Source organism: Streptomyces sp. UG1, from assembly GCF_049974585.1.
GTDB lineage: Bacteria > Actinomycetota > Actinomycetes > Streptomycetales > Streptomycetaceae > Streptomyces.
Genome location: NZ_JBNGGG010000019.1, coordinates 111675 through 168270, shown reverse-complemented (window position 1 = coordinate 168270; position 56596 = coordinate 111675). Strand labels below are relative to the sequence as shown.

Here is a 56596-nt window from a genome sequence, read left to right as displayed (position 1 = left end):
CGATGAAGGGGCTGCTCCCGCAGGTGCGGTCGTACGAACGCAGCGTCCAGTTGTTGATGGTGAACCAGTTCACCATCAACCTCGGCTTCTACATGCTGATGCCCTATCTGGCCGCGCATCTGTCCGGAACCCTCGGGCTGGCCGGCTGGATCGTCGGACTCGTCCTCGGCGTACGCAACTTCAGCCAGCAGGGCATGTTCCTGGTCGGCGGCACCCTCGCCGACCGGCTCGGCTACAAGCCTCTGATCATCGCCGGCTGTGTGCTGCGCACGCTCGGCTTCGCCACGCTCGGGCTGGTGGACTCGCTGCCCGCGCTGCTGGCCGCGTCCGCCGCCACCGGACTGGCCGGCGCGCTGTTCAACCCGGCCGTCCGGGCTTACCTCGCGGCCGACGCGGGGGAGCGCAGGGTCGAGGCGTTCGCCCTGTTCAACGTGTTCTACCAGGCCGGCATCCTGCTGGGCCCGCTGGTGGGCATGGTGCTGACCGGGGTGGACTTCCGGGGCACCTGCCTGGTGGCGGCCGGGATCTTCGCGCTGCTGAGCGTCGTACAGATCCGGGCCCTGCCCGCCCGGCGCGCCGAGGACACCGGGGGGCGGAAGAGCGACGGCGGTCAGGGTGTGCTCGCTCAATGGCGGGGCGTCCTCGCCAACCGGCCCTTCCTGCTGTTCTCCGTCGCCATGATCGGCTCGTACGTCCTGTCCTTCCAGGTCTATCTGGCGCTGCCGCTGGAGGTGCGCCGGCTCGGTGGCGACGGGGAGTTCGGCACGGCGGCGGTGGCGGTGCTCTTCGCGGTGTCCGGGCTGAGCACGATCCTGGGCCAGACGCGGGTGACGGCGTGGTGCAAGGCGCGATACGAGCCGGGGGAGGCGCTCGTGCGGGGGCTGGCGGCGATGGGGCTGGCCTTCGTCCCCCTGCTGGCGGCCACCGCCGTGCCCGTACCGGAGTCCGGGGTCGGGCTGTGGCTGCTCGCGGCGGTGCCGCCGACGCTCGCGGCGCTGCTGCTGGCCGTCGGCACGATGATCGCCTACCCGTTCGAGATGGACACCATCGTCCGCCTCTCCGGTGACCGGCTCGTCGCCACCCACTACGGGCTGTACAACACGATCTGCGGTATCGGCATCACCGTCGGAAACCTGGGCACGGGCGCCGCGCTCGACGCCGCACGCGCGGCCGGGATGCCCGCGCTGCCGTGGATCGCGCTCTGCGCGCTGGGCCTGGCCTGCGCGGCCGCCCTGTACGGCCTGCACCGCACCGGCCGACTGGCGGCACCGCCCGCCCCCGAGCCGCTGCCGACGGCCGTCTGACCCACCGGCCGGCCGATCCAGGGGGCGGGGCATCACACCGTGCTCCGCCCCTTCACTAAGGTCCTGGGTGAACCTGCGCTCCGACCGTTGGTCGTGTCTGCGCGACCTGGATCGACCGGCGGCGCACGATAGCGGATCAAAGGGACGGAGGACCTGGCCGAATGGATGCGTGGCAGCCGCTGTTGGTGCTCCTAGGTGTGGTTGTCGCAGGCCTGGCCGCGCTCTACGGGCTGGGGTTGTGGCTGGCCGCCGACCGGACTCCGCTCGACAGCGGTCCGTTCTCGGGCGGTCTGGCGCCGAGCGAGCACGCGGTCTCGCGCTTCCATGTGCGCTGGTACGCGGTCACCATGATCTTTCTGGCGTTCGACATGGAGATGCTCTTCATGTACCCCTGGGTGAAGGTCGTGTCGGAGGTCGGGACCCCGGCGGTGGTCGAGATGTTCCTCTTCCTCGGCATCCTGTTCGCGGGCGTTGCGTACGCGTGGCGTGAGGGGGCGCTCCGATGGACCTGAGAAGTCTCCTGCGCAGCCGAGTCGCCCGTCGTCCGAGGGTGTTCCAGGTGGCGGTGCCGGGCGGCACCGAGCCGCGTCTCGGCGTCGAAGCCGAACTGCGGCGGCGGGGCTGGCCGGTGTCGAGCACACCGGCCGACGCCGATCTCCTGATCGTCTGCGGCACGCCACGCCCGCACGACGCCGAGTGGCTCGACCGACTCGAGGCCGGGATGCCGCAGCCCGCCGCGCGCGTCGTCGTACAGGAACCCGCAGAGGTTGCGCAGGCCCTCGACACGGGGGCGGCGCTCTTGACCCGAGCCCCGCAGGCGCACAACCACAACCACCGCAGGATCCGCGACGCTGGCCATGCCGACCATATGGGCCACGACATGCACGACATGCACGCCATGGGCGAGGTGGCCGGGTTGCCGATGGCGGAGCGGGCCGATGACCGGGACGAGCTGCGGCTGGACCGGTTGCACGTACCGCTGGGGCCGGGGTTGGCCGACTGGCCCGCCGGGCTGGTCCTCCACCTCGCGCTGCAAGGTGACGTCGTACAGAACGCCGAGGTCGGGCAACTGCCGGTGCCGGGTGCGGGGTTGCCGTACTGGAGTGAGCCTTGGCTGCGGGCCGCTCAGGGCGAGGAGATCGGCCGGGGCGCTGCCGCACGGCGGCGCTGCGTCGCGCATCTGGACAGCACGGGCCGTTTCCTCGCCGTCGTCGGCTGGGAGGATGCGGCGGCGCGGTGTCAGCGGCTGCGGGACGAGGTACTGTCGGGCGCTTCACGCGAGTCCGTCGGCGGGCGGCTGCGCGCCACGGTGCGCAGGGTGCAGCGGTCGCGGACGCTGCGTTGGGGGACCGCGGGACTGGGCATGCTGTCGGCGGAGCGGGCGCGTGCGGCCGGGGTGACGGGGCCGGCGGCGGAGGCAGGCGGGGACGCTTACGACCGGCTGCGGGTCTGGCTGCGGGAGATCGAGCGCGGCCTCGACGAACTCGACGATGCGGAGCTGTTGGGCGCGGGCCACGTTCTCGTGGGCCCCCGTGGGCGGTTGGATGGGGCGCGGCCGCCGTCCCGGGCCCTGCTCGACGTCCTCCCGGAGTTGCTGGCGGGCGCCGAGTTCGCCGGTGCGCGGATGATCCTGGCGAGCCTGGACCCCGACCTGGACGAGTTGGCGCTCGTGCCGACGGCAGGAGCGGCGCATGGCTGACGCGGCGCCCCTGTGGGCCACGGTCGTCCTGCCGGTGGCACTGATCCTGGCCGCCGTGTGCGCGGCGGGCCTCGACGCCGTGCTGTCGGCGGCGGCCGAGCGCGGCCGGGCGGGGACGGTCCGCGAGCTCGGCGTCCGAGCGGCGGCTCCGCTGCGCGAGGGCCTGCGGCTGCTGGCCCAGCAGCGCCGGCGTACGACCGCCGCCGACACCCTCCTCATGCGGCTCGGCGTGGCGCTGGTCCCGTTGGCCGCGGTGCTCGCCGGGGCGGTGCTGCCGTGGGGTTTCGAGTCCGTGAGCGATCCGTCCGTCGGCGTCGTGTGGTTCAACGCGATGGAGGCCCTGGCCTGGGCCGCGGTGTGGCTGGCCGGGTGGGGGCCGAACTCGGTGCTCTCACTGATCGGCGGATACCGGTTCCTCGCACAGGGCCTGGCGTACGAGCTGCCGCACATGTTCGCGATCACCACCGCCGCCCTGGGCGCCGAGTCGCTCCGGGTGGGGGACGTGGTCGCGGCGCAGGACGGGCTGTGGTTCGCGGTGTGGATGCCCGCCGCGTTCGTCGTCTATCTGCTGAGCGCGCTCGCGATGGCCTTCTGGGGGCCGTTGGGGCATCCGCTCTCCCCGGACGCGGCAGGCGGTGCGGCCGTGGAGCTGACCGGCGTGGACCGGCTGGTGCTGCTGGGCGGGCGGTGGCTGCTGCTCGTGGTGACCGCCGGTTTCAGCGTGCCGCTGTTCCTCGGCGGCGGACACGGCCCGCTGCTGCCGGGCTGGGCGTGGACGCTGCTCAAGACCGCGGCCGTACTGGCGCTGCTGGTGGTGGGGCGCCGGCTGCTGCCCGTGCTGCGGATGGAGCGGTACATGGAGCTGGCGTGGCTGGTGCTGGTGCCGTTGACGCTGCTTCAGGCGCTGTTCGTCGCCGTCGTAGTCCTCAACCGATAGGCGAGAGGCCATGCTTGATGACGTGCTCTTCTGGACGCTGGCCCTTCTCGCGGTGGCAGCCGGCGTCATGGTCTTCCGGTTCGACTCCATGGCCCGGGCGACGTACGCACTGCTGACCTCGCTGCTGTGCGTCGGTGGCGAGGTGCTGCTGCTCGGCCTCGACTACCTCGGGGTCGTGATCGTGCTGATGATGACCATCGAGATGGCCATCATGGCCGTATTCATGGTGATGTACATGATGAACCCGGCCGGGCTCATGCCGATGACCATGATCCACAACAAGAAGGGCGCGGCCGTGATCTGTGCGGCGGTCTTCGCCGTACTCGCCGCCGGAATCCTGCTCGCCCCGTGGCCCTCCCGGCGCGGCAAGGCGACGGCCGATCCGACCATGGACCTGGGCATGTCGCTGATGGGCCCGCAGATGCTCACCATGATGACCTTGGGACTGGCCCTGTTCGCCACGATCGTCGTGACCGTCGTCCTGGCCACGCGGCGCGGCCGCTACGACCGGTTCGGCGACGACCTGAAGGCACGCACCGCCGACGATCCGGTACGGGGAGGGATGGGCCGATGAGCCTGGAACTGTTCCTGCTGCTCGCCGCCGCCCTGTTCAGTATCGGCCTGTTCGGCGCGCTCACCCAGCAGTCGATCGTGATGCTGATGATGGGCCTGGAACTGATGCTGGGCGGCATCATCGTCGGCGCGGCGGCCGTCTGGCACTACATCGCTCCGGCGGCCGCCGACGGGCAGGTCCTGGTGGTCCTCGCGATCACGGTGATGGCGGTGGAGATGGCCGTCGGGTTCGCCGTGGTGACGGCGCTGTTCCGGGCCCGTGAGGTCGACATGACCGACATGGCCGCGGAGTTGAAGGAGTGAGCGCGCTGCTGTGGGCGCTCATCGCGCTGCCGCTCACGGTGGGGACGCTGCTGGCGGTCGCCGGCCGCCGGGTGGACCGGTACGCCCCAACGGCCGCGGTCGGCACGGCCGTCGCCGCGCTCGGCCTCGCCGTCGCGGTGGCGTTCGAGCACCCGCGGGTCGAGGCGCCGCTGCTCGAAGGGCTCCCCGCCGGACTCGCGGTCGACGGCCTGTCAGGCCTCATGGTCGTGACCGTCACGGCGGTCACCGCGGCCGTCCTGCTGTTCAGCGTCGCCGACATGGGACCGGGCGAGGCGCGCGCCCGCTTCTTCGGGCTGATGCTGCTCTTCAGCGGGGCGATGCTGACGACGGTCACCGCGACCACGCTGCCGGTCCTGCTGATGGCGTGGGAGGTGATGGGTGCCACCTCCTGGGCGCTGATCGGCTACGGGTGGCGCGACCCCGAGCGCGGCGACGCCGCCAACACCGCCTTCCTCACCACCCGCGCCGCCGACCTCGGCCTCTACCTCGCCGCCGGGGCGGCGCTGGCCGGCGGGCAGGCCGAATCCCTCGCCGATCTCCCGCACACGGCCGACCCGTGGCAGACGCTCATCACCGCCGGCGTCATCGCGGCCGCCCTCGGCAAGTCGGCCCAACTGCCCTTCAGCTTCTGGCTGTCCAGGGCCATGCAGGGCCCGAGCCCGGTCTCCGCCCTGCTGCACTCGGCCACCATGGTCGTGGCCGGGGCGTATCTGCTGCTGCGGCTGGAGCCGCTGCTCGCGCGCTCCGGTTGGGGCGGGCCCGTGGTGGCGTGGACCGGCGCGGTGACGGCGGTGGTGCTCGGCCTGGTCGCCGTGGCGCAGACCGACCTCAAACAACTGCTCGCCGCCTCGACCTGCGCCCAGATCGGCTTCATGGTGCTCGCCGCGGGCGTGGGCGCGGTCACCGGCGGAACCCTGCAACTCATCGCCCACGCCGCCGCGAAGAGCCTGGCCTTCCTCGTCGCGGGCGCCTGGCTGACGGCCCTCGGCACCAAGGCACTGCCCGCCCTGCGCGGTGCGGCCCGGCGACACCGTACGGCCGGGATCACCTTCAGCGTCGCCGCCCTGGCGCTGGCCGGCGTCCCGCCCCTGGCCCTGTGGGCCGCAAAGGACGTACTCCTCGCCGGCGCCCTCGAGGACGACGCGGCGCTCTACGTCGTCGGGCTGGCCGGTGCGGTGATCTCCGCGGTCTACAGCGCCAAGGCCCTGTGGTTCGTCTGGCAGCCCGCACCGGGCGACCGTGAGGAACCGCTGCCGTTCGCGGCCAGGCTGCCGTTCATGGCCCTGGCCGTCGCCTGCGTCGGCCTGACCGTCACGTCCTTCCCGCCCGTGCGAGACGCCGTGGGGCGGGTGCTGGGCGGCGGGAGGCAACCTGGCCCGCACGTCTGGGAGTTCGCCGTATCCGGCGCGCTCGCGGTCGCCGTCTCGGCCGTGGTGTGGATCCGCGGTCCACAACTGCGGGCGCTGCCCGTGGCGTTGGAGTGGCTGCGCCTGGAGACCGCCGCGCAGGCGATCCTCGTACGTCCCCTCCTGCGCCTCGCCGACGCGCTCGCCGCCTTCGACGACCGGGTGCTGGACCGCGCCGTGGAGGGCACCGCCCGGGGCTCGGTCCGGCTGGCGCGGTGGACCAACGCTCAGGCGGAGCGTCTCGTCGACGGCGCCGTGGAAGGTGTCGCGGGCGGCGCCCGTGCGCTCGGCCGGTGGGCGCGCCGGCCGCAGACCGGGCAACTGCACCAGTACCTCGCTCAGGCGGTCGTCGCCTTCACCGTCCTCGCCGTCCTCCTCGTCCTCGTGAGGTGACCGCCGTGCTCACGGCCATCGTCCTGCTCCCGACCGCCATGGCGGCCCTCCTGCTGTGCGTGCCGCGCGCCGCACCGCGCCCGCTGTTCCTGACGGCGTGGGCGACGACCACCGCCGCCGAACTGGTCCTGACGGTGATCGTCTGGGCGGGCTACCGGACCGACGGCGGCATGCAGTACGAGACGCGGGCCCGCTGGATCCCCAGCGCCGGCATCAGCTACCACGTCGGCGTCGACGGCCTGTCCCTGCCGCTGCTGGCCGTCACCTGCGTGCTGTTCCTGGCCTGTGCGCTGTACGCGTGGCGCCAGACCCGGCGGCCCAGGGAGTTCGCCGCCCTGTTCCTCTTCCTCCAGACCACCTGCCTCGGCCTGTTCGTCGCCCTCGACCTGATCCTGTTCTTCCTCTTCTTCGACCTGTCCATCGTCGCGATGTACTTCATCATCGCCGGATGGGGACACAAGGACGCGGCCCGCTCCGCCCTGAAGTTCTTCCTCTACACCTTCATCGGCTCCCTCGCCCTGCTGCTCGGCTTCATCGGCCTCTATCTGGCCGCCGACCCGCACACCTTCGACATCGTCGAGCTGACCGACGCCAACCCCCTGGCCGGACGCGGGACGTACGGCGCCCTCGTCCTCCTAGCCGTCGCCGTCGGGCTGGCGGTGAAGACGCCGACCGTGCCCTTCCACACCTGGCTGCCGCCGGCCCACACCGACGCCCCCGCCGCCGGGTCGGCGATCCTCGCCGGCGTGCTGCTGAAGATGGGCACGTACGGTTTCCTGCGCATCGCCATGCCCGTCCTGCCCGACGCCTGGCGCGACCACGCCCTCGTCTTCGTCGTCATCGGAGTGGTCTCCGTGCTGTACGGCGCGCTGGTCGCGCTCGCGCAGACCGACTTCAAGCGGTTGGTCGCGTACACATCGGTCAACCACATGGGCTACATCATCCTGGCGATCGGCGCGGCAGGGGCCGTCGGCGGCGGCCAGGAGGAGGCCCGGCGCCTCGCGGTGACGGGGTCCGTCTTCCAGATGGTCAGCCACGGACTGCTGACCGGCGCGCTGTTCCTGCTCTGCGGTGTGCTGTACGAGCGGGGGCGCACGTACGAGATGTCCGCGTACTCGGGCGTCGCCGAGCGGGCGCCCGTCTTCGCCGCGCTGACCGGCGTCGCCGCCTTCGCCTCACTCGGGCTGCCGGGATTCTCCGGCTTCATCGCCGAGTTCCAGATCCTCACGGGCAGCCTGGGCCCGCAGCCGGTCGCCACCGGCCTGGCCGTGCTGGGGATCCTCATCACGGCCGGGCTGTTCCTGCGCGCCCTGCAACAGATCTTCCTCGGCCCTCTGCGGCTGCCCGCCGCCGCGCCGGGTGCCGACCGGCCGTTCCCCGACATCCGGCGCCACGAGAGCCTGGCGATCGTGCCGCTGCTGGCGCTCGGGGTCGTCCTCGGTCTCGCACCCCGCTTCGTCCTCGACGTCATCGAACCGGCCTCCCGCACCGTGCTGGAGCTGCTGGCGCGATGACCGGGATGAACGAGAACCCCCTCGACCTGCTGCCCGAGGTGCTGCTCGCCGCCTCGGCCGTGCTCGGGCTGCTGCTCGGGGCCTGGCTGCCGCGCCGCCGTCAGTGGCTGATCGGCGCGCTGGCGATGGGCGCGTGCGGCGCGGGCATCGTGGCCGCCGCGGTGGCCGCGACGCAGCCGGTCACCACCGCGTTCGGCGAGTCCTACGCCGTCGACCCGGTCACCGCGACCGCCCGCATCGTCGTCCTCGGCTCCACACTCGTCGTGCTCGCCCTCAGCGTCGGCCCGCTGCGGGCCGACCCGCGCGAGACGGAGTTCTACGTCCTGCTCCAACTCGCCTCCGCGGGCGCGCTGATGCTGGCCGGAGCCCAGGACCTGCTGCTGCTCGCCGCCGCGTATCTGCTGGCGAGCGTGCCCGCCTACGCGCTCGCCGGGTTCCGCAAGGACGGCCCCGGCACCGAGGCGGCGCTGAAGTTCTACGTCGTCGGCGCGTTCCTCGGCGTGGTGATGCTCACCGGCGCCACCGTCCTGCTCGCCGCCGGGCGGACCACGTCGTACCCCGCGCTGCGCACCGAACTCGCCGAGGCCCCGGGCGGACTGGTCGCGGTCGGCACGCTCGCCCTGCTCGCCGGCATTCTGTTCAAGGCCGGAGGCGTGCCCGGCCACTTCTGGGTGCCGGACGCCGTCCAGGGCAGTTCGGCACCCGTGGCCGCCTTCCTCACGACCGTCCCCAAGGTCGGTGCCCTCGCCGCGTTCTACCGGCTCGCAGCCGTCCCGCTCGTGGACGCGGACCTGCCGTGGGCCGACCTGGTGGCGGTGCTCTCGGTCGCCTCGATGACGTTGGGCAACCTGGCCGCCTTCTTCCAGCAGGACGTGAAACGGCTGCTCGCGTACTCCACCATCAGCCAGGTCGGCTATCTCCTGCTCCCGGTCGCCGTGGCCGGGCGCTCCGACCTCGCCCAGGAGGCGCTGCTGTACTACCTGGCCGGGTACGCGCTGACCAACCTCGGCGCCTTCGCCGTCGTCTGCGCACTCCCCGGAGCCGACGTCATCGACGACTACCGGGGCCTGGCACGCACCCACCCAGCCCTGCTGGCCTCGCTGGTCGTCTGCCTGCTGGGCCTGGTGGGCACGCCCCCGACCGCCGTCTTCCTCGGCAAGCTGGAAGTCTTCAGCGCCGCCGTCGACGGCGGCTACGCATGGCTGGTGGTCGTCGCGGCCGTCAACACGGTGGCCTCCCTCTTCTACTACCTGCGCTGGATCGCCCCGGCGTTCCTGGCACGCGGGCCCACCGGTGACTCCCGTGCGACGGCAAGGACCGCCGCGGCGGTCGCCTACGGAGCGGCCACCGCTTCCGTCGTACTCGGGCTGCTCGGCGGCACCGTCCTGGACGTGCTGGGCGGTCCTCTCGCGCCCTGACCGCCCATGCCCGCCACCGTCCGGTTGGCCGGCTCGGCCACGTGGTTCATCGGCCAGAGCTGACCGCCGTGGATGTGTCCCGACGGTTGCAGGCCCACCCCGTGCCGCACGGCCCCGTCCACGAACGCCGGCTGGTGCGCCAGCAGCGTCAGCCCCAGTTCCCGCACGCGTACCGTGACGCCCGTATCGACATCCTGGTCCTCAATGCGGGCATGCAGACCGGCCATGCCGACGGGCGCAGCGCGGACGGCTACGAGCTGATGTTCGCGGTCGACCATCTCGCCGCAGACGCTGGCGCATCCGGGCAAGGGCGGCTTGGGGTCGGGTGTGCGGGCCTACTCGGCGTCCAAGCTGTGCAACATGCTGACCGCGCAGTCCTTCGCCGCACTGGACGAGGTCGAGGCCCGCCGGATCAGCGTGATCGCCTTGAGCCCCGGTCTCACCGGCGGTACCTCGCTGGGCCGTGACAGCTCGCGTGCCAGGCGGGTGTGCGTCACGGTCCTGATGCGCACCGTCTTCCGCCTGGTCGGTCTCTTCCGCCCAAATACGTCATGGGCACACCCGAGCGCTCGGGCGAAGCGCTGGCCGAGGTCTCCCTCGGTGCCGTCGTCCCACCGCCAGGCCGGATCTACATCTCCCTGGTCAAGGGACAACCGACAACCGACCTACCCCGACCCCTCGGAACCGGCGCGAAGCCGGGACGCCCAGGACCGGTTGTGGCGCGAGAGCGCAGCCATGGTCGGCATCGACCAGCAGACCACGACCGCGACGGGAAGGCGGCCCAGGGGCACTCCGCTCGTGTCGTGCTCTTCGCGCTCGTGATCGCGATGATGCGCGGCGGTCGAGTCCCGCGGGACCCCTCCCGAGCAGCCCTCGTAGCGTGAGCGTGACGCGTCGGCTACTGAGGGAGGTGTCCAAGAGGCGTGAGGGACATAGTGGTGGGGATCCTCTTCGGACTGGTCCTGGTGGTGGCCTTCTTCGCGGTTCTCTGGGTGTTGGGGCGCAGCAGCGAGATCAATCGGCAGCAGTGCGAGTCGCAGGCCGACGAGTACAAGGGGCGGGCGACCTGCATCGTCGTGGTCAAGTGAGCGGGCGGCCCCGGTGCGCGGGCCGTCGAGGATGAAGGCGACGCCTCTGCGCCAGGCGCCGGTGGCGTGCCCGCAGAGGGCCATCAGGCGTTCGGCGCTCAGGTAGCGCCCGGCGAGCACGTCGGCGAAGTCCACGGCGCGGCCGACACGCGCCATCCGGTGCAGGGCGTCGTCGCGCCCCTGGACCCCGGTTCCTTCTACGAACTCCAAGTTTCCGCGGAACACCGCCTGTTCGCCCATGTCATGGATGGACGGGCGCCTGCTGGTCGGCGAGCGGAACCGCGCGCGGGGCAGTCCGGCCGGCCCGACCGCACCGTCCCGGAGGACGGCGTCACCGCATGGCCCGCCCCGCCTGCGACCGCTGACCGCGGCCACGGTCCCGCCCGGCGTGACACGCGCCGACCAGCTCCCCAGGACCGACGCACCGCGCCGTGGCACAGTGGCCGTATGTGCGGCCGCTACGCCTCCACCCGCAGCCCCGAGGACCTCGCCCAGTTGTTCCAGGTCGCCGAGTGGCATCCGGAGGAAACCCTCGCGCCGAGCTGGAACGTGGCCCCGACCGACGAGGTCTGGGCGGTCCTGGAGCGCCCGCCGCGCGGCGCCGGCGAGGACGCCCCGGCCCGGCGCAAGCTGCGGCCGCTGCGGTGGGGGCTGGTGCCCTCCTGGGCGAAGGACGTGAAGATCGGCGCGCGGCTGATCAACGCGCGCGTGGAGACCGTGCACGAGAAGCCCGCCTTCCGCCGCGCGTTCGTCAAACGCCGCTGTCTGCTGCCGGCCGACGGCTTCTACGAGTGGGACGAGGTCAAGGACCGCAGGTCGGGCAAGGTCCGCAAGCAGCCGTACTTCATCCACCCCGAGGACGGGCAGGTCCTGGCCCTCGCCGGGCTGTACGAGTTCTGGCGCGATCCGGCGGTCAAGGACGGCGACGACCCCGCCGCCTGGCTGCTGACCTGCACCATCATCACCACGGAGGCCACCGACGCCGCGGGCCGCATCCACCCCCGCATGCCGCTCGCCCTCGCCCCCGACCACTACGACGCCTGGCTCGACCCCCACCATCAGTCGACCGACGACCTGCGCGCCCTGCTCGTCCAGCCGGCCGACGGCCACCTCGGGGCCCGCCCCGTCTCACCGGCGGTCAACAGCGTCCGCAACAACGGTCCCCAGCTCCTGGACGAGGTCCCCGCCCCGTGACCGCGGCGAAGGTGAGTTCTCGGTAAGGGTTGCCCAGGGGAACGGCTGCGGAGCCGTTTTGACATCCGTTTTCACCTACCGTGGGGCCGATGCCGGGACGAAACGCGCTCGGCGGACCGTTCGCCCTGCCCGGAGGTATCCATGCCCGCGTCCTCGTCCCGGCTGCTCGCACCGCTGATCACCGGCACCTGCCTGGTTCTCCTCGCCGGCTGCGGCGGCTCGTCGGAGTCCGGCGACGGCGACGCCGCGAACCGCCCCGCCGCGGCCTCCGCCATCGCGGTCGTGGCCTCGACGAACGTCTACGGCGACCTGGCCCGGCGAATAGGCGGCGGCAAGGTCGACGTCACCTCGATCATCAGCGACCCCGACCAGGACCCGCACTCCTACGAGGCCAACACCCGGAACCAGCTCGCCCTGTCCAAGGCCAAGGTCGTCATCGAGAACGGCGGCGGCTACGACGACTTCATCGACCGCATGCTCAAGAGCGCGGCTCGAGCCCCGACGTGATCAACGCCGTCAAGGTCTCCGGGAAGACCGCACCTGCGGGCGGGGAACTCAACGAGCACGTCTGGTACGACTTCCCGACCGTCGCCAGGCTCGCCGACCGCATCGCCGCCTCCCTCGGCAAGGCCGACCCGGACGACACCGCCACCTTCACCAGGAACGCGAAGGACTTCGAGCGGCAGTTGAAGCCGCTCGAGCAGGAGGAGTCCCGGATCAGGTCCGAGCACGGCGGTGCGGCGGTGGCCATCACCGAGCCCGTGCCGCTGTACATGATCGAGGCCAGCGGGCTGAAGAACGCGACACCCGAGAAGTTCAGCGAGGCCGTCGAGGAAGGCGACGACGTCTCCCCGAGGACCCTCCAGGACACGCTGGCCCTGTTCACGGGCAAGAAGGTCAAGGCACTCGTCTACAACGAGCAGACCTCCGGACCGCAGACCGAGAAGGTGAAGCAGGCGGCCAAGTCCGCCGGCATTCCCGTGGTCCCCGTGACCGAGACCCTTCCCAAGGGCGAGGACTACCTCGGCTGGATGACCGCCAACGTCGACGCGCTCGCGAGCGCGCTCGCCAAGTGAGGCCGTCCGCCGAGGCCGTGATCAGCCTGCGCGCAGCGGCGCTTGCCTACGGCGAGCGCATGCTGTGGCAGGGCCTCGATCTCGATGTGCACGCGGGCGAGTTCGTCGCCGTGCTCGGCCCCAACGGCTCCGGGAAGACCAGCTTCGTACGCGCCCTGCTGGGCCAGCGCCCCCTGGCCGCCGGCACCCTCGCGGTCCTGGGCCGCCCGGCCCGGGGCGGCGGCGGGCACATCGGCTACGTCCCCCAGCAGGCGACGCTGTCCGCGCAGGCGCTGCTGCGCGCCCGCGACCTGGTCCGCTTCGGTATCGACGGGCACCGCTTCGGACCCCGGCCGGGCACCGGCGCCGTACGCCGTCGCGTGGACGAGATCCTGGCCTCGGTCGGGGCCACCGCCTACGCGGACGTGCCCGTCGGGCTGCTCTCCGGCGGCGAACGCCAACGCGTGCGCATCGGGCAGGCGCTGGCGGCCGATCCGCGGATCCTGCTGTGCGACGAGCCCCTGCTCTCCCTCGACCTGCACCACCAGCGGGCCGTCACGGAACTCGTCGACGCCCGCCGCCGCTCCCACGGCACGGCGGTGGTCTTCGTGACCCATGAGATCAACCCCGTGCTGGGCATGGTGGACCGCGTGCTGTACCTCGCCCGCGGCGGCCACCGCGTCGGCACGCCCGACGAGGTGCTCACCTCCGAGGCGCTGTCGCGGCTCTACGGCACCCAGGTCGACGTCGTCCGCGTCCGCGACCGCGTGGTGGTCGTGGGCGCACCCGACGAGGTGGCGCAGCCGTCGAACCATCCCGAACCGTCGCACGGAGTACGGCCATGACCATCGCCGAGGGGATCTGGCAGCAGATCTTCACCTTCGACCACTACGGCGAACTGCTCGCCCTGGTCCGCAACTCGCTCATCGCCGGGGCCGCGCTCGGCCTGGTCGGCGGGCTGGTGGGGGTGTTCGTGATCATGCGGGACCTGCCGTTCGCGGTGCACGGGATCAGCGAGCTGTCGTTCGCGGGGCCTCGGCCGCGCTGCTGCTGGGCGCGAACATCGTGGCCGGCTCGATCGTGGGCTCGCTGATCGCGGCCGGGACGATCGGGGTGCTCGGTTCGCGGGCCCGCGACCGCAACTCGGTGATCGGCGTCATCATGCCGTTCGGACTCGGGCTCGGCGTATTGTTCCTCGCGCTCTACAAGGGCCGGGCGGCCAACAAGTTCGGCCTGCTCACCGGGCAGATCGTCGCCGTCGACTCCCCGCAGACGTCCTGGCTGCTCGGCACCTCGGCCGTGGTGCTGGTCGCGCTCGCGGTCCTGTGGCGGCCGCTCGCCTTCGCCAGTGCCGACCCGGAGGTGGCCGAGGCGCGCGGGGTGCCGGTGCGGGGGCTGTCGTTCGCCTTCATGATCGTGCTGGGCCTCGCGGTCGCGCTGTCCGTCCAGATCGTCGGCGCGCTGCTCGTCCTCACCCTCGTCGTCACACCCGCGGCGGCCGCGGCCCGCGTCACGGCGTCGCCGGTGCTGCTGCCCGTCCTGAGCGTGGTGTTCGCGGTGGCCTCCATCGAGGGCGGCATCCTGCTGGCCCTGGGCAGCAGCATTCCCATCAGCCCGTACGTCACGACCATCTCCTTCGGGATCTACCTCGTGTGCAGACGGGTGGGCGGCCATCGGGCGCGGCGGTGGGGAGCGGCACGCGCGACCTCCTGACATGGACTCCGCCTGAAGACATGAACGAGTCTTCATTTGTTCCTCTGTGGTGGTGGCATGACTGCCACGCTCACCCCGTCGTCGGCCGGCCGGAAGACGTCCGCCCGCACCACGGCCGCGTCCCGCCGGCGCACCCGGCTCCTCGCACTGCCCGAAGTCCGCTGAGCCGCCGCGGCCACCGCGCTGTTCCTGCTCGCGCTGCCCCTCCAACTCGCCGGCGCGCCCGCCTGGACCTGGGGCACGCTGTACGCGCTGTCGTACGCCACGGGCGACTGGGAACCGGGCTGGGAAGGACTCAAGGCGCTCAAGGACAAGGCCCTCGACGTCGATCTGCTGATGGTCGTCGCCGCGCTCGGAGCCGCCTCCATCGGACAGGTCATGGACGGCGCCCCTGCTGATCGTCATCTTCGCGACCCCGTCCGCCCCGGCGAGCGCGTCGGCGCCGACGGCAGGGTGCTGGACGGAGCCGGCGAGGTCGACCAAGCGAGCATCACCGGCGAGCCCCTGCCAGCCGCGAAGGAGCCGGGCGACGCGGTGTTCGCGGGCACCCTCAACGGCACCGGCGCCCTGCGCGTCCGGGTCGGGCGCGACGCCTCCGACTCCGTGATCGCCCGCATCGTACGGATGGTCGAGGAGGCGTCCGAGACCAAGGCGCCCACGCAACTGTTCATCGAGAAGGTCGAACAGCGCTACTCGCTGGGCACGGTGGCCGCGACCCTCGCCGTGTTCGGCGTTCCGCTCGCGTTCGGCGAGGAGTTCTCCGAGGCGCTGCTGCGGGCCATGACCTTCATGATCGTTGCCTCGCCCTGCGCGGTGGTCCTGGCCACCATGCCGCCCCTGCTGTCGGCCATCGCCAACGCCGGCCGGCACGGCGTACTGGTGAAGTCGGCGGTGGTGATGGAACGCCTCGGCCAGGTCGACGCGGTCGCCCTGGACAAGACCGGCACCCTCACCGAGGGCACGCCGCGGGTCGTCGACGTACGGCCGCTGCCCGGGGGCGCCCTCGACGAGGACGACTTGCTGACGCTCGCCGCCGCGGCCGAGCACCCCAGCGAGCACCCGCTGGCCCGCGCGGTGGTGGACGCCGCACGCCAACGGCGCCTCGACCTGCCCGCCGCACAGGACTTCACGTCCGCGCCGGGCGTCGGTGTGAAGGCCGTCGTCCGGGGCCGTACGGTCGAGGTGGGCGCCCCGGCCCGGCTGCCCGCCGACCCCGACGGCGAGGTCGCGGCACTGGCCGGGGAACTCGAGGAGTCCGGCCGTACCGCCGTCCTCGTGGCCGTGGACGCCAGCCCCGCCGGAGTGCTCGGCATCGCCGACCGGCTCCGGCCCGACGCGGCCGCCACCGTCGCCGCGCTCACCGCCCTCACCGGCACCGTCCCGACCCTCCTGACCGGCGACAACCGCCGGGCCGCCGCGCACCTCGCCGCCGAGGCGGGCATCGACGACGTGCGTGCCGGGCTGCTGCCGCAGGACAAGCTGGGCGCGGTCAAGGAGATGGAGGGCGCGGGCCGCAAGGTGATGGTCGTCGGCGACGGCGTCAACGACGCCCGCGCTGGCCGCCGCGCGCATCGGCGTCGCCATGGGCCGGGCGGGCTCCGACCTGGCCCTGGAGACCGCCGACGCGGTGATTGTCCGCGACGAACTCGCCGCCGTCCCCGCCACCGTCGCCCTCTCCCGCCGCGCCCGAAGGGTCGTCGCGCAGAACCTCGTCATCGCCGGGTTGTTCATCGCCGGCCTCGTCGTCTGGGACCTGGCCGGCACCCTTCCGTTGCCGCTCGGCGTCGCGGGCCACGAGGGCTCCACGGTCCTCGTCGGCCTGAACGGACTGCGCCTGCTGCGAGACGCGGCCTGGCAGCGGGCGGCGAGGGAGAGCACCGGCTGACGGATCGACGGGGCAGGAGCCGCCGGCCTGGACCCGGCGCCGTGGCGTGGGCGGGAGCCGCCGAGACGACGGGTGCGACGATGCTCGACAGTGTCGCCGCACCCGGTGAACCGCTCTCGGCGTGGGCGGGAGCTGCCGAGACGACGGGTGCGACGTTCCTCGACAGCGCCGCGGCACCCGGTCAACCGCTCCCCATACCCCAGCCGCCCTCGCCCTCAGCGGTCCCCCTGCGGCCCGCTCCCGTCCTCCGCTCGCGCTGCTGCGGTCGTGCTCGGTGGCCGCTTCGCCTCGACGGCCTCTGGCGCGTCTGTCTCTTCCGGGGTGCCCCGCCCCGGTCTCCCGGTGAGGTGTCGTTCCGGCGACGGGGCGGGCGGACGCGCCCAAGGTGACTTCCGGCCGTGGGGAGACAGGCAGGTCAGCGGGCGGGTGCTGGGCCGCTGCTGCGGCGGACCACCAGGTCGACCGGGACCAGGGAGTCGGCCCGGGACGGCTCCGCCGCGCCGTCGAGTCGGTCCAGCAGCAGCCGCAGCGAACGCGTGCCGATCTCGGCGAAGTCGGTGCGTACGGTGGTCAGCGGCGGCAGGAAATGCGCGGCCTCGGGGATGTCGTCGTAGCCCACGACACTGATGTCGCCGGGGACGGAGCGGCCCGCCTCGTGCAGGGCGTGCAGCAGGCCGAGGGCCATCTGGTCGTTGGAGGCGAACACGGCCGTGACGTCCGGGCGACGGGCCAGTCGCCGGCCCAGCTCGTAGCCGGAGTCGGCGCTCCAGTCGCCGGTCAGCGGGGCCGGCACCGGGGCGCCCGCCGCCTCCAGAGTGGCATGCCAGCTCCCCATCCGGTGATCGGCCGAGGTCCAGCCGGTCGGGCCGGCGATGTGCCACACGGTGCGGTGGCCCAGGCCCAGCAGATGCTCGACGGCCTTGCGGGCCCCGGTCCGGGAGTCGCCGGTGACCTGCTGGGTGTCGGCGTCGAGGCCGTTCTCCAGCACGACCAGTGGAGTGTCCAGGCGGGTGTCCGCCAGCGTCTTGCCCACCCACAGTTGCGGGGCGATGGCGATCACCCCGTCCGCGCCCTCGGCGGACAGCCGGTTCACCGCCTCGACCACCGTGTCGGGCTCGGCCGTGTCCAGCGCGATCGAGCTGAGCAGGTAACCGGCGTCCTGCGCCGCGGTGTTGATCGCGGTGAGGATGGCGGCGGGCCCGTAGCGGGCGGCGTCGAAGGAGATCACACCGACCATCCGGGTCCTGCCGCTGGCCAGCGACCGGGCACTGCGGCTGGGCCGGTAGCCCAGCGTCCGCATGGCGGCCAGGACCGTCTCGCGGGTCTCGGCCCGCACCGACGGATGGTCGTTGAGGACGCGGGAGACGGTCTGCTTGGAGACTCCGGCCAGCCTGGCCACGTCGTCCATCACGGGGCGCGCGCCCGCGAAGTTCCGTCTGCTGCGCCCTCTCGGAGCGGAGCCGTCGGCGGAGCTTCGGGTCATGATCGCTGTTCCCTCGACATCGTCACGGCGGTGGCGTTCCGCCCCGGCAGAACTCCAGCATAGGCAGGCGGGCGAGGCCGAACCCCGGACTCAGCCCGCCCTGACGGCCCAGGCGCGCCCCCCGTGGGCGCGGCCCGCGCAGTTGCCCGGCGATCGCCGCGAACCAGGTGCGGACCGGCTCCAGGTACGCCGGGTCGTCGGGCGTGGCGTGCAGTCGCGGGACAGGAGCCCAGTCGGGCAGGCCGCCGTTGCGTACCTCGGCGTGGGACCAGGGGCCGGCGCGGGGCACGAAGTCCAGGCCGTGGCGGGCGCACAGCCCGGCGAAGCGGCGCAGGTCGCGGTTGCCGGCGAAGCGGATCCGGCCCTCGGTCTCCTCGTGGTGGATCCAGATGACGTAACTGGCCACGGCGGTCACCCCGCCCGCCTTCATCTTCAGCAGCTCCTCCTCCCACTCCCCTTCGGGGCAGCGGGAGTAGTGGAACTCGCCGGAGACCGGGAACCAGGGGCGGCCCCCGCGGGTGAGCCGGCGGCTGGTCACCTCGATCGGGTCGGGGACGCCGGGCACGTCGGCGAAGGGGAGGTGCCCGAGCAGCGGGGGAGCGGTGGGAGCGGGGACCCGCAGCAGGTGCGTCACCAGGTGTTCTCCGGCCCGAGGTCGGGGGTGTCGGTCAGCAGGGCGCGGACCGTGGTGGTGCCGTGCAGTTCCAGCAGGACCAGCTCGTTGGTCCCCGGGCGCAGGACGGGGGCGGGGACGTAGAGGGTGTGCTGGGGGCCGCGGTTCCAGTAGCGGCCGAGGTGGAAACCGTTGATCCAGGCCTGGCCCTTGGTCCAGCCGGGCAGGGCGAGGAAGGCGTCGGCCGGGGTGTCGACCTCGAACCTGCCGTGGTGGAAGGCGGGTTCGGCAGCCGTGGCCGCGTCGGACGGGGCGAACGGCACCGCGCTCAGGTCGTCCAGCGGCAGGGGGTGGCAGTCCCAGTCGCGCAGCGGGCCGCCGTCGAAGGTGACGGGGCCGAGCAGGCCCTTGGGGGCGCCGATGCGCGGGCCGTAGTTGACGCCGCCCATGTTCTCGACGAGGACGTCCAGGGTGGCACCGGGGTGCGGGACGCGGACGGGGAGGGTCTCGTCGTGGCGTTCGCGTTCCAGTACGCCGACGGGAGCGCCGTCGACGAAGACCTGGGCGCGGTCGCCGACCCCGCCCGCGAAGTGCAGCAGGCCGTCACCCGCCGTGTCGAAGGTGGTGCGGTAGAGCGCGTAACCGGTGTGCAGGCCCAGGTCGTTCATCGTCACCGGGTGCTCGGTGCGGACGGGCTCGGCGAGTGCCTTCGCGTGGGTGAGCAGCGGCGCATGGTGGCGCAACTCGACGGCGGTGGGCGGGAGTTTGGGTGCCGGCGCCGGGACGGGCTCGTCGGGGACGGGCAGGTGGCGGGCGATGGCCTCGCGGAAGGCGTGGTACTTGGGGCCGGGATCGCCGCACTCGGTGAGGGCCGCGTCGTAGTCGTACGACGTGATGGTGGGCGCGTAGGCGTGCTTGTGGTTGGCGCCGTTGGTGAAGCCGAAGTTGGTGCCGCCGTGGAACATGTAGATGTTGACCGAGGCGCCGGCCGACAGCAGCCGGTCCAGGTCGGCGGCGGCGTCGGCGGCGTCCCGCACATGATGCGGACCGCCCCAGTGGTCGAACCAGCCGATCCAGAACTCCCCGCACATCAGCGGGCCTTCGCTCCGGTGCCGGCGCAGCTCCGCCAGGTTCTGCTCGACCCGGCTGCCGAAGGTGGCCGTCGCGAGGACGCCGGGGAGGGTGCCGGTGGCCAGGTGCTCGGGGTCGGCCTGGTCGCAGGTGAAGAGCAGTTCCTCGACGCCCCTGGCGCGGAAGGCCCGCTCGACGTGTTTCAGGTAGGCCGTGTCGTCGCCGTAGGCGCCGTACTCGTTCTCCACCTGGACGGCGATGACCGGGCCGCCCGCCGCGGCCATGTGCGGCAGCAGCGGAGGCAGGAAGGCGTCGAGGTAGCGGTCGAACGCCCCGGTGAAGCGCGGGTCGCTGGAGCGCAGCCGGATGCCGGGGTCCGCTATGAGCCACGCGGGCAGGCCGCCGTTGTCCCACTCGGCGCAGATGAACGGCCCCGGGCGCAGCAGGACGCGCAGGCCCTCGTCGTGGGCGAGGCTCAGATAGCGGGGCAGGTCGAGGAATCCGTCCAGGACGAGCGGGCCGTCGGGGTCGGGCTGGTGCAGGTTCCACGGCACATACGTCTCCACCGTGTTGAGCCCCATCAGCCGTGCCTTGCGCAGCCGGTCGGCCCACTGGTCGGGATGGACCCGGAAGTAGTGCATCGCACCGGAGATGATCCGGAACGGCTCGCCGTGCAGCAGGAAACCGTCGGCGGTCGTCGTCAGAGCGGACATGCGGAGACTTCCCTTCGGTTGGGACGTCACGGGGGTGCGGGTCAGCGCGGCCCGGTGGTGCGGACCAACCAGCGGGTCGCCACCAGGCACAGGGCCGAGACGGCGCCCAGGACGAGGGGGACACTGCGGATGCCGGACCACTCGATGGCCTTGCCCAGAGCCGGGCCCGCCACCACGCCGCCGGCCATCGAGGCGGCGATGACCACCGCGCCCGCCCGGCGAGCCCGCGGGGCGGCCCGGTTGAGCCACGGCAGCCCGGTCGGGAAGATCGGCGCGATGAACAGCCCGACACCGGCGTAGGCGTACGGCGCCAGCGCCGGCACCGTGGCCAGCAGCAGACACACCGTCATGCCCGCGCACGAGACCGTGATGATGGCCTGCGCCGAGAACCGCAGCGCGATCGGGGCGACCAGGAACCGGCCGACGGTCATCATCAGCCAGTACACGGACGTGGCGGTGGCGGCGACCCCGGCCGAGTAGCCGACAGTCTGAAGATGGGTCGGTTCCCAGCCGCCGACGCCGGCCTCGATGCCGACATGCAGGACGTACAGGGCGACGAACACCGCGATCACGGAGCCGAGGCTGCGGGCGAGGACCTGCCCGCCGGGCGACTCGACGGCCGTCCCGGACAACTGTGGCGGCCGGTCGCGTACGCCGCGCAGGCACAGCAGCAGCGGCAGGTTGGCCAGCGCGAAGCCGAGGAAGACCGCGGGATAGTGGGCGGAGCCGACCGCGCCGATCAGGGCCGGGCCGAGGATGGCGCCGATGCCGAAGTGGGCGTTGAGGATGTTGAGCATGGCCGTGGAACGGTGGCCGAAGCCGACGGCGAAGAGCTGGTTGAGGCCGTAGTCGATGCCGCCGAAGCCGAGCCCGGCCAGCAGGGCCATGGCCAGGGCGGTCGGCCAGTTCGGGGCGAGCGCGAAGCCGGCCGCGCCCACGGCCATCAGCAGATACGAGGCGCCGAGGATCCGCCGGTTGCCGATACGGCCGTAGAGCCGGTCGAAGAGCAGCACGCCGGCCACCCCGCCGACGAAGTGCGCGCTCAGCCCGAGACCGGCGGCCGACGGCGACAGGCCGAACTCCTCGCGGAACGCGGGAATCACCGGGCCGTAGAGGGCCTGGAGCGCGCCGATGAGCACGAAGCCCACACATGAGGCGACCACGGCGGCGGGGCTGAAGACCCGCGGGTGGGAAGGTGCCGACGTCAGCGTCATGAAGGGTGATGTTACCGGTAACATCTTCGGGCTCGTCAAGATCCGTGGCGCGCTTGGGTGGCGGGCTCGCGCTATCACGGACAGGATTGGACTGTCAGTACAGGTATTGGACAGGTAGTCTAGAAGTCGACTCGGTGGGTGTGATGCCGAGCGCCGACGGACAGAGGAGTGTGCGATGGCGGCCGAAGAGGCCCTGGAGGCGGAGCGGGACGCGATCGTCGCCGCGCTGAAGCCGGTCGTCGACGGGCTCGTGGCGACGTTCGGGCCGATGTGCGAGGTGGTCCTGCACGATTACCGGCGGCCGGAGAAGTCCGTGGTCGCCGTGGCCGGTTCGGTGACCGGGCGGACCGTGGGCGGGGCGATGAGCGAGATCGGCATGCGTATCGTCGCGCGCGGCCAGGAGGCGGGCGACGAGCTGAACTACGTCACCCGGACCCGGGGCGGCAAGCTGGTCAAGGCCTCCACGATGGTGCTGCGCGACTCGACCGGCGCCGTGTTCGGCGCCCTCTGCGTCAACGTCGACGTCACCGCCGTGAGCGAAGCCCACACCCTGCTCGGCGCCCTCGCCGGTCTCGGCGGCACCCCGGCCGAGGTGCCGGTCACCGCCTTCGGCAACGACATCGACTCCGTCGTCGACGCCATCCTCGACGCCCACCGGCTGGGGCGGAACGGGAGCTGGGCCGGACTCGACCGCGCCCAGCGCCTTGAGCTGTTCCGCGGCCTGGACGAGCGGGGCGTCTTCGCCGTGCGGCGCGCGATCGAACAGGTCGCGGCGCGGCTCGGCATCTCCCGCGCGTCCGCCTACAGCTATCTGTCACAGGCGCGCGCCGAGACCGGGACGGCGACGGCGCCTGCGACGGAGCGGGCCGCGGCCGACAAGACATCCCCTGGAGGACACGCGTGACGACCACCACCCCACCGGTCACCCTCGACGACGTCCGCGACGCCGCCGCACGGCTCAAGGGCGTCGCGCACCGCACCCCGGTGCTGCGCTCGCGCACCCTCGACGCACGCGTGGGCGCCGAGGTCTTCCTCAAGTGCGAGAACTTCCAGCGCGCCGGCGCCTTCAAGTTCCGCGGCGCCTACAACGCGGCCTCCCGCCTGACACCGGAGCAGCTCGGCCGGGGCATCGCCGCCTACTCGTCCGGCAACCACGCCCAGGCCGTCGCCCTCGCCGCCCGGGAACTGGGCGCCTCCGCGGTCATCGTCATGCCCGAGGACGCCCCGCCGTCGAAGCGGGCGGCGACCGAGGGCTACGGCGCCGAGATCGTGACGTACGACCGCTACACCGGCGACCGTGTCGCGATCGCCGAGGCCCTCGCCGCCGAGCGCGGCCTCAGCCTCATCCCGCCGTACGAGCACCCGCACATCATGGCCGGACAGGGCACGGCCGCCCTCGAACTCCTCGAAGAGGTGGGGGAGCTGGGCGCGCTGCTGACGCCGGTCGGCGGGGGCGGGCTCATGGCCGGCAGCGCCACCGTGGCCAAGGGGCTGCACCCGGCCATCCGCATGATCGGCGTCGAACCGGAGGCCGGGGACGACACCAAGCGGTCCCTGGAGGCGGGGCGGCGCATCAGCATCCCGGTGCCGCACACCATCGCCGACGGGCAGGCCCTGCACGAGCCCGGGGAGCTGACCTTCTCCGTGAACCAGAGGCTCGTCGACGAGATCGCGCTCGTGAGCGACGACGAGATCCGGGACGCGATGCGGTTCGCCTTCGAACGCCTGAAGATCGTCGTCGAGCCGAGCGGCGCGACCCCGCTGGCCGCCCTGCTCACCGGCCGCGCGGGTGCGCTGCCGCGCCGCGTCGGAGTGATCGTCTCCGGCGGCAACATCGACGCGGGGCGCTTCGCCGAGCTCTGCGGGAACCGGGGCTGAGGACCGGTCGGAGCGGGAGCCCACCCGGTTGGCGGCTCCGGATGGACGGGCGGACGATTGAGTAGTGGGAGGCCGGCCGCCGACGGCGGTGTCCAGGGCCGCCGGGGAGACCGGCCCCCGGCCGCGGTGAGGCGCGGCCGGAAGGGAGCGCGTCATGTTGGAAGTGAAGACGCTCGACAAGCCGGACGAGCGGCGTGATTTCCCCCGCGGCCACCTCGAAGCCGTCCACATGACGGACCTCCACTTCGCCGTGGCGACCTTCGAGCCCGGTTGGCGCTGGTCGGAGTCCGTGGGCCCGATCGCGGGCACCAAGAGCTGCCAGATGCACCACAACGGCTACGTCCTCCAGGGCCGCATGCACATCCGCATGGACGACGGCGGCGAGAGCGAGGTCGGCCCCGGTGACGTCTTCGTCTGCTCGCCCGGGCACGACGCCTGGGTCGTGGGCGACGAGCAGTGCGTGGCCTACGACTTCCAGGGGCAGACGGCGCGGGAGTACGCGAAGAGGTAGCCGTCGGCCCCGTCGGCAGGTCACACGGTGACGACGATCTTCGCGCGCGCGTGCTCCACCTCCAGGTACCGGATGGCCTCGGCCGCCTCGCTCAGCGGATACGTCCGCTCGACGACCGGGGCGATCTTCCCGGACTCGGCCAGCTCCCGCAGCGCCGCGAGGTTCGCCTTGGTCTGCCGGGCCGGCATCTCGAGAAGCCGCTGGTGGCGCGCGAAGGGCGCCACCAGCCGCCGTTTGATGAAGAGCCCCATCGGCCCGACGATGCTGCCGCCCTCGTACACCCCGCCGCCGGACAGGGCGAGGGTCCCGGTGGGTGCCAGGACGCGCCGGAACTCGCCGAGCGAGTGGTTGCCCACCAGGTCCAGCACCACGTCGTACCGCTTCCCGCCCCGGGTGAAGTCCTCCTGCGTGTAGTCGATGACCCGGTCCGCGCCCAGTGACCGGACCAGCTCCACGTTCCTGGTGCTGCACACCGCCGTCACCTCGGCGCCGTACACCTTGCCGAGCTGCACGGCGAAGGTGCCCACGCCGCCCGACGCCCCGTTGATCAGCAGGGTCTGCCCCGGCTGCACCCGGGCCACGTCACGCAGGCCGATGAGGGCGGTGTTCCCCGCCAGCGGTATCGCCGCCGCCTGCTCGAAGGTGAGGTTGGCAGGCTTCGGGCCCACCTCGCCGTCCCGCGCGCACACGAACTCCGCGAACGCGCCGTCGGCCTCCCCGTACACCTCCTCGCCCGGCTTGAGCCCCGTGACCCCGGAGCCCACCACCTCCACCACACCGGCGAAGTCGCGGCCCCGCACAGGTGACTTGGGCCTGCGCAACCCCATCATGCCGCGGGCCAGCACCGGATCGCCGTGCATGAAATGCCAGTCGTACGCGTTGACCGAGGCCGCGTGCACCCGCACCAGCACCTCGCCGGCGCCCGGCACCGGCCGGTCGATGTCCCTGTACTCCAGCTCGTCCGCCGAGCCGTACCGATCCTGAACGACTGCCTTCACGGGGTCCCCCCTCTGCTCTCGTCGAGCGTAGGGAATCCCCACGGGCCGGACCATCAGGGACGAACCCTGATTTTCGCCGGGGTTCGGCCCTCCCTGTCGGCCGATGCGGCCGGCACCCGCGGCTCGCCGCCCGACTAGACCGGCAGCAGCCGCGCCACCAGCGCGCTGAGCTGGCGGGCGGTGCGGCACTCGTGCATCTCGACCAGTTCGGCGTAGGCGGGCGCGGCGGAGTCGCCCGTGCCCCAGTTGGGCCGCTGCTCCGGGTTCAACCAGTAGACGCGGCGCGCCCGTTCGGCGATCCGTCGTACCGCCGGCAGATTCGGGTCGCTCATGTTCGTCCGGGCGTCACCGAGGACGAACACGGTCGTGCGCGGGCCGACCGCGTCGCCGTAGCGCTCCGCGAACTCGCCCAGCGCCATGCCGTAGTCGCTGCTGCCGTGATAGCCCGTGAGCGTGGCCTCCGCCTCGATGCGGGCGCTGAGGCCCTCCGGGTCGGCGGTGCCGCGTTCGAGCAGCCCGGTCACCTCGTCGATCCGGTTGACGAAGGCGAACACCCGCACCTTGCTGAACTGGTCGTGCAGCGCCTGCACCAGCAGCATCGTGAAGTCCGAGAACCCGGACACCGACCCCGACACATCGCACAGCAGCACCAGTTCGGGGCGCACGGGACGCCGTCTGCGCAGCACCGGCTTCATCGGCACCCCGCCCGTCGACAGCGACCCGCGCAGGGTCCGACGCAGGTCGATCGCGCCTCGGGAGGCGCGGCGGCGACGGGCCGCGAGCCGGGTCGCGAGCTTGCGGGCCAGCGGCTGCACCGCCCTGCGCAGCTCGGCCAGTTGCGCCTTCCCGGCGAACAGGAAGTCGACCCGGTCGGCGGTCGGCGCCACCGCCCGCCGGGCGATCTCGTCCCGCCCGCGCCGCTCGGCGACCCGGCGCCGCGCCTCCGTGGCCACCAACTGGCGGAAGGCCTCGATACGACGCCGGATCTCGTCCTCCAGGAGCCGGTCGGCGAACCCCGAACTCCCGCCCTGGGCACGCACGTTGTCGCGCACGCGGGCGAGCAGGGTCTGCGGTCGCAGCCGTTCGAGCGTCTGGTACGACGACCAGCCGTCCGACTCCGGCGAGGAACCGTAGCCGCCGAAACCGTCGACCGCCTCGGCCGCCAGCCGGGCCATCAGCGCCTCGTCATGGGCGGCCAGGGCGGACGCCAGCCGGTCGCGCAGGTCGTCGCGCCCCGCCGCCTGCTGCTCCGGGCCGCCGACACCGCGCGGGAAGTAGAGGTCGAAGACCGGGTCGAACACCGGCCGTTGATGCGTGCCGTGCAGCAGCGTGGCCGCCAGGCCCTCGCGCAGCAGCTCCCGGTCCGCGAGCCCGAGCGCCTCGATCGCCCGTGCCGCGTCCACCGTCTCGCCGGTGCCGATCCGCACGCCGTGCGCGCGCAACGCCCCGACCAGGGACGTCAGCCGGTCCGCGACGCCGGAGGGCGTGGTCACAGGGTGTCCAGGTCGAGCTTGGCGGTCGCCTTGAGGACATCGTCCTGGTGCTTGAGGAGGACGCCGAGAGTGGCCCGCACGACCGCCTCGTCGAGCGTGCCGGCGCCGAGTGCGAGCAGGGTGCGGGCCCAGTCGATGGTCTCGGCGACCGACGGCACCTTGCGCAGGTCCATCGCCCGCAGCGCGCCCACGACCCGTACGACCGAGCGGGCCAGCGCCTCGTCGAGCCCGGCCACCTTCAGCCGGACGATCCGGCGCTCCAGCTCCTCGTCCGGGAAGCCGATGTGGAGGAAGAGACAGCGGCGGCGCAGCGCCTCGGACAGCTCGCGGCTGGCGTTGGAGGTGAGGACGACGAAGGGACGGCGCGTCGCGGTGATGGTGCCCAGCTCCGGGACCGTGACCTGGAAGTCGCTGAGCACCTCGAGCAGCAGGCCCTCGACCTCGACGTCCGCCTTGTCGGTCTCGTCGATCAGCAGCACCTTGGGGTCGTCACCCCGGATGGCCGTCAGCAGCGGACGCGTAAGCAGGAACTCCTCGCTGAAGATGTCCGTGCGCGTCTCGTCCCACGTCTCGTCGCGGCCCGCGCTGATGCGCAGGAGCTGCTTGGCGTGGTTCCACTCGTACAGCGCGCGGGACTCGTCGACACCCTCGTAGCACTGGAGCCGTACGAGCCGCGCGCCCGCCACCTCGGCGACGGCCTTGGCGAGCTCCGTCTTGCCCACTCCGGCCGGGCCCTCCACCAGCAGCGGCTTGCCCAGGCGGTCGGCGAGGAAGACGGTCGTGGCCACGGCGGGCGAGGCGAGATAGCCGGTCTCGGCCAGACGCGCGGAGACGTCGTCGACGGAAGTGAACAACGGGGCCTCCAGCTGAGGGTCGGGACGGTGAATGCCGAGATTCTGAATGCGCGACTCAGAGCATCTATCTAAGCGCTTGTTCAGCGAGGTTGTCACGGGGTTCCGGGTATGGGGAGACGGCCGAGCTCCTCACGACGCCACCGCGACGGCCCCGACCGCCGGAGTCCGCAGCATCCGCCGGGCAGTGAAGAAGCCGGTCCCCAGCGTCACCGCCGCCGCGACCGCGACGACCGCCGCGCCGATCCCGTAGATCTCGCCCGGCAGCACCTCGTCGGCGCGGACCACGGTGAACGGGACGATCCCCGCCAGCGCGGCCAGCGCTCCGAACAGCACTCCCGTGACCGTCAGGATCAGCCCCTCGACACCGACCGTCCCGAGCACCTGCCCCTCGGTCGCCCCGGCCAGGCGCTGCTGCCCGAACTCCCGGACGCGGTAACTGGTCGCCGCGTACAGCGAGTTGACCAGCATCACACAGACGAAGACCACGATGATGCCGACGACCGTGAAGTTGAGCGTCTCGAGGTTCTTCGCGTCGATCGACTTCGCCACCCCCGAGGCCTCGACGGCCGCGCTCTCCACCGCCTGCATGGTGAGCGTCGCCGTGGCGACGGCTGTGAACAGGATCAGCGACATCAGGATCCCGGCCAGCTCACCGGCCCGCTGCCGCAGATTCCGTACCGCCAGCCACCCGCTGGCCCCGTCGAGCGGCAGCCGGTTAAGTACGGCTTCCAGCAGCCGGGGCGCCAACAGGGCGAGGCCCACCGACAGCAGGATCGCCCCGTAGGCCGCCGGCGCCATCAGGGCCGCGTCCGAGGCCGAGAACGCGAAGGTGGAGGTCGCCGAGGCCACACCGGCGAGCAGGGCGGCGTACACGAGGAACTTCCGTGCCCTGCCCGGCCTTTGACGCCCGCGCGTCGCGCGCCGCACGGCGAGGAAGGCGGCGCCGGCCGCCGCGAGCAGCGTGATGCCGATGCCCGGGAGGAAGGCGATCGGGCCGAAGGAGTGGCCGACGGACTCGGCGACCTGGCCGCTGTTCTGGAACACCTCCAGCAGCGCCCGGCCGCCCAGCATCGCCGGACCGATCGCCAGCGCCGCGCCGGCCAGGGCCACCACCACGGCCTCACCGACGACCATCCGCTTGAGCTGCGCCGGAGTCGCCCCCGAGCAGCGCAGCAGCTCCAGCTCGGCGGCGCGCCGGCGGACGTTGACCGTGAGGGTCGAGGCGACGGCGAAGAAGACCAGCAGGGTGCCGTAGCCGCCGACGACGCCCGCCGCCGTGGACAGGGTCTCGGCGCTGGTGGCGTCGACGCCGTCCCGCGCCGCCGTGTCGTGCATGGAGTTGAACGTCATGATGATCGCCGCGCCCAGGAACGCGGACAGCAGGGTCGCGAGGAACCGCCCGGGACGGTGCCGGATCGACCGCATGGCCAGCAGGAACATCGCTCACACCCCCGCGGCCACGTCGTCTCCCAGGTGCGCCAGCCGCTCGGCCACCGCGTCCGGCGTCGGCGCGTCCATACGGCCCGCCAGCCGGCCGTCCGCCAGGAACAGCACCGAGTCCGCGTAGGAGGCGGCGACCGGGTCGTGGGTGACCATCACCACGGTGCGGCCGTGCACCCGCACCGCCTGCTGGAGCAGCCGCAGCACGTCACGGGCGCTGCGCGTGTCCAGGGCGCCCGTCGGCTCGTCCGCGAAGATCACCCGGGGCTCGGTCACGAGGGCGCGGGCGATGGCCACGCGCTGCCGCTGACCGCCGGACAACTGGCCGGGGCGGTGTCCGAGCCGGTCACCGAGGCCGACGGAGGCCAGGACCTCCCTGGCCCGCCGGCGGTCGACACGCTGACCGGCGAGCTTCAGCGGCAGCACCGTGTTCTGCGCGACGGTCAGCGTCTGAAGCAGGTTGTACTGCTGGAACACGAACCCGATCCGCCCCCGCCGGAACTTCGTCAACTCCGCCTCGCCGCCCCCGGTCAGCTCGGTGCCGTCCACCCGCACGATGCCGCTGTCCGGCCGGTCGAGCCCGGCCGCGCAGTGCAGCAGCGTGCTCTTGCCGGAACCCGACGGCCCCATCACCGCCGTGAAGGTGCCGCGCCCCAGCCCCAGCGTGATCCCGTCCAGAGCGGTCACGGCACTGTCGTCCGCGCCATAGGTCTTGGTGACCTTGACCAGCCGCAGCGCCTCCGGGGCGGGTCCCTTGTCGTGCGTAGGTCGCGAGCCTGCGCGAAGCATCGTCATCACTCTCCGTTCGGGCACCCCCTGTGCCCTGCCGAAGAAGCTACGGAGCCGGCGGGCCGACCACATTGGGCGCAGAACCCGTATCGGGGGGTGTACTTGACGACACCCCGGAGCCATGGACACCTTTCACCAGAGAGGGAGCTGGGCGCCGCATCGCGGCGTCGTGTGGCGGAGCCGGTCCGGGGAACTCGGGCGGCATGGACGAGCCGACCCGCACCCACGCCTCGTACTGGATCGAGACGGCGCCTCCCGGCGAGCTAGAGCCTCCGCCGGACGGCGATCTCACGGTCGACGTCGCCGTCGTCGGCGCGGGCATCGCCGGGCTCTGCACCGCCTGGGAGCTGGCTCGGCGCGGTCGCGAGGTCGCCCTGCTGGAGGCGGGCCGGGTCGCCGCGGGCGTCACCGGGCACACCACCGCCAAGCTGACCGCCCTGCACACCCTGATCTACGACCGGCTCCGCCGCACCCGGGGCAAGGACGCGGCCCGCCTGTACGCGACCTCGCAGACGGACGCGATCCGGCATGCCGCCGAGGTCACCGGGGAACTCGGCATCGACTGCGAATGGGAGGAAGCGGCGGCCTACACCTACGCCGAGGACGGCGACCGTGTCGACGAGCTGCGGGCCGAGGCCGACGCCGCCCGGGAAGCGGGGCTGGCCGCCGAGTTCGTGACCGAGACCGAGCTGCCGTACCCGGTGGCCGGCGCCGTGCGCGTCGCGGAGCAGGCACAGTTCCACCCCCGCAAGTACCTGCTGGCGCTGGCCGCCGACCTCAAGCGCCTCGGCGGCCGGCTCCACGAGCACACGCGCGTGGTCGGCCTGTCCGAGGGCGAGCCCTGCGTGCTGACCACCGAGGACGGTGTGCAGGTGCGGGCCGGCACCGTCGTGGTCGCCACCCACTACCCGATCTTCGATCGAGCACTCCTGTTCACCCGCCTCTCGCCACGGCGGGAACTGGTGGTCGCCGCCCCGGTCGACGCGGCCGGGGCACCCACCGGCATGTACATCACCCCCGAGCACAACACCCGCTCCGTGCGCACGGCACCCCACGGGGACGGCGAGCGCCTGCTCATCGTCACCGGCGAGCACTTCACCCCGGGCTCCGGCGTCGATGTCGAGGCGCGTTTCGACTCCCTGGCCGACTGGGCGGTGCAGCGCTTCGGCGACCTCACCTTCACCCACCGCTGGGCCACTCAGGACAACGACCCCACCGACTCCGTACCGCTCGTCGGCCCCCTGCACCCCGCGAGCCGGCACGCCTACGTGGCCACCGGCTTCGGCGGCTGGGGACTCAGCGGCGGCATCATGGCGGGCAGGCTGCTGTGCGATCTGGTCACCGGCCGCGAGAACCCGTGGAGCGAGCTGTACGACCCCTGCCGGGTGATGTCGGTCCTGCGCGAGGGGAAGGACTTCGTCAGGCACCAGGCCGACGTGGCCCGCCACTTCGTCGGCGACCGGCTCCAGCACCTGCCGGGCCCCTCGGTCCCGTCCGTGGCCGACATCGCCCCCGGCGACGGAGCCGTCGTCCATGTGTCCGGCAGGCGCTGCGCCGTCCACCGCGACGAGGACGGCGAGCTGCACGCCCTCTCCGCGAAGTGCACCCACCTGGGCTGCCTGGTCGCCTTCAACCGCGCCGAGCGGGCCTGGGAATGCCCCTGCCACGGCTCCCGCTTCGCCCCCGACGGGCGGGTCGTACAGGGGCCCGCGGTGCGGCCGCTGGAGCCGCGCGACATCTGAGGCGACCCGCTCAGCCGACCAGGACCACCTCCAGGGTGCGCGGGCCGTGCACCCCCTCGACCCGGTCCAGCTCGATGTCGCTGGTCGCCGACGGCCCGGAGATCCACGTCAACGGGCGTGCCGGGTCGAGGCGTTCGAGGGCCTGCGGGACGGAGGACACCACCTGCTCCGGGACCCGGACGACACAGATGTGGTGGTCGGGGACGAGCGTGATACGGCGCCGGCCCTGGTCGGGGGAGCCGTCCAGGACGATGGTGCCGGTCTCGGCGACGGCCACGGCACACGCCGTCACCACGCTGTCGACCCGGTCCAGTTCGTGCGGGGTGCTCTCCGCCCGGTCCGCGATCCGCTCGGCGTCGGCCGCCGCCAGCCACTCGGGGTCCAGGCCGGGCGGCACGAGCACCGTCTTCGCGCCGCGCGCCGCGAGCATCCCGGCGATCGTCGCCGCGAGGTCGGCGGGGGTGCAGCGGTGCACGATCGCCCGGTAGTCCGCCAGGTTCTCGGCCAGCAGACCGACCGTGTCGGCGACACCGCGCTCCCCGTGCTCGCGCAGATAGTCACGCGGAACCGCCTGCTCGTACGGCTCGTCGTCGCGCGGTACGTCCGCGAGGGCGCGCCGCACCCGGCCCAGGATCCGTTCCCTGCTGCTCACTTGGCGCCGTCCTTCCCACCGTGCGTGCGCTGCCACCAGTCCCGGAACGGCTCAGCCGGCACCCCCGGCAGATCCCGTGTCCCGCTCCACGCCTTGCCCGGACCCGGCAGCGACCGCGGATGCAGTCGCCGGGTGCGCGAGGCGAGCCGCTGCCCGGAGCGCAGGACGCCCGGGTGGCCGAACGCCCAGCGCGCCGCCCGCATGGCCGCCCGCTCGGCGGCATGCCCCTTGGCGGGCCGGAGCACGACCTTGTTGCCGCGCTGCGTCACCTCGCCGCCCTGAACGACCCGCTCCCGCAGATGCACCAGCACCTCGGGGATGTCGATGGCGACCGGGCACACCTCGTAGCAGGCGCCGCACAGCGACGAGGCGTACGGCAGCGAGGCGTCGATCTCGCTCGCCGTACCCCGCAGCTGAGGGCTGAGGATGGCGCCGATCGGCCCCGGGTAGACCGAGCCGTACGCGTGCCCGCCGGCCCGCTCGTACACCGGGCACACGTTCAGGCACGCCGAGCAGCGGATGCAGCGCAGGGCCTGGCGGCCGACCTCGTCGGCGAGCGTGTCGGTGCGGCCGTTGTCGAGCAGCACCAGATGGAAGTCGCGCGGCCCGTCCTCGTCCGTCGTACCGGTCCATGTCGACGTATACGGGTTCATGCGCTCGGCGGTGGAGGAGCGGGGGAGGGTCTGCAGGAACACCTCCAGGTCCAGCCACGTCGGCACGATCTTCTCGATGCCGACGACCGAGATCAGCGTCTCGGGCAGGGTCAGGCACATCCGCCCGTTGCCCTCGGACTCCACGACGACCAGGGTGCCGGTCTCGGCGACCATGAAGTTGGCGCCGGAGACGCCGACCTTGGCGCGCAGGAACTTCTCCCGCAGATGCAGGCGCGCCGCCTCCGCCAGCTCGGCGGGCGTGTCGGTCAGGCCCTCGGGCGCGGGGCGCCCCCACTCGCCCATCTCGCTCGTGAAGATGTCCCGGATCTCGCCCCGGTTGCGGTGGATGGCCGGCACGAGGATGTGCGAGGGCCGGTCCTTGCCCAACTGCACGATCAGCTCGGCGAGATCGGTCTCGTAGGCGCGGATGCCCTCCGCCTGAAGGGCCTCGTTCAGCCCGATCTCCTGCGTGGCCATCGACTTGACCTTGACGACCTCCGACTCGCCGGTCGCCTTCACCAGGTCCGCCACGATCCGGTTCGCCTCGTCGGCGTCGGCGGCCCAGTGGACCGTACCGCCGGCCGCCGTGACCGACTCCTCCAACTGCACGAGATACCGGTCGAGATGACGCAGCGTATGGTCCTTGATCCGCTTGCCCGCCTCGCGCAGCGCCGCCCAGTCGGACACCTCGGCGACCGCCTTGGCCCGCTTGGCGCGGATGGTGTGCGTGGCGTGCCGCAGATTGCCGCGCAGGGTCGAGTCGTGCACGGCCTCGTGCGCGGCCTTCGGAAAGGCCGGCATCCCGAGATACGTCCCACTCATACGGAAGGCTCCTCCTCCGTGCTCGCCAGGATCTCCGCGATGTGCACCGGCCGCATCCCGGTCCGCAGCCGGGCCATGGTCCCGCCGATGTGCATCAGACAGGAGTTGTCGGCCGCGCACAGCACCTCCGCGCCCGTCGAGGCGGCGTTGCGCACCTTGTCCGCGCCCATCGCCGCCGAGACATCGGAGTTCTTCAGCGCGAAGGTGCCACCGAACCCGCAGCACTCCTCGGCCCCCGGCAACTCCACCAACTCCAGCCCCTTGACGGCCTGGAGCAGCCGCCGGGGCCGCTCGCCGAGCCCCAGCCCGCGCAGCCCGTGACAGGTCGGGTGGTACGTCACCTTGTGCGGGTAGTAGGCCCCGACATCCGTCACCCCCAGCACATCCACCAGGAACTCCGTCAGTTCGTACGTCTTCGGCACCACCGGCGCCAGCGTCGCCGCGAGCGCGTCCCCGCGCCCCTCGGCCCGCGCCCGCTCACCGATGCGCGGATACAGCTCGCGCACCATCGCCCCGCACGATCCGGACGGGGTGACGATCGCCTCGTACTCCCCGAAGACATCGGAGAAATGCCGGGCCAGGGGCTCGGCCTCATGCCGGTATCCGGTGTTGTAGTGCGCCTGCCCGCAGCAGGTCTGCGCCATCGGGAAGTCGACCTCGACGCCCAGCCTGGTCAGCAGTTTCACCACGGCGCGCCCGGTGTCCGGATAGAGCGTGTCGTTGACACAGGTCAGGAACAGGGCGACACGCATCGCGGCTCCTTGTGATCGATCATCGGATGAGTGCAGGGTAATGCGGCAGCGCTGCCGCGGGGAGACCCCGCTCACCCCCGGGCGAGCCGGGCCTCCGCCTCGCGCCAGCGTGACGCGTCCCCGCGCGGCTCGTACCGGGTCAACGGCTGCGTACGGGTGAGCAGTCGCCGCCCGTCGGCGAGGTCGCCGACCAGGCCGTGGGCCCGCGCCTGGACGAGGACGTTGCCGAGCGCGGCGGCCTCGGCCGGACCGGCCACCACCGGCAGCCCACAGGCGTCGGCGGTGAGCCGGCACAGCAGGGCGTTGCGGGTGCCGCCCCCGACGACATGCACGACGTCCACCGGATGACCGGCCAGTCGCTGCGCGTCCTGGACGGCCCGGCGATGGGCGAGGGCGAGCGAGTCCAGGATGCAGCGCGTGATCTCGGCGGGGGAGACGGGCACCGGCTGCCCCGAGGCGCGGCACGCCTCGGCGATCCGCTCCGGCATCCGCCCCGGCGCCAGGAACGCCGCGTCCCCCGCGTCCACGACCGACCGCAGCGCCGGCACCTTGGCGGCGTCCCGCAGCAGCGCACCCAGCTCCGGGTCGCCCCAGGCCCGTACGCACTCCTGGAGCAGCCACAGCCCCATGATGTTCCGCAGATACCGGACCGTGCCGTCCAGGCCCAGCTCATTGGTGAAGTTGGCGGCCCGGCTCTCCTCGGTGAGCACGGGCGCGTCCAGCTCCAGACCCGCCAGCGACCAGGTCCCGGTGCAGATGTACGCGAACCGCTCGCCGTCGGCCGGTACCGCGGCCACGGCGGAGGCGGTGTCGTGCGACCCGACCGCCGTCACCGGCACCGGCCCGCGCAGCCCGGCCTCCTCCAGCACCGCCTCGCGCAGCAGCCCCGCCGGCTCGCCGGGCTGCCGCAGCGGAGCGAACAGTCCCAGGTCGATGCCCAGCCGGGAGGCGATGTCATGCGACCAGTCGCGCGTGCGGGGATCGATGAGCTGGGTGGTGGAGGCGTTGGTGAGCTCGGTGCCCTGCTCGCCGGTGAGCCAGTACGTCAGCAGGTCCGGGATGAGCAACAGCCGCTCGGCATAAGACAGTTGAGCCGAAGCCCGCGCCGCCGTGAGCTGGTACAGGGTGTTGAACGGCGCGTACTGCAACCCGGTCGCGGCATACAGCTCCGACGCCGGCACGGTCGCCCACACCTTCTCGGCGACCCCCTCCGTCCGGGAGTCCCGGTAGTGCACGGGATTGCCGAGCAGCGCCCCGTCGGCGTCCAGCAGACCGTAGTCGACGGCCCAACTGTCGATGCCGAGAGAATCGACCTGACCGGCGGCTTTGAGCCCTTCCAGGACACCCGCGTACAGCGCGAGGATGTCCCATCGCAGGCCCTCGGGCACCCGCACCGGCCGGTTGACGAACCGGTGCGCCTCGGTCAGCTCCAGGCTGTCGGGGCCGACGCGGCCGACCATGACACGCCCGCTGGACGCGCCGAGGTCGACCGCGGCGTACGACTTCACGGCCGCGCTCACCGCAGGAAGGCGGCCGCGACGCCGGCGTCGACCGGGATGTGCAGACCGGTGGTGTGCGTCAGGTCCCCGCCGGTCAGGGCGAAGACCGCGTTCGCCACATGCTCGGGCAGCACCTCGCGCTTGAGGATGGTCCGCTGGGCGTAGAACTCGCCGAGCTTGTCCTCCTCGACCCCGTACACGGCGGCGCGCTGAGCGCCCCAGCCCCCGGCGAAGATCCCCGAGCCCCGCACGACACCGTCCGGGTTGATCCCGTTGACGCGGATGCCGTGCTCGCCGAGCTCGGCGGCCAGCAGCCGCACCTGATGGGCCTGGTCGGCCTTGGTGGCGCCGTACGCGATGTTGTTGGGACCGGCGAACACGCCGTTCTTGGAGGCGATGTAGACGATGTCGCCGCCCAGCTTCTGAGCGATCATCACGCGCGCGGCCTCCCGCGACACGAGGAAGGAACCGCGCGCCATGATGTCGTGCTGAAGGTCCCAGTCCTTGGCCGAGGTCTCGAGCAGCGGCTTGGAGACCGAGATCCCGGCGTTGTTGACGACCAGGTCGACACCGCCGAAGGCCAGCACGGCCGCCTTGAACGCGTCGGCGATCTGCTCCTCGGAGGTGACGTCCACCGTCACGGCGACGGCCTTGTCGGACCCGCCGAGCTCCTCGGCGACGGCCTGCGCGTTCTCGGCGTCGAGGTCCGCGACGACCACACAGGCGCCCTCGGCGACCAGCCGCTGCGCGATGGCCTTCCCGATGCCGCTGCCCGCACCGGTCACCAGCGCGACCCGCGTGGCCAGAGCCTTGGGCTTCGGCATCCGCTGAAGCTTGGCCTCCTCGAGCGCCCAGTACTCGATACGGAACTTCTCGGACTCCTCGATGGGCGCGTAGGTCGAGACCGCCTCCGCTCCCCGCATGACATTGATGGCGTTGACGTAGAACTCACCGGCCACCCGGGCGGTCTGCTTGTCCTTGCCGAAGGAGAACATGCCCACGCCCGGGACCAGCACGATCGCCGGGTCGGCGCCGCGCATGGCGGGGGAGTCGGGCAGGGCGTGCCGCTGGTAGTAGGCGGCGTACTCGTCGCGGTACTCGGCGTGCAGCTCCTTCAGCCGGGCGACGGCCTCCTCCAGCGGAGCGGTCGGCGGCAGGTCCAGCACCAGCGGCCGCACCTTGGTGCGCAGGAAGTGGTCCGGGCAGGAGGTGCCCAGCGCCGCGAGCCGCGGGTGCTCGGCGCTGGCGAGGAAGTCGAGGACGACCTCGGAGTCGGTGAAGTGACCGACCTGCGGACGGTCCTGCGAGGCGATGGCCCGGATGACCGGCGCCAGCGCAGCGGCCCGCTCCCGCCGCTCCCCGGCGCCCAGCGCCGCGTAACCTTCGATCACCGGCCCGAAGGGCTCCGCCTTCCCGCGCTCCTTGAGGAACTTCTCGGCAGTGCGGATGATGTGCAGCGAGTTCCGCTCGCACTCCTCGGAGGTGTCACCCCAGGCGGTGATGCCATGCCCCCCGAGAATGCACCCGATGGCCTGCGGGTTGGCGGCCTTCACGGCGGCGATGTCCAGCCCGAGCTGGAACCCGGGCCGCCGCCAGGGCACCCACACCACACTGTCCCCGAAACACTCGGCCGTCAGCTTCTCCCCGTCGGCGGCGCAGGCGAGGGCGATCCCGGAGTCGGGATGCAGATGATCGACATGCGCGGCCTCGACGAGCCCGTGCATGGCGGTGTCGATGGAGGGAGCCGCCCCGCCCTTGCCGTGCAGGCAGTAGTCGAAGGCGGCGACCATCTCGTCCTCGCGCTCGACGCCCGGGTAGACATCGACGAGCGCCCGCATCCGGTCCAGCCGCAACACGGCCAGCCCGGCCTCGGTGAGCGTACCGAGGTCACCCCCGGACCCCTTGACCCACATCAGCTCCACGTCACCACCGGTGACGGGATCGGTCTCGGTGCCCTTGGCGGACGCGTTGCCGCCGGCGTAGTTGGTGTTCCGGGAATCGGATCCGAGCCGATGCGACCGGGCGAGGAGGGCGGCGGCTTCGGGATGGGGAGCCATGATCAATCAGTCCTTGTCAGAGGAGGGTTCGGGAGCGCCCCTTGAGGGGCGCGGGGAACTGCGCGACCAGCCACACACGACCCGCAGTCCGAAGACAACGGAACGAGGCAGACGCTCACGCCCCCCAACCGGCCTGCTGCCCGCCGACGCGCTCGGCAACGATCTTCTCGGCCCATCCCGACCGCGCATACGCAGCAAGGGGATCGGCATCCAACCCCATCTCCTCCCGCACCTCACGAAGCAGCGGACGCACGTCCGTGTTGTACGCATCCATGAGCACGGCATTCGCCCCGAGCACATCACCACCGGCCTGCGCCGCAGCCAACGCCCCCCGGTCAACGAGCAGCGCCTTCGCCGTAGCCTCCTGCACATTCATCACCGACCGAATGATCGCCGGGATCTTCGCCTCGATGTTGTGGCACTGGTCGAGCATGAAGGCGACCTCGGGAGTGAACCCACCCCCACGCACGACCTCGTACATGATCCGGAACAACTGGAACGGATCCGCCGCCCCCACCATCAGGTCGTCATCCGCATAGAACCGCGAGTTGAAGTCGAACCCACCGAGCTTCCCCTCCCGCAGCAGCGTCGCGACGATGAACTCGATGTTGGTCCCGGGCGCGTGATGCCCGGTGTCGACAACAACCTGCGCCTTCGGCCCGAGCTTCAGACAGTGCGCATACGCCGTCCCCCAGTCCGGCACATCGGTGGTGTAAAAGGCCGGCTCGAAGAACTTGTACTCCAGCAGCATCCGCTGCCCATCCCCCAGCCGCTCATACACCTCGGCCAGCCCCTCAGCCAGCCGGTCCTGCCGCGACCGCACATCATCCTGCCCGGGGTAATTCGTCCCATCCGCGAACCACAGCTTCAGATCGGCGGAGCCGGTGGCGTCCATGATGTCGACGCACTCCAGCAGATGGTCCACGGCCTTGCGCCGCACCGCCGCGTCGGGATGGCAGATGCTGCCGAGCTTGTAGTCGTCGTCCTGGAAGGTGTTGGAGTTGATCGCGCCCAGCTTCACACCACGCTCTTCGGCGTGCTTGGCCAGCTGTGCGTATCCATCGGAGCCGTCGACCCTGTCCCAGGGGATGTGCAGCGCGACCGTCGGAGCCACGCCGGTGAACGCGTGCACCTGAGCGGCGTCGTCCAGCTTCTCGCGCGGCGTCCGTGGCACGCCCTGCTGGGCGAACACCTTGAACCGCGTCCCCGAGTTCCCGTACGCCCACGACGGCGTTTCGACGGCCTGGGTCTTGAGTGCGGCCTTCACCGCGGCGAGCTCGGTCACTGAGGGCTCCTGTGACATCGGGAGGGAAGTCGGACGGTGGTCGTCTGAAGCGCTTCGCTGTGAAACGATTCAAGACGGGAACGTATGGGTCCTCCGAAGGGGTGTCAAGCCCCGTGAGCAAGGCTCTTCCCTGTGACTCCCCCGTGACCTTCGGGCGTCGAAATTTTTTCGACACGAACCCATTGACGTGACATGGGCTCCATGCCTAACGTCCCGGCAACCCAGTTGAAACCTTTCACGACGCCGAGAGGCCCGTCCCGCCGGCGTCGTCGAGGAGCCTCCATGACCCACCCGTCCACCACGGGTCCGGCCCCGGTTCTGGCGCTCAGGGACGTCTCGAAGTCCTTCGGCGCGGTCCGCGCCCTGCGGGACGTCTCCCTGGAACTGTTCCCCGGAGAGGTGCACGCCCTCGCCGGCGAGAACGGCGCGGGCAAGTCGACCCTGATCAAGACGCTCGCCGGCGTGCACCGGCCCGACGCGGGCCAGGTGCTGCTCGACAGCGCGCCCGTCGTCTTCCACGGCCCGGGCGACGCCCGTGACGCCGGCATCGCCGTGATCTACCAGGAGCCGACGCTCTTCCCGGACCTGTCGATCGCCGAGAACATCTTCATGGGCCGCCAGCCGCGCCGCGCCCTCGGCCGGATCGACCACAAGGCCACCCACGAGGCCACCCTTGCCCTGATGCAGCGCCTCGGCGTCGAGCTCGACCCCGACCGCCCCGCGCGCGGCCTGTCCATCGCCGACCAGCAGATCGTCGAGATCGCCAAGGCGCTCTCCTTCGACGCCCGCGTCCTGATCATGGACGAGCCGACCGCCGCCCTCACCGGCAGCGAGGTCGCCCGCCTCTTCGGCGTGGTGCGCACCCTGCGCGAACAGGGCGCCGCCGTCCTGTTCATCTCCCACCGGCTGGAGGAGATCTTCCAGATCTGCCGGCGGGTCACCACCCTGCGCGACGGCGCCTGGATCGCCAGCGAGCCGCTGGACGGCATGACCCAGGACGACCTCGTGCGCCGCATGGTCGGCCGCGACCTCGAGGAGCTGTACCCCAAGCAGGACGTGAAGCCCGGCGCGGTCGCGCTCAGCGTGCGCCGGCTGACCCGCGAGGGCGTCTTCACCGACGTCTCCTTCGACGTACGGCACGGCGAGATCGTCGGCCTCGCCGGGCTCGTCGGCGCGGGACGTACGGAAGTCGCGCGGGCCGTCTTCGGCATCGACCGCTGGGACGCCGGCGAGGTCTCCGTCGAGGGCAAGGCCCTCATCAACGGCGCCCCCTCCGCCGCCATGGCCTGCGGCCTCGCCCTCGTCCCCGAGGACCGGCGCGCCCAGGGCCTGGTGATGGGCATGTCCATCGAGCGCAACATCGGCCTCACCGGACTTCGTACCACCGTCAAGGCCGGGCTGATGGACCGCGGCGCCGAGCGCAGCCGCTCGCTCGACTGGGCCGTCAAACTCCAGGTGAAGTACGCCCGGATCGCCGACGCCGTGTCCACCCTGTCCGGCGGCAACCAGCAGAAGGTCGTCCTCGCCAAGTGGCTCGCCACCGGCCCCAAGGTGCTGATCGTCGACGAGCCCACCCGCGGCATCGACGTCGGCACCAAGGCCGAGGTGCACCGGCTGCTCAGCGAACTGGCCGCCGACGGGGTGGCCGTGCTGATGATCTCCTCCGACCTGCCCGAGATCCTCGGCATGGCCGACCGCGTGCTCGTGATGCACGAGGGCCGCGTCACCGCCGAGATCCCACGCTCCGAAGCCACCGAGGAAACCGTGATGGCCGCAGCCACCGGGAGGGCCGCCGCATGACGGTGACCACTCCCCAACAGGCCCCCGTGACCGACGTACCCAAGTCCAGCGGCACCCGCCTGGTCGACCGCGTCTTCAAGATGCGCGAACTCGCCATCCTGGTCGTCTTCGCGGCGATGATCGTCATCACGCAGCTCGGCAACAGCCAGTTCCTCACCGAGCAGGGCATCAAGGACCTGCTGCTGAACGCGACGATCCTCGTCCTCGTCGCCATCGGCCAGTCCCTGGTGGTGATCACCAGGAACGTCGACCTGTCGGTCGGCTCCACGCTCGGCATCAGCGCCTTCGCCGCCGGTATATACCTCCAGGGCGGCGGCAACTCGGTCGTCGCCGTGTTCCTCGCCGTCCTGACGGGCATCGGCTTCGGCCTGCTCAACGGCCTGCTCGTCAGCATCGGCCAGGTGCCGGCCCTGGTCGTCACCCTCGGCACGCTCTACATCATCCGCGGCATCGACTCCATCTGGGTCGGCTCGCGCCAGATCACCGCCTCCGACCTCCCGGACGGCTTCGTCGACTTCGGCTCCGGCGGCATCTCCGCGCTGCCGTGGCTGGCGCTGATCGCCCTCGCGGTGCTGGTGGCGACGGCCTACTACCTCAAGCACTTCGGCAGCGGGCGCGAACTGTACGCCCTCGGCTCCAACCCGGAGGCCGCCCGCCTCGCCGGCATCCCGGTGCGCAAGCGGATCCTCGCCGCGTACACCTTCTGCGGGGCGCTCGCCGGACTCGCCGGCGCGATGTACCTGGCCCGGTTCGGCAACGTCGACTCCGGCACCGGCTACGGCTATGAACTCACCGTCGTCAGCGCGGTCGTGGTCGGTGGCGTCGTCTTCACCGGCGGCTCCGGCAGCGTCTACGGCGCGGCGCTCGGCGCGCTGCTGCTGACCTCCATCAACAGCGTGCTGCCCGCCCTCGGCGTCAGCTCCGTCTGGGTGCTCGCCATCAACGGCATCCTGCTCCTCCTCGCCATCGCCGTCGACCGGATCGTCGCGCTGCGTGTGGCCTCCGCCCTGAAGAAGAGGAACGCCCGCCATGGCTGACTTCTCGCTCTCGCGCGCCGTTCGCTGGTCCGCCTTGAAAAGGTGGGATTCAGCCGTCGGCGCCCTCCTCATCGTCGTGCTGCTGCTGTCGTTCGGGTGCGTCGACGGCTTCGGCAACGCGCTGAACCTGTCGTTCCTGATCGGCAACACCCTCCCGATCGCCCTGATCGCGCTGCCGATGACACTGCTCGTCGTCTCGGGCGAGATCGATCTGTCCGTCGCCTCCACCGCCGGGCTCTCGGGCGCGGTGATGGGCGCGCTGTGGAACCAGGGCATGACGATCGAGACGATCATTCCGATCTGTCTGCTGCTCGGTGTGGTCTGCGGGCTGATCAACGGTCTGCTGGTGACCAAGCTGGGCCTGCCGTCCCTCGCCGTCACCATCGGCACCCTCGCCGCCTACCGCGGTATCGCGCAGATCGTGCTCGGCTCGGACGCGGTGACCGACTTCCCGACCCAGTACCTGGACTTCGCGGCCGGACGCATCGGCGACACCTTCATCCCGTACGCCTTCCTGCCCTTCCTGGTCCTCCTCGCCATCGCCGTGGTCGCGCTGCACGCCACCCCGTTCGGACGGTCGCTGTTCGCGATCGGGGCGAGCCAGGAGGCGGCGCGGTTCGCTGGGATCCGGGTCAAGCGGCAGAAGCTGATCCTGTTCACGCTCACCGGCCTGATGGCCTCGCTGACCGGGATCTTCTGGGCGCTGCACTACGCGAGCGCCCGCTATGACAACGCCACCGGCCTCGAACTCTCCGTCGTGGCCGCCGTACTGCTCGGCGGCATCGACTTCGACGGCGGCAAGGGAACGCTCGGTGGCGCGATCGCGGGAGTCTTCCTGCTCGGTGCGCTCCAGAACGTCATGAGCCTGCAGGACGTCTCCGCCCAGTCGCAGATCGTCGTCACCGGCGTCCTGCTCGTCCTCTCCGTGCTCGGCCCCCGGGTCGCACGCCAGATCTCCGTAGCGAGGGCGGGTCGTAGAGCCGCCTCGACTCCGGCCTCGTAACCCAGCCCTTCCTCGTAAAGGACCATCGCCATGCGCAAGTCATCCCTCCGCCGTGCCTCCGCCGGCCTCGCCGCCGTCACCTCCCTCGCCCTGGCCCTCACCGCCTGCGGCGGCACCACCAAGGAGGACGTCAAGAACGAGGGCGGCTCCGCCGCCGGCGCCGGCAAGGCCGACCCGAACGCCGAGCTGAAGAAGGGCCTGACCGTCGGCTTCCTGCCCAAGCAGGTCAACAACCCCTACTTCACCTCCGCCGACAAGGGCGGCGAGGCGGCCCTGAAGGAGCTGGGCTCCAGCTACAAGGAGGTCGGCCCGTCCAGCGCCACCGACACCGCCGGCCAGGTGTCGTACGTCAACACGCTCACCCAGCAGCAGGTCGACGCGATGGCCGTCTCCGCGCAGGACCCGGGCGCCCTGTGCACCGCGCTGAAGCAGGCCATGAAGAACGGCATCAAGGTCGTCACCTACGACTCCGACACCACCGCCGACTGCCGCAACGCCTTCGTCTCGCAGGCGTCCGCCGAGGACCTCGGCCGCACCGAGGTGCAGCTCCTCGCCGAGCAGATCGACTACAAGGGCGAGATCGCGATCCTGTCCGCCGCGCAGACCGCGACGAACCAGAACATCTGGATCAACTTCATGAAGGAGGAGCTGAAGGACCCCAAGTACAAGGACATCAAGCTGGTCAAGGTCGCCTACGGCGACGACGACGCCCAGAAGTCCTTCCAGCAGACCCAGGGCCTGCTCCAGGAGTACCCGAACCTGAAGGGGATCGTCTCCCCGACCACCGTCGGCATCAAGGCCGCCGCCCAGTACCTGTCGGGCTCCAAGTACAAGGGCAAGGTCAAGCTGACCGGCCTGGGCACCCCCAACGACATGCGCAAGTACGTCAAGAACGGCACCGTCGAGGCGTTCGAGCTGTGGGACCCGGCCAAGCTCGGCGACCTGGCCGCCCGCGCCGCCGTCGCCCTGGTCTCCGGTCAGATCACCGGCAAGGAGGGCGAGACCTTCAAGGCCGGCGACACCACGTACACCATCGGCAAGGACGGCGTGATCAGCCTCGGCAAGCCGACCGTCTTCGACGCCAAGAACATCGACCAGTACAACTTCTGACACCCGGAGGGTTGTTGATGCAGCGCGTGTGCTTCCTGCTGAAGGTCAGGGCGGACCGCCTCGACGAGTACCGCGAGCGGCACGCCGCCGTGTGGCCCGAGATGCTCCAAGCGCTCTCGGCCACCGGCTGGCACAACTACTCGCTCTTCCTGCGCGAGGACGGCCTGCTCGTCGGCTACCTGGAGACCGAGGACTTCGCAGCCGCCGTGGCCGGTATGGAAGCCACCGACGTCAACGCCCGCTGGCAGGCGGAGATGGCGCCGTTCTTCGAGTCGTTGGACGGCGCCCGGCCCGATGAGGCCATGAAGCCGCTCGCGGAAGTGTTCCACCTCGCCTGACCCCTCCCCGCACCTCTCGCCGACAATGGAGTCCCCCGAGATGAAGAGACGCACGCTGCTGGGTGCCGCACTCGCCGGAGCCGTCGTGACCCCTGCCCTCGCCTCCGGCACCGCCCGCGCCGCGGACCCGGGCCCGTCCCTCACCCTGACCGGCACCACCACGCTCGACACCCAGGCCATCTACTTCGTGTCGTACGACGGCCTGGTCAACAACAACTCCTTCCAGAAGAACGGCCTGCTGACCTACAAGGGCCACCAGTACGCCGTCTGGTACACCGCCGACCGCAACGCCGTCGTCGGCCGCCGCAAGTTCGGTTCCAGCACCTGGTCCACGGTCAAGGTCGGCCACACCCTGCGCTACAACGACTCCCACAACGTCATCTCGATGGGACTCTCGAAGGTCGACGGCCGTCTCCACCTCAACATGGACTCCCACAGCGACGGCTTCACCTACGTCAAGTCGGTCGCCGGCCTCATGGACAACCCGGATGGTCTGAGCTGGACCGCGAGCCGTTTCGGCGCGCCCCAGTCCACCCTGGACGGGCTCGCGCTCACCTCGCAGTTCACCTACCCGCAGTTCATCTCCACCCCCGAGGGCAGGCTCCAGCTCAGCTACCGGGTCGCGGTCTCCGGCAATGGCCGCAACGCCCTCGCGGAGTACGACGGCACGTCCTGGCGGAACCTCGGCGAGTGGACCAGCTCCACCGGCACCTACAGCAGCGAGCACGGCTCCTCGACCGCCCGCAACATGTACCTGCACGGCATCGACTACGACCGCAACGGCCGACTGCACTCCTTGTTCACCTGGCGCGAGCAGAACGGCGCCGTGATGTGCTCCTCCGGCGGCATCACCAACCACGACACCGGCTACGTCTACTCCGACGACCGCGGCCGCACCTGGCGCAACAACGCCGGCACCGTCGTCGGCACCACCGGCGGCTCCGACCGGGTCTCCGTCACCGACCCCGGCCTGGTCGTCGACCCGCTCAACCCGGACCACTCCCTGATGAACCAGGAGAGCCAGTTCACCGACTCCGCCGGCCTGCCGCACGCGATCATCAGCTACGTCCCCGGCCGGTTCGGCCAGTGCACCACCAACTACGTCGCAGACCGCACCGCCAACGGCCGCGCCTTCCACGTCCGCAAGAACTCCTCGGGCGCCTGGCAGAAGACGGAGATCCCGGTTCCGCTGAACTCCAGCCAGCGCACCAAGCTGATCCTGGACAAGTACGACAACGCGTACGCGATCTTCCCCTTCTGCCGCATCGCCGGAGCCTCCAAGGCCTCCGGGTATACGGACTGGTCGGTCCTGTACGACGGCGTCAGCGCCGGGCTGAACGCGTTCGGCGAGGTCGTGATCGACGAGACGCGTGTCGGACAGGACCACTTCCTGTCGATCATGTACCAGGAGAAGTCCAGCGGTACGACGCCCTCGGCGCTGCGCACTCTCAACTTCCGCCTGCCTGCTTGATCGCAGTCGTTGTGGGCGGCTTGACGGTAATGTGAAGGACCTTCCCGCCGCCCGCGTCTTTTCTGTCTCACTGGAGGTCCCTGCCCGATGGCCCAGTCGGTGGGTATCAAGGACGTCGCTCGCGCCGCCGGAGTCTCCGTCGGCACGGTCTCGAACGTCATCAACCGTCCGGACACGGTCGCGACCGAGACCCGGACGCGGGTGCAGTCCGCGATAGACCGGCTGGGCTATGTCCGCAGCGAGTCCGCGCGCCAATTGCGCGCGGGCCGCAGCCGGATCATGGGCCTGCTCGTCCTCGACATGGGCAACCCCTTCTTCGTCGACGTCGCACGCGGCGCCGAGCGCACCGCGCGCGACGCCGGACTCGGCGTGATGGTCTGCAACAGCGCACAGAGCGCGAGCGAAGAGGCCGAGTACCTCTCGCTCTTCGCCGAGCAGCGGGTGCGCGGCGTGCTGCTCACCCCGGCCGACGCCACCGGCCGCAACATCGAGACCTTCCGGCGCCACAACATCCCCTTCGTCCTCGTCGACCGCGTCGCCGAGGGCACCACCGAGTGCTCGGTCTCCGTCGACGACGTCGCGGGCGGCGCCCTGGCCGTGCGCCATCTCGTCGACGCCGGGCACCGCTCCATCGCCTACGTCAGCGGCCCGCCCGGCCTCAACCAGGTCCGCGACCGCCGCACCGGCGCCCTGAACGCATTGGAGGAGGCCGGCCTGGGCCCCGAGCACCTGCGCGAGCTGCCCACCGAGCGGCTCGACGTCGCCGCGGGCCGGGACGCCGGCGCCCGTCTGCTCGGCCTCGGGGGCGACCGCCCGACCGCCGTGTTCTGCGCCAACGACCTGCTCGCCCTCGGCGTGCTGCAGGCCATGTACGCCGCGGGCGTCGGCGTCCCCGACGACCTCGCGATCGTCGGCTACGACGACATCGAGTTCGCCGCGGCCGCGGCCGTCCCCCTCACCTCCGTACGGCAGCCCGCCGTCACCATGGGCACCCTCGCGGCGGAGATGCTGCTGGAGGAGACGGAGGCCGAGACCGGCGCCAAGCGGCACGAGCACCGGCGGGTCGTCCTGCAGCCGGAGCTGGTCGTCAGACGCTCCAGCCTGTCGGCCCGCTGATCCACCGTTCAGTACGATTTCATGATCCCGGGCTCGGTCGGCGGAGGAACATGTGCTGAACTGGGACGCGGTCCGAAAACCATCCGTCCCGGGAGCACTGTTGACCGTCAGCTACCGCCAGCCCGGCGTCGTCCTCACCGACCGCCACTTCACCGTGCCCCTCGACCACGACGCCCCGACGGGCGAGACGATCGAGCTCTACGCCCGTGAGGTCGTCGCCAGCGACAAGGCGCATCAGGAACTGCCGTGGCTGCTCTATCTCCAGGGCGGCCCCGGCTTCGGCGCGAACCGGTTCGTCGGCAAGGGCGCCTGGCTCGGCCGCGCACTGAAGGAGTTCCGCGTCCTGCTGCTGGACCAGCGCGGCACCGGCCACTCCACGCCCGCCAACCGCCAGACGCTGCCGCTGCGCGGCGGCCCCGCCGCCCAGGCCGACTACCTCACGCGCTTCCGCGCCGACTCGATCGTCCGCGACTGCGAGGCGATCCGCCGCGAGGTGACCGGCGGCGCCCCCTGGACCGTGCTCGGCCAGAGCTTCGGCGGCTTCTGCACGGTCAGCTATCTCTCCCTCGCGCCCGAGGGCCTGACCGCGGCGGTCATCACCGGCGGCCTGCCCTCGCTGCACGCGCACGCCGACGACGTCTACCGGGCGGCCTACCCGCGCATCGAGCGCAAGGTCGCGGCGCACTACGCCCGCTATCCGCAGGACGTCGAGCGCGCCCGCCGCATCGCCGACCACCTCCACACCGGCGAGGTCGTCCTGCCGAACGGCTACCGCCTCACCGCCGAGGCCTTCCAGTCCCTCGGCATCCTCCTCGGCGGCAGCGAGGGCAGCCACCGCCTGCACTACCTCCTGGAGGACGCCTTCGTCCGCACCCCGCAGGGCCCCGCCCTCTCGGACGCCTTCCGGGAAGAGGCACAGGGCCTGCTGTCGTACGCGAGCCACCCCCTGTACGCCCTCGTCCACGAGGCGATCTACGGTCAGGACACCCGCCCCACCGACTGGTCCGCCGAGCGCGTGCGCGCCGAGTTCCCGCAGTTCGACGTGGCCAAGGCGCTCGCCGGTGACGGGCCGCTGCTGTTCACCGGCGAGTCGATCCACCCCTGGATGTTCGACAGCGACCCGGCGCTGCGCCCGCTGCGCGAGACCGCCGACCTGCTCGCCGCCCGCACCGACTGGACGCCCCTGTACGACTCGGCGCGCCTCGCCGCCAACGAGGTGCCGGTCGCCGCGGCCGTGTACCACGACGACATGTACGTCGACACCGCGCACTCCCTGGCCACCGCCCGCGCGATCCGCGGCCTGCGCACCTGGGTCACCGACGAGTTCGAGCACGACGGCGTACGGGCCGGCGGCCCCCGTGTCCTGGACCGGCTGCTCGCGCTCACCCGTGACGAAGCGTGATGTCGGTGTCACACGTTAGGGTGCGGACATGACCGAGCCGACGCCCCCTCAGCTCAAGCCCATGCCCGACGACTGGCAGCGCGCCCTCGCCGTCGTCGCGCACCCGGACGACCTCGAGTACGGCTGCTCGGCGGCCATCGCCGACTGGACGGACGGCGGCCGCGAGGTGGCGTACGTCCTGGCGACGCGCGGCGAGGCCGGCATCGACACCCTGGATCCGGCGCAGTGCGGCCCGCTGCGGGAGCGTGAGCAGCGGGCCAGCGCGGCGGTCGTGGGTGTGTCGGCGGTGGAGTTCCTCGACCACCAGGACGGCGTGATCGAGTACGGCACCGCCCTGCGCCGCGACATCGCCGCCGCGATCCGCCGGCACCGGCCCGAACTGGTGATCACCCTCAACCACCGCGACACCTGGGGCGGCGTCGCCTGGAACACCCCGGACCATGTGGCCGTCGGCCGCGCCACGCTGGACGCGGCCGGCGACGCGGGCAACCGCTGGATCTTCCCCGAACTCACCGCACAGGGCCTCGAGCCCTGGAACGGGGTGCGCTGGGTCGCGGTGGCCGGCTCCAGCACGCCCACGCACGCCGCGGACGCGACGGCCGGGCTGGAGCGCGCGGTACGCTCGCTGCTCGAACACCACACCTACATAGAGGCGTTGACGGACGAGGACCCCGAGAAGTACGCCCGTGGCTTCCTCACCGCGAACGCCGAGGCGGCGGGGGAGCGGTTCGGCGGGAGACCGGCCGTGGCGTTCGAACTGTTCGGCCGGTAGCCGGGCATGGCGCGGGAAACGGACCTGCTGGCGGACCGCTTCGAGGAGCACCGCGGCCGTCTCAAGGCGGTCGCCTACCGCATGCTCGGCTCGCCGGCCGAGGCGGAGGACGCCGTCCAGGAGGCCTGGCTGAAGCTGAGCCGCAGCGACGCGGACGAGATCGGCAACCTCGGCGGCTGGCTGACCACCGTCGTCGGCCGGGTCTGCCTGGACATGCTGCGCTCGCGCACCCGGCGCCACGAGGAGCCGCTGGACGACACCTTCGTCCCGGACCCCGTGATCCGGCCCCTGACACAGATCGACCCGGAACAGGAGGTGCTCCAGGCCGACTCGGTGGGCCTGGCCCTGCTGGTCGTGCTGGAGACGCTGGAGCCCGCCGAGCGGATCGCGTTCGTGCTGCACGACATGTTCGCGGTGCCGTTCGACGACATCGCGCCGGTCGTGGAGCGCTCCTCGGCCGCCACCCGGCAGCTCGCCAGCCGTGCCCGGCGCCGGGTGAAGGGGGCCACGCCGACCAGCGAGCCCGACCTCGGCAGACAGCGGCAGGTCCTGGACGCGTTCATGGCCGCCTCCCGCGCGGGGGACTTCGAGGCGCTGCTCGCGGTCCTCGACCCCGACATCGTGCTGCGGGTCGACTCCGGACCGCTGGTCGGTGGCGCGGCGGCGTCCAAGGTGGTGCGCGGTGCGCGGCCGGTGGCCGAACAGGCGATGCTGTTCCGGCAGTTCGCGCGGTACGCGCGGCTCGTGTACGTCAACGGCGCGGTCGGGGTGCTCAACGCTCCGGAGGGACAGCCGCAGTCGGTGCTGGGCGTCACCGTCGCCGGCGGCCGGATCACCGAGATGTACATCCTGGCCGACCCCGAGCGGCTGGCCGGCCTCGACCTGCCGGAGCTCGGCGGCTGAGTCAGGCGGCCACGGCCAGCGGACCGACCGTACGGTGCGGGCGGACGACCCGCCCGTCCGGCAGCAGCTCGCCGGTGTCGTCGAAGACGATGGTGCCGTTGCACAGCAGGCTCCAGCCCTGTTCGGGATGGGCCGAGACGATCACGGCGGCGTGGTGCTCGGGGCTGTCGGCGGTGGGGCACGGGGGCTGGTGGCTGCACATGACCTGTCTCCTGGGAGTTCTCGATCCGGCGTTGCTCCTGCGTTCGTCGGCCTCTGTATCAGTGGTAGCCGAGCTTGTTTTCCGTTGTATGAGGGGACCCCCACAGCGGCGGAAACTCATCGGTGAGGTTTCGCTCCGCGCCGGACATTAGGCTGATGTCATGCAAGATCACCCCGGCGACCTCGTCGACCTGCGCGCGGACTGCGCGAACTGCTTCGGGCTGTGCTGTGTGGCGCTGCCCTTCACCGCCTCGGCGGACTTCGCGCACGACAAGAGCGCCGGGACGCCCTGCCGCAACCTCCGGGACGACCACCGCTGCGGCATCCACGCCCGGCTCCGGCAGAGCGGCTTCACCGGCTGCACGGTCTACGACTGCTTCGGCGCGGGACAGAAGGTCTCGCAGGTCACCTTCACCGGGCAGGACTGGCGCACGGGCTCCCGCGAGCACGCCCGGCGGATGTTCGACGCCTTCCCGGTCGTGCGCCAGCTCCACGAACTGCTCTGGTATTTGTCCGAGGCGCTGACCCTGCCCGCGGCGAGCCCTCTGTACGCCGAACTGCGCCGGCTCCGGGAGAAGACCGAGGAGCTCACTCTCCAGACCCCGGAGGAACTCGCCGCGCTGGACGTGGGAGCGCACCGGCAGGAGGTCAACGTCCTGCTGCTCGAGACCAGCGAACTGGCGCGGGCCGGCGTCCGCGGCCGCAAGAAGAACCGCCGGGGCGCCGACCTGATGGGCGCCCGTCTGAAGGGCGCCGACCTGAGCGGCGCGAACCTGCGCGGTGCCTATCTCATAGCCGCCGACCTGACCGGCGCCGACCTGCGCGGAGCGGACCTCATCGGCGCCGACCTGCGCGACACCGACCTCACGGACGCGGACCTCACGGACGCGTTCTTCCTGACCCAGCCCCAGTTGAACGCGGCCCGCGGGAGTGCGGGCACCCGGCTGCCCGCCTTGGTCAGCCGCCCGGCGCACTGGTGAGCGCGGCCGGAACCGAGCGGAGGGCGCGGAACCAAACGGTGGCCATTTTCTCGCAGCCGGCCTTGGTGGGGTGAATGCCGTCCGCGAGATCAGCGGTGCTCAGCGCGTCGTACATCTTCACCAGATGGACGTCCGGCCCTTTCCGGGCCACCAATGAGGCAATCGCGGCGTTGTACGCCTTGACCCGGGCTTCGAGCGAGGCATCGGACTGCGGGGGAACGGTAGCCACGAAGAGCACCGACCGCGGCTTGACAGCCCGGATGCGGTCGATCAGCCCGGACAGGCGCCTGGGCGCGTCGGCGATGTCGTGGTTCTGGTTCAGGTCGTTCGTGCCGATGAGCAGCAGGACGGTGCGCGGGTCGCTCCGGCCGAGCCAGGTGTCGATGTTCGCGTCGAGCTGGTCGATGCGCCAGCCGGTGTGGCCCTCGTGGTCGTGGTCGCCGAGTGCGGCCGGACCGTTGGCCATGGACCCCACGAAGTCGACCTTGTGCCCTGCGGCGGCGAGGAGTTGCCACAGCTTGACGCGGTAGCCACCGGGATAGGACGTGTAGCCGTCGGTGAGGGAATCGCCGAGCGGCATGATGCGCACACCACCGTTGGATTCACCGGGAACTGCCGCCGATGCGAGGGTGCGGCCCAGCAGGAGTCCGGCGGTTGTCAGGGCGCCGCCGACGATGACCGTACGTCTGGAAAGCTGTGCGTGCATGGTGACAGCCTGCCGCCGGCTGAGCATCCGCACCCCCACCGACACCGCACCGGACCTGAAGGGCGGTTGGCGTGCGGCTCGATCTTCGATAGGTTAGGCAAGCCTTACCTAAGGAGGAATGGGATGGGTGTCAGCCAAGCCTGGGCGGCCGCGCCTTCCGCGGCGGAACGCGCCCGGTCGGTGCTCGCCGGCGCATGGTCCTGCTCGGTGACCGCGGAGAGCTGTCGCGAGGAGCTCGTCGGCGCGCACACCGTGACCGAGGACGGCCGTGTCCTGCTGGAGGTGCCGGAGGACAGTGTGCTCGTCACGGCGGCGATCTGCGCGCCCCGGGGAGAGCCTTCCGCCGTGCTGGAGTTCGCCGACGTGGCCCCCGTGCCCGTACGCAAGCGGATCCGCACCCGGCTGTGGATGTCCGGCTGGTTCACCCCCGAGGACGGCACACTCGTCTTCCGGCCGACCCGCGTGGTGCTGCGCCAGCCGTCCGGCGCCGTGGTCGTCGGCCTCGACGAGTTCGCCGAGGCCGCGCCCGACCCCCTGGTCACCGCCGAAGCCCGGCTGCTGACCCACCTCGCCGACTGCCACGCGGACGCCGTCGCGTGCCTCACCCGCCTCGTCGACTCCGACAGCCTGCACGGCGCCGTCCGCGTCCAGCCCCTCGCCGTCGACCGGCACGGACTGACGCTGCGCATCGAGCGCGCCCGCGCCCACGGCGACGTACGACTGCCGTTCCACCGCCCCGCCGACGACGTCGCACAGCTCACCGAGCGCATGCACATCCTGCTCGCCCAGGCCAGCGCCGCCTCCTGCCCGCGCCCGCTACAGCGGCAGCGCGCAGACGGCGACGGGTGAGGCGAACGGCTCGCCCGTGAGCCGCAGTTCACCGCTGTCCTCGTCGACCTGGAAGACGCTGACGGTGCTGGAGCGCTGGTTCGCCGCGAACAGCAGCGTCCCGTCCGGCGAGAGGGCGATCTGGCGCGGGAAGTCCCCGGACACCGGCACCGTGTCGAGCAGCCTGAGCCGCGCGCCCTTCGCCTCCACCGCGTAGCGCGCGAGGCTGTTGTGGCCCCGGTTGGCGAGATAGGCGTGGCGGCCGTTCGGCGTCACCACGATCTGCGCCGGATAGCTGGTGCCGGAACCCGTGCCCGTGTCCTGCTCCGCGCCGATGGTGAGCCGGCCGGTGCCGGGGTCGTACGCGCAGACCGCGACGCTGTTGTCGACCTCGTTGGCCAGGTAGGCGTACCGGCCGCCCGGGTGGAAGGTGAGATGACGCGGGCCCGCGCCGGGCTCGGTCCGCGCCCGCGCGACCTCGTCGAGGGTGCCCGCCTTCTCGTCGAGGCGGTAGGTGTACACAGTGTCCGTGCCCAGGTCGACGGCGAGCACGTGACGGCCGTCGGGGCTGGTGATGCACTGGTGGGCGTGCGGGCCCTCCTGGCCGGGGCCGGGCGCCGGGCCGGCGTGCGTGACCAGGTCGGTGCGCTCGCCGAGCGCGCCCGAGGCGTCGATGGGGTGCACGGCCACGCTGCCCGTGCCGTAGTTGGCACTCAGCAGCCAGCGTCCGCTCGGATGCACCGACAGATGGCAGGGCGCCGCCCCGCCGCTGCTCCGGCTCCCCAGCACCTTGCGGTCGGCGACGCGCACGGCGGTCACCGCGCCGTCCTCGCGCTCGTTGACCGCGTACAGTGTCCGGCCGTCCGGGTGCAGTGCCAGATACGACGGGTCGGCGACGTCCGTGATCGTGCCGGTGCCGGTGACCCGGCCCGTGGCCGGGTCGTAGGTGGCCAGGCCGATGCCCCGGCCGCCGCCCTCGGCGGAGGTGTAGGTGCCGAGGTAGAGGGGGCGCGGGCCGGACGGGGCACGGCTCTCGGTCTGGGCGCTCGGGCGGGTCTCGGGGGTGTTCGCCCCGGAGGTCGCCGAGTCGGCCGGGTCCGCGGGTGCGGGCGCGGAGTCGCACGCCGTGGCCGCCGGGAGCGCCGCGCCGGCGGCCGATGCCGCGAGGGTGCCGACGAATCGGCGCCTGCTCAGCCCACCACTGCCCATGTCCACACCTCAGGTCGTCGGTCGTCGCGACTGTAACCTTGGCGCGGATCACCCGCCGAGCGCAAGAAGAGCAACGGTCATTGCAATATGTGCAACAAGGGTGAGGTGTCCGGCTCCGCCTACCAGTCGCCGTCCTCCACCGGCTTGCCCTGCGCGTCCTTGAGCGGCGTCACCTGGCCCGGCGCGGGTGCCTGCCACGGCTCGTGGTCGTCGCCGATCCAGTCGCCGACCGGCTGCACCGCCTCCAGCGTGTCGGTGGGGGCGAGGTCCTCCGCGTCCTGGTCGTAGTAGTCGAACCAGGGCAGTCCCGCGCGCGTGTACGCGGCCCGGTCGACCGGCGACGGCGGCGGAGCCTCGCCGGTGATGCGCCGCCACTGCGGAGGCGTCACCAGATGGACGAAGACCCGGCCGCTGGGGCGCTCGGCCCAGTCGGAGAGCGGGCGGTCGTCCTCGTAGACCTCCTGGCGCATCGAACCGCCGACGCCCAGACCCATCGCCGCGGCGGCCCTGCCCGCCCGCCCGGCCGGCGCCGGGGCGCCCTGGGGAGCCGGTGCCGCCGCGGGCATGGCGGCGCCATAGCCGCCGAACTGCGGCATCGAGCGCGTCCGCTCCGCTCGGAGCCGCTCCTGCTCCCGCCACTGCGCGAGCCGGTGCTCCTTCAGCGCGAAGGACTGCAGTTGTACGCCGCCCCAGACCTCCTCGCCGGTGACCTGGCCCTCGACGGTCGCGCCCAGCCCCAGCGGCACCGCCACGAACTGGCGGACCGTGCCCTTCCCGGAGTTGATGCCGTCCAGCCACGGCTGGCGGGGCAGCACGACATAGTTCTGCGGCTCGCGCGAGAGCCGGTCGCTCCAGGGCTTGCCCGAGACCGCGCACACCTTGCCGACCCCGACCTGGAGGGCGGCCGGCTCGGTGGTGCCGCCGAAGCTGAGCCACATCGCCTCGCGCAGATACACGGGGAGCATCACACCACCGCGCGCTCGCCAAGCCTCCGGCACCGTGTCCGGGTAGTCCGCCACCCGCCGGATCGGGAACTGACCGAGCCCCGGCGGCAGCGGATGCGTGCCCTTCTCCGGCAGCCGCAGCGTACGGACGAACCGCACCGCCACCCCGCCCGGCAGCCGCAGCGCGTCCCCGTCGATCCGTACGGTCGTGTCAGCCATCGGCCCGCTCCCCTCGATCCCGTCCCGGCGCTCCTGCCTCCTTACCGAGAACGCCCGCTGATCCCGGTACGGTTCCGCCACAGCTGCTCCTGCACGCCCATGCGTTCGCGCAGCCGGGTCAGCCGCGGCATCCGGGTCCGCTGTTCCTGCGACACCCGGTCCAGTTCCTCCAGCAGACGGTGCGAGCGGTGCTCGGTGTCCAGCTCGTCGAGGATGCGGTTCACCTCGGTCAGGACGGCGCCGAGCAACTGCCAGTGCCGGCTCTCGCGCTCGGCCTCCTCGCGCAGCAGCGGGGCGAGCCTGTCGCGGGTGCCCGCCGCCGCGCGCAGCTCCGCCGACAGCCGGGACTCGGCCGCGTCGGCGTTGCTGCTGACGTGCGTGGTGACCAGCACCGAGAAGCTGACCACCGCGTCCGCGATCTCGGACAGCAACTGCTCCACGACGGCGCCCGTCTCCTTCGCGAACAGCGGCTCGGGCTCGCGCTCCTTCGCGAGGTCGGTGAGGGTGCGGGCGAGCACCCGCAGGACGACCGTGCAGATCTCCAGCGTGTCCAGTCCGGTGCGCAGCACCACCCGGTGCAGCAGGCTGTCGCGCACGCGGGGATTGAGCCGCAGGCTGTCCTCGGCCTGCCTCAGCGCCGCGTCCACCTCGACGATGTCGTGGTCGAGCCGGCGCGCCTCGTGCAGCCGGGCCGCGGCCTGCTCGACCGGCTGTCGGCCGGCCGCCTCCTCGCCGATGCGCAGCATCAACTGTCGCAGCCGGCGGGCCAGTCCCTCCAGCGACTCACCGGCCTCGTCCACCCACACCGGCGGCGCGAGCAGCAGATTGAAGCCGAGCCCGACCACCGCGCCGATCAGCGTCTCCAGCACCCGCGCCCACGCCGTGTCCCCGACGGTGGTGACGCCGAGGACCAGCATCGCGCTGATCGCCACCTCGGGCACGTACTCGTCGACCCGCACCAGATGCCCGACCGCCAGCGAGGCCACGATCAGCAGCGCGAGGCTCCACCAGGTCAGGCCCACCAGCAGGCTGAAGGCGATGGCGACCAGGACGCCGGCCACCACCGAGTTCACCCGGCGGATGCCGTTGGTGAGGGTGGCGTACAGGGTGACCTGGACGACCAGCAGCGCGGTCAGCGGTGCCGTCAGCGGCGCGGCCTCGGGGCTCAGGCGCAGCGCGATGACGTACGCGATCGTCGCCGCGGCCGCCGACCGCAGCGTCTGGACCACCACGGGGTCCCGGCGCAGCTTCCCGAGCCGCTCCAGGGACGCCCTCCCCTCACGTACCTCGCGCATCCTCCGGCTGTTCCCTTTCCGCCGATGCTTCCCACCCACCGCTTGCGGAACGTGACCGTCCGCAAGGAACCCCAGATTGATCGCCACGGCCCGGTACGGCAAGAGGCTGTGCCGGTGATCGTCGACACCCGTGGAGACCGGTCGGCCGACCAGGTCCGGGACCGGGGGATCTGGGGGGAACCCCCCGCCACCGCCCCGTGGCTGTCCCCACCCGGGAACGGAGGACCGCGGGATGGTCCC

49 protein-coding genes and 4 pseudogenes (1 of these 53 running past the window's edge) are annotated in these 56596 nt (G+C 71.9%); 33 read left to right on the top strand and 20 right to left on the bottom strand.

Annotation, left to right across the window (positions count from 1 at the left end; all coding sequences use genetic code 11):
* The 17 genes and pseudogenes from ACP4J3_RS22425 to ACP4J3_RS22345 form a co-directional block, all read left to right on the top strand.
* A protein-coding gene (locus ACP4J3_RS22425) for a PLP-dependent cysteine synthase family protein (protein WP_426537128.1) crosses the window boundary here: on the top strand, positions 1 to 6 show its end. 1080 nt of this gene lie to the left of the window's left edge; only the last 6 of its 1086 coding nucleotides appear in the window; the start codon falls outside the window, past its left edge; the stop codon is at positions 4 to 6.
* Positions 3 to 1304 (top strand): MFS transporter, encoded by a 1302-nt coding sequence (locus ACP4J3_RS22420; RefSeq protein WP_426537126.1) that lies wholly within the window; start codon positions 3 to 5, stop codon positions 1302 to 1304. The genes ACP4J3_RS22425 and ACP4J3_RS22420 overlap by 4 nt, the downstream gene beginning before the upstream one ends.
* Before the next feature lie 161 nt (positions 1305 to 1465).
* Positions 1466 to 1816: an NADH-quinone oxidoreductase subunit A gene (locus tag ACP4J3_RS22415; protein ID WP_426537124.1), complete on the top strand. Its 351-nt coding sequence runs from the start codon at positions 1466 to 1468 to the stop codon at positions 1814 to 1816.
* A complete protein-coding gene (locus ACP4J3_RS22410; protein WP_426537122.1) occupies positions 1807 to 3003 on the top strand; it encodes a hypothetical protein in 1197 nt (398 codons plus the stop codon). Before ACP4J3_RS22415 ends, ACP4J3_RS22410 begins: the two co-directional genes overlap by 10 nt.
* Positions 2996 to 3940 (top strand): NADH-quinone oxidoreductase subunit H, encoded by a 945-nt coding sequence (locus ACP4J3_RS22405; protein ID WP_426537120.1) that lies wholly within the window; start codon positions 2996 to 2998, stop codon positions 3938 to 3940. The genes ACP4J3_RS22410 and ACP4J3_RS22405 overlap by 8 nt, the downstream gene beginning before the upstream one ends.
* A gap of 10 nt (positions 3941 to 3950) precedes the next feature.
* On the top strand, positions 3951 to 4514 hold the full coding sequence (locus ACP4J3_RS22400; protein ID WP_426537118.1) for an NADH-quinone oxidoreductase subunit J: 564 nt from the start codon (positions 3951 to 3953) through the stop codon (positions 4512 to 4514).
* Positions 4511 to 4816: an NADH-quinone oxidoreductase subunit NuoK gene (gene nuoK, locus ACP4J3_RS22395; RefSeq protein ID WP_426537116.1), complete on the top strand. Its 306-nt coding sequence runs from the start codon at positions 4511 to 4513 to the stop codon at positions 4814 to 4816. The genes ACP4J3_RS22400 and nuoK overlap by 4 nt, the downstream gene beginning before the upstream one ends.
* On the top strand, positions 4813 to 6636 hold the full coding sequence (locus ACP4J3_RS22390) for an NADH-quinone oxidoreductase subunit L (protein ID WP_426537114.1): 1824 nt from the start codon (positions 4813 to 4815) through the stop codon (positions 6634 to 6636). Before nuoK ends, ACP4J3_RS22390 begins: the two co-directional genes overlap by 4 nt.
* A gap of 5 nt (positions 6637 to 6641) precedes the next feature.
* The gene (locus tag ACP4J3_RS22385; protein ID WP_426537112.1) at positions 6642 to 8150 is read left to right on the top strand and encodes a complex I subunit 4 family protein; all 1509 of its coding nucleotides are present in this window, start codon (positions 6642 to 6644) and stop codon (positions 8148 to 8150) included.
* On the top strand, positions 8147 to 9568 hold the full coding sequence (locus ACP4J3_RS22380) for an NADH-quinone oxidoreductase subunit N (protein WP_426537110.1): 1422 nt from the start codon (positions 8147 to 8149) through the stop codon (positions 9566 to 9568). Before ACP4J3_RS22385 ends, ACP4J3_RS22380 begins: the two co-directional genes overlap by 4 nt.
* A gap of 360 nt (positions 9569 to 9928) precedes the next feature.
* Positions 9929 to 10390, top strand: a complete 462-nt coding sequence (locus ACP4J3_RS22375; protein WP_426537108.1) for a hypothetical protein — start codon at positions 9929 to 9931, stop codon at positions 10388 to 10390.
* Positions 10391 to 10491: 101 nt separating this feature from the next.
* Positions 10492 to 10656 carry a hypothetical protein gene (locus ACP4J3_RS22370; protein WP_426537106.1) on the top strand — a complete coding sequence of 55 codons (165 nt, stop codon included), beginning with the start codon at positions 10492 to 10494 and terminating at the stop codon, positions 10654 to 10656.
* A gap of 447 nt (positions 10657 to 11103) precedes the next feature.
* Positions 11104 to 11850, top strand: coding sequence for an SOS response-associated peptidase (locus ACP4J3_RS22365; RefSeq protein ID WP_426537104.1), 747 nt, complete (start codon positions 11104 to 11106; stop codon positions 11848 to 11850).
* A 141-nt stretch (positions 11851 to 11991) separates the two neighbouring features.
* Positions 11992 to 12926, top strand: a pseudogene (locus tag ACP4J3_RS22360) (metal ABC transporter solute-binding protein, Zn/Mn family).
* Between the two features lie 59 nt (positions 12927 to 12985).
* The gene (locus ACP4J3_RS22355) at positions 12986 to 13750 is read left to right on the top strand and encodes a metal ABC transporter ATP-binding protein (protein ID WP_426537152.1); all 765 of its coding nucleotides are present in this window, start codon (positions 12986 to 12988) and stop codon (positions 13748 to 13750) included.
* Positions 13747 to 14618, top strand: a pseudogene (locus ACP4J3_RS22350) (metal ABC transporter permease). Before ACP4J3_RS22355 ends, ACP4J3_RS22350 begins: the two are co-directional and overlap by 4 nt.
* 57 nt (positions 14619 to 14675) lie before the next feature.
* Positions 14676 to 16503 (top strand): annotated as a pseudogene (locus ACP4J3_RS22345) (heavy metal translocating P-type ATPase).
* A gap of 415 nt (positions 16504 to 16918) precedes the next feature.
* Here the strand turns inward: ACP4J3_RS22345 and ACP4J3_RS22340 are convergent.
* The 4 genes and pseudogenes from ACP4J3_RS22340 to ACP4J3_RS22325 form a co-directional block, all read right to left on the bottom strand.
* Positions 16919 to 17986: a LacI family DNA-binding transcriptional regulator gene (locus ACP4J3_RS22340; protein ID WP_426537102.1), complete on the bottom strand. Its 1068-nt coding sequence runs from the start codon at positions 17984 to 17986 to the stop codon at positions 16919 to 16921.
* Positions 17987 to 18119: 133 nt separating this feature from the next.
* Positions 18120 to 18623: pseudogene (locus ACP4J3_RS22335) on the bottom strand (beta-galactosidase); the annotation flags it as partial.
* The gene (locus tag ACP4J3_RS22330; protein WP_426537100.1) at positions 18617 to 20383 is read right to left on the bottom strand and encodes a glycoside hydrolase family 35 protein; all 1767 of its coding nucleotides are present in this window, start codon (positions 20381 to 20383) and stop codon (positions 18617 to 18619) included. The pseudogene ACP4J3_RS22335 and the gene ACP4J3_RS22330, both read right to left, overlap by 7 nt.
* A gap of 41 nt (positions 20384 to 20424) precedes the next feature.
* Complete coding sequence (locus ACP4J3_RS22325; RefSeq protein WP_426537098.1) at positions 20425 to 21597, bottom strand: MFS transporter; 1173 nt, start codon at positions 21595 to 21597, stop codon at positions 20425 to 20427.
* 175 nt (positions 21598 to 21772) lie between these two features.
* Between ACP4J3_RS22325 and ACP4J3_RS22320 the strand changes: the two genes are divergently transcribed.
* The 3 genes from ACP4J3_RS22320 (at position 21773) to ACP4J3_RS22310 (ending at position 23986) form a co-directional block, all read left to right on the top strand.
* Complete coding sequence (locus ACP4J3_RS22320; RefSeq protein ID WP_426537096.1) at positions 21773 to 22501, top strand: helix-turn-helix transcriptional regulator; 729 nt, start codon at positions 21773 to 21775, stop codon at positions 22499 to 22501.
* Entirely contained in the window at positions 22498 to 23475 is a 978-nt protein-coding gene (locus tag ACP4J3_RS22315; RefSeq protein ID WP_426537094.1) for a pyridoxal-phosphate dependent enzyme, read from the top strand. The genes ACP4J3_RS22320 and ACP4J3_RS22315 overlap by 4 nt, the downstream gene beginning before the upstream one ends.
* 154 nt (positions 23476 to 23629) lie before the next feature.
* Positions 23630 to 23986 (top strand): cupin domain-containing protein, encoded by a 357-nt coding sequence (locus ACP4J3_RS22310; protein ID WP_426537092.1) that lies wholly within the window; start codon positions 23630 to 23632, stop codon positions 23984 to 23986.
* A gap of 20 nt (positions 23987 to 24006) precedes the next feature.
* On the opposite strand, the gene ACP4J3_RS22305 is transcribed toward ACP4J3_RS22310, so the two are convergent.
* From ACP4J3_RS22305 to ACP4J3_RS22285, 5 genes are all read right to left on the bottom strand, one after another.
* A complete protein-coding gene (locus tag ACP4J3_RS22305; RefSeq protein WP_426537090.1) occupies positions 24007 to 24984 on the bottom strand; it encodes an NAD(P)-dependent alcohol dehydrogenase in 978 nt (325 codons plus the stop codon).
* Positions 24985 to 25118: 134 nt separating this feature from the next.
* A complete protein-coding gene (locus ACP4J3_RS22300; RefSeq protein ID WP_426537088.1) occupies positions 25119 to 26477 on the bottom strand; it encodes a vWA domain-containing protein in 1359 nt (452 codons plus the stop codon).
* Positions 26474 to 27331 carry an AAA family ATPase gene (locus ACP4J3_RS22295; RefSeq protein WP_426537086.1) on the bottom strand — a complete coding sequence of 286 codons (858 nt, stop codon included), beginning with the start codon at positions 27329 to 27331 and terminating at the stop codon, positions 26474 to 26476. The genes ACP4J3_RS22300 and ACP4J3_RS22295 overlap by 4 nt, the downstream gene beginning before the upstream one ends.
* A gap of 129 nt (positions 27332 to 27460) precedes the next feature.
* Positions 27461 to 28771, bottom strand: coding sequence for an FtsX-like permease family protein (locus ACP4J3_RS22290; RefSeq protein ID WP_426537084.1), 1311 nt, complete (start codon positions 28769 to 28771; stop codon positions 27461 to 27463).
* A gap of 3 nt (positions 28772 to 28774) precedes the next feature.
* Positions 28775 to 29560 (bottom strand): ABC transporter ATP-binding protein, encoded by a 786-nt coding sequence (locus ACP4J3_RS22285; RefSeq protein WP_426537150.1) that lies wholly within the window; start codon positions 29558 to 29560, stop codon positions 28775 to 28777.
* A gap of 203 nt (positions 29561 to 29763) precedes the next feature.
* Here ACP4J3_RS22285 and ACP4J3_RS22280 point away from each other — a divergent pair, with 203 nt between their 5' ends.
* Positions 29764 to 31302, top strand: coding sequence for an FAD-dependent oxidoreductase (locus ACP4J3_RS22280; protein WP_426537082.1), 1539 nt, complete (start codon positions 29764 to 29766; stop codon positions 31300 to 31302).
* Positions 31303 to 31312: 10 nt separating this feature from the next.
* Here ACP4J3_RS22280 and ACP4J3_RS22275 read toward each other — a convergent pair whose 3' ends face one another.
* From ACP4J3_RS22275 to rhaI, 6 genes are all read right to left on the bottom strand, one after another.
* Positions 31313 to 31954 (bottom strand): LutC/YkgG family protein, encoded by a 642-nt coding sequence (locus tag ACP4J3_RS22275; protein WP_426537080.1) that lies wholly within the window; start codon positions 31952 to 31954, stop codon positions 31313 to 31315.
* Complete coding sequence (locus tag ACP4J3_RS22270; RefSeq protein ID WP_426537078.1) at positions 31951 to 33429, bottom strand: LutB/LldF family L-lactate oxidation iron-sulfur protein; 1479 nt, start codon at positions 33427 to 33429, stop codon at positions 31951 to 31953. The genes ACP4J3_RS22275 and ACP4J3_RS22270 overlap by 4 nt, the downstream gene beginning before the upstream one ends.
* A complete protein-coding gene (locus ACP4J3_RS22265) occupies positions 33426 to 34181 on the bottom strand; it encodes a (Fe-S)-binding protein (protein WP_426537076.1) in 756 nt (251 codons plus the stop codon). The genes ACP4J3_RS22270 and ACP4J3_RS22265 overlap by 4 nt, the downstream gene beginning before the upstream one ends.
* 71 nt (positions 34182 to 34252) lie before the next feature.
* On the bottom strand, positions 34253 to 35701 hold the full coding sequence (locus tag ACP4J3_RS22260; RefSeq protein ID WP_426537074.1) for a rhamnulokinase: 1449 nt from the start codon (positions 35699 to 35701) through the stop codon (positions 34253 to 34255).
* Positions 35698 to 37737, bottom strand: coding sequence for a bifunctional aldolase/short-chain dehydrogenase (locus ACP4J3_RS22255; protein ID WP_426537072.1), 2040 nt, complete (start codon positions 37735 to 37737; stop codon positions 35698 to 35700). Before ACP4J3_RS22255 ends, ACP4J3_RS22260 begins: the two co-directional genes overlap by 4 nt.
* Positions 37738 to 37852: 115 nt before the next feature.
* Positions 37853 to 39022, bottom strand: a complete 1170-nt coding sequence (gene rhaI, locus ACP4J3_RS22250; protein ID WP_426537070.1) for an L-rhamnose isomerase — start codon at positions 39020 to 39022, stop codon at positions 37853 to 37855.
* A gap of 282 nt (positions 39023 to 39304) precedes the next feature.
* On the opposite strand from rhaI, the gene ACP4J3_RS22245 reads away from it, so the two are divergent.
* The 10 genes from ACP4J3_RS22245 (at position 39305) to ACP4J3_RS22200 (ending at position 49974) form a co-directional block, all read left to right on the top strand.
* Positions 39305 to 40822 carry a sugar ABC transporter ATP-binding protein gene (locus ACP4J3_RS22245; protein WP_426537068.1) on the top strand — a complete coding sequence of 506 codons (1518 nt, stop codon included), beginning with the start codon at positions 39305 to 39307 and terminating at the stop codon, positions 40820 to 40822.
* Positions 40819 to 41859: an ABC transporter permease gene (locus ACP4J3_RS22240; RefSeq protein WP_426537066.1), complete on the top strand. Its 1041-nt coding sequence runs from the start codon at positions 40819 to 40821 to the stop codon at positions 41857 to 41859. The genes ACP4J3_RS22245 and ACP4J3_RS22240 overlap by 4 nt, the downstream gene beginning before the upstream one ends.
* Positions 41852 to 42862, top strand: coding sequence for an ABC transporter permease (locus ACP4J3_RS22235; RefSeq protein ID WP_426537064.1), 1011 nt, complete (start codon positions 41852 to 41854; stop codon positions 42860 to 42862). The genes ACP4J3_RS22240 and ACP4J3_RS22235 overlap by 8 nt, the downstream gene beginning before the upstream one ends.
* Positions 42863 to 42892: 30 nt before the next feature.
* Positions 42893 to 43972 carry a rhamnose ABC transporter substrate-binding protein gene (gene rhaS / locus ACP4J3_RS22230; protein WP_426537062.1) on the top strand — a complete coding sequence of 360 codons (1080 nt, stop codon included), beginning with the start codon at positions 42893 to 42895 and terminating at the stop codon, positions 43970 to 43972.
* A 17-nt stretch (positions 43973 to 43989) separates the two neighbouring features.
* Positions 43990 to 44310 carry an L-rhamnose mutarotase gene (locus ACP4J3_RS22225; RefSeq protein WP_426537060.1) on the top strand — a complete coding sequence of 107 codons (321 nt, stop codon included), beginning with the start codon at positions 43990 to 43992 and terminating at the stop codon, positions 44308 to 44310.
* A 40-nt stretch (positions 44311 to 44350) separates the two neighbouring features.
* Complete coding sequence (locus ACP4J3_RS22220; RefSeq protein ID WP_426537058.1) at positions 44351 to 45781, top strand: BNR repeat-containing protein; 1431 nt, start codon at positions 44351 to 44353, stop codon at positions 45779 to 45781.
* An 87-nt stretch (positions 45782 to 45868) separates the two neighbouring features.
* Entirely contained in the window at positions 45869 to 46897 is a 1029-nt protein-coding gene (locus tag ACP4J3_RS22215) for a LacI family DNA-binding transcriptional regulator (protein WP_426537056.1), read from the top strand.
* 100 nt (positions 46898 to 46997) lie between these two features.
* A complete protein-coding gene (locus ACP4J3_RS22210) occupies positions 46998 to 48299 on the top strand; it encodes an alpha/beta fold hydrolase (protein ID WP_426537054.1) in 1302 nt (433 codons plus the stop codon).
* Between the two features lie 28 nt (positions 48300 to 48327).
* Entirely contained in the window at positions 48328 to 49071 is a 744-nt protein-coding gene (locus tag ACP4J3_RS22205) for a PIG-L deacetylase family protein (RefSeq protein ID WP_426537052.1), read from the top strand.
* Between the two features lie 6 nt (positions 49072 to 49077).
* Positions 49078 to 49974 carry a sigma-70 family RNA polymerase sigma factor gene (locus tag ACP4J3_RS22200; protein ID WP_426537050.1) on the top strand — a complete coding sequence of 299 codons (897 nt, stop codon included), beginning with the start codon at positions 49078 to 49080 and terminating at the stop codon, positions 49972 to 49974.
* A 1-nt stretch (position 49975) separates the two neighbouring features.
* Here ACP4J3_RS22200 and ACP4J3_RS22195 read toward each other — a convergent pair whose 3' ends face one another.
* Complete coding sequence (locus tag ACP4J3_RS22195) at positions 49976 to 50176, bottom strand: DUF5999 family protein (RefSeq protein ID WP_426537048.1); 201 nt, start codon at positions 50174 to 50176, stop codon at positions 49976 to 49978.
* A 160-nt stretch (positions 50177 to 50336) separates the two neighbouring features.
* On the opposite strand from ACP4J3_RS22195, the gene ACP4J3_RS22190 reads away from it, so the two are divergent.
* The gene (locus ACP4J3_RS22190) at positions 50337 to 51155 is read left to right on the top strand and encodes a pentapeptide repeat-containing protein (RefSeq protein ID WP_426537046.1); all 819 of its coding nucleotides are present in this window, start codon (positions 50337 to 50339) and stop codon (positions 51153 to 51155) included.
* Here the strand turns inward: ACP4J3_RS22190 and ACP4J3_RS22185 are convergent.
* Positions 51133 to 51861 carry an SGNH/GDSL hydrolase family protein gene (locus ACP4J3_RS22185; protein WP_426537044.1) on the bottom strand — a complete coding sequence of 243 codons (729 nt, stop codon included), beginning with the start codon at positions 51859 to 51861 and terminating at the stop codon, positions 51133 to 51135. The two genes, ACP4J3_RS22190 and ACP4J3_RS22185, sit on opposite strands and share 23 nt — an antisense overlap.
* 123 nt (positions 51862 to 51984) lie before the next feature.
* Between ACP4J3_RS22185 and ACP4J3_RS22180 the strand changes: the two genes are divergently transcribed.
* The gene (locus tag ACP4J3_RS22180; protein ID WP_426537042.1) at positions 51985 to 52710 is read left to right on the top strand and encodes a DUF2470 domain-containing protein; all 726 of its coding nucleotides are present in this window, start codon (positions 51985 to 51987) and stop codon (positions 52708 to 52710) included.
* On the opposite strand, the gene ACP4J3_RS22175 is transcribed toward ACP4J3_RS22180, so the two are convergent.
* The 3 genes from ACP4J3_RS22175 to ACP4J3_RS22165 all read right to left on the bottom strand — a co-directional run bounded on the left by ACP4J3_RS22175 (position 52678) and on the right by ACP4J3_RS22165 (position 56356).
* Complete coding sequence (locus tag ACP4J3_RS22175) at positions 52678 to 53898, bottom strand: lactonase family protein (protein WP_426537040.1); 1221 nt, start codon at positions 53896 to 53898, stop codon at positions 52678 to 52680. The two genes, ACP4J3_RS22180 and ACP4J3_RS22175, sit on opposite strands and share 33 nt — an antisense overlap.
* Before the next feature lie 119 nt (positions 53899 to 54017).
* Positions 54018 to 55061 (bottom strand): hypothetical protein, encoded by a 1044-nt coding sequence (locus ACP4J3_RS22170; RefSeq protein WP_426537038.1) that lies wholly within the window; start codon positions 55059 to 55061, stop codon positions 54018 to 54020.
* Positions 55062 to 55102: 41 nt separating this feature from the next.
* Positions 55103 to 56356 carry an aromatic acid exporter family protein gene (locus ACP4J3_RS22165; RefSeq protein WP_426537036.1) on the bottom strand — a complete coding sequence of 418 codons (1254 nt, stop codon included), beginning with the start codon at positions 56354 to 56356 and terminating at the stop codon, positions 55103 to 55105.
* Positions 56357 to 56596: the final 240 nt, after the last annotated feature.

Excerpts from the sequence above, each read along its gene's own strand:
- ACP4J3_RS22220 (WP_426537058.1), top strand. The coding sequence starts at position 44,351 with ATGAAGAGACGCACGCTGCTGGGTGCCGCACTCGCCGGAGCCGTCGTG.
- ACP4J3_RS22405 (WP_426537120.1), top strand. The coding sequence starts at position 2,996 with ATGGCTGACGCGGCGCCCCTGTGGGCCACGGTCGTCCTGCCGGTGGCA.
- ACP4J3_RS22240 (WP_426537066.1), top strand. The coding sequence starts at position 40,819 with ATGACGGTGACCACTCCCCAACAGGCCCCCGTGACCGACGTACCCAAG.
- ACP4J3_RS22280 (WP_426537082.1), top strand. The coding sequence starts at position 29,764 with ATGGACGAGCCGACCCGCACCCACGCCTCGTACTGGATCGAGACGGCG.
- ACP4J3_RS22415 (WP_426537124.1), top strand. The coding sequence starts at position 1,466 with ATGGATGCGTGGCAGCCGCTGTTGGTGCTCCTAGGTGTGGTTGTCGCA.
- ACP4J3_RS22175 (WP_426537040.1), bottom strand. The coding sequence starts at position 53,898 with ATGGGCAGTGGTGGGCTGAGCAGGCGCCGATTCGTCGGCACCCTCGCG.
- ACP4J3_RS22310 (WP_426537092.1), top strand. The coding sequence starts at position 23,630 with ATGTTGGAAGTGAAGACGCTCGACAAGCCGGACGAGCGGCGTGATTTC.
- rhaS (WP_426537062.1), top strand. The coding sequence starts at position 42,893 with ATGCGCAAGTCATCCCTCCGCCGTGCCTCCGCCGGCCTCGCCGCCGTC.
- ACP4J3_RS22255 (WP_426537072.1), bottom strand. The coding sequence starts at position 37,737 with ATGGCTCCCCATCCCGAAGCCGCCGCCCTCCTCGCCCGGTCGCATCGG.
- ACP4J3_RS22285 (WP_426537150.1), bottom strand. The coding sequence starts at position 29,560 with ATGCTTCGCGCAGGCTCGCGACCTACGCACGACAAGGGACCCGCCCCG.
- ACP4J3_RS22420 (WP_426537126.1), top strand. The coding sequence starts at position 3 with ATGAAGGGGCTGCTCCCGCAGGTGCGGTCGTACGAACGCAGCGTCCAG.
- ACP4J3_RS22270 (WP_426537078.1), bottom strand. The coding sequence starts at position 33,429 with ATGAGTGGGACGTATCTCGGGATGCCGGCCTTTCCGAAGGCCGCGCAC.
- ACP4J3_RS22290 (WP_426537084.1), bottom strand. The coding sequence starts at position 28,771 with ATGTTCCTGCTGGCCATGCGGTCGATCCGGCACCGTCCCGGGCGGTTC.
- ACP4J3_RS22185 (WP_426537044.1), bottom strand. The coding sequence starts at position 51,861 with ATGCACGCACAGCTTTCCAGACGTACGGTCATCGTCGGCGGCGCCCTG.
- nuoK (WP_426537116.1), top strand. The coding sequence starts at position 4,511 with ATGAGCCTGGAACTGTTCCTGCTGCTCGCCGCCGCCCTGTTCAGTATC.
- ACP4J3_RS22375 (WP_426537108.1), top strand. The coding sequence starts at position 9,929 with ATGCTGACCGCGCAGTCCTTCGCCGCACTGGACGAGGTCGAGGCCCGC.
- ACP4J3_RS22320 (WP_426537096.1), top strand. The coding sequence starts at position 21,773 with ATGGCGGCCGAAGAGGCCCTGGAGGCGGAGCGGGACGCGATCGTCGCC.
- ACP4J3_RS22190 (WP_426537046.1), top strand. The coding sequence starts at position 50,337 with ATGCAAGATCACCCCGGCGACCTCGTCGACCTGCGCGCGGACTGCGCG.
- ACP4J3_RS22225 (WP_426537060.1), top strand. The coding sequence starts at position 43,990 with ATGCAGCGCGTGTGCTTCCTGCTGAAGGTCAGGGCGGACCGCCTCGAC.
- ACP4J3_RS22365 (WP_426537104.1), top strand. The coding sequence starts at position 11,104 with ATGTGCGGCCGCTACGCCTCCACCCGCAGCCCCGAGGACCTCGCCCAG.
- ACP4J3_RS22235 (WP_426537064.1), top strand. The coding sequence starts at position 41,852 with ATGGCTGACTTCTCGCTCTCGCGCGCCGTTCGCTGGTCCGCCTTGAAA.
- ACP4J3_RS22400 (WP_426537118.1), top strand. The coding sequence starts at position 3,951 with ATGCTTGATGACGTGCTCTTCTGGACGCTGGCCCTTCTCGCGGTGGCA.
- ACP4J3_RS22205 (WP_426537052.1), top strand. The coding sequence starts at position 48,328 with ATGACCGAGCCGACGCCCCCTCAGCTCAAGCCCATGCCCGACGACTGG.
- ACP4J3_RS22195 (WP_426537048.1), bottom strand. The coding sequence starts at position 50,176 with ATGTGCAGCCACCAGCCCCCGTGCCCCACCGCCGACAGCCCCGAGCAC.
- ACP4J3_RS22170 (WP_426537038.1), bottom strand. The coding sequence starts at position 55,061 with ATGGCTGACACGACCGTACGGATCGACGGGGACGCGCTGCGGCTGCCG.
- ACP4J3_RS22340 (WP_426537102.1), bottom strand. The coding sequence starts at position 17,986 with ATGACCCGAAGCTCCGCCGACGGCTCCGCTCCGAGAGGGCGCAGCAGA.
- ACP4J3_RS22330 (WP_426537100.1), bottom strand. The coding sequence starts at position 20,383 with ATGTCCGCTCTGACGACGACCGCCGACGGTTTCCTGCTGCACGGCGAG.
- ACP4J3_RS22245 (WP_426537068.1), top strand. The coding sequence starts at position 39,305 with ATGACCCACCCGTCCACCACGGGTCCGGCCCCGGTTCTGGCGCTCAGG.
- ACP4J3_RS22380 (WP_426537110.1), top strand. The coding sequence starts at position 8,147 with ATGACCGGGATGAACGAGAACCCCCTCGACCTGCTGCCCGAGGTGCTG.
- ACP4J3_RS22355 (WP_426537152.1), top strand. The coding sequence starts at position 12,986 with ATGCTGTGGCAGGGCCTCGATCTCGATGTGCACGCGGGCGAGTTCGTC.
- ACP4J3_RS22265 (WP_426537076.1), bottom strand. The coding sequence starts at position 34,181 with ATGCGTGTCGCCCTGTTCCTGACCTGTGTCAACGACACGCTCTATCCG.
- ACP4J3_RS22215 (WP_426537056.1), top strand. The coding sequence starts at position 45,869 with ATGGCCCAGTCGGTGGGTATCAAGGACGTCGCTCGCGCCGCCGGAGTC.
- ACP4J3_RS22200 (WP_426537050.1), top strand. The coding sequence starts at position 49,078 with ATGGCGCGGGAAACGGACCTGCTGGCGGACCGCTTCGAGGAGCACCGC.
- ACP4J3_RS22165 (WP_426537036.1), bottom strand. The coding sequence starts at position 56,356 with ATGCGCGAGGTACGTGAGGGGAGGGCGTCCCTGGAGCGGCTCGGGAAG.
- ACP4J3_RS22410 (WP_426537122.1), top strand. The coding sequence starts at position 1,807 with ATGGACCTGAGAAGTCTCCTGCGCAGCCGAGTCGCCCGTCGTCCGAGG.
- ACP4J3_RS22325 (WP_426537098.1), bottom strand. The coding sequence starts at position 21,597 with ATGACGCTGACGTCGGCACCTTCCCACCCGCGGGTCTTCAGCCCCGCC.
- ACP4J3_RS22180 (WP_426537042.1), top strand. The coding sequence starts at position 51,985 with ATGGGTGTCAGCCAAGCCTGGGCGGCCGCGCCTTCCGCGGCGGAACGC.